Source organism: Dechloromonas sp. ZY10, from assembly GCF_041378895.1.
GTDB classification, from domain to species: domain Bacteria; phylum Pseudomonadota; class Gammaproteobacteria; order Burkholderiales; family Rhodocyclaceae; genus Azonexus; species Azonexus aquae.
Window position 1 is genome coordinate 1,321,839 of the sequence record NZ_CP144212.1, and the last position, 56,984, is coordinate 1,378,822.

General features: G+C 62.9%; 47 protein-coding genes and 1 tRNA gene (1 of these 48 only partly in view). 28 read left to right on the forward strand and 20 right to left on the reverse strand.

Features of this window, described 5'->3' with window-relative positions; translation table 11 throughout:
- A protein-coding gene (locus VX159_RS06005; RefSeq protein WP_371325066.1) for an EAL domain-containing protein crosses the window boundary here: on the forward strand, window positions 1–2,754 show its 3' portion. 648 nt of this gene lie to the left of the window's left edge; only the last 2,754 of its 3,402 coding nucleotides appear in the window; its start codon lies beyond the left edge, outside the window; its stop codon occupies window positions 2,752–2,754.
- A gap of 27 nt (window positions 2,755–2,781) precedes the next feature.
- Here VX159_RS06005 and VX159_RS06010 read toward each other — a convergent pair whose 3' ends face one another.
- Window positions 2,782–3,273 (reverse strand): flavodoxin family protein, encoded by a 492-nt coding sequence (locus tag VX159_RS06010; RefSeq protein ID WP_371325067.1) that lies wholly within the window; start codon window positions 3,271–3,273, stop codon window positions 2,782–2,784.
- Window positions 3,274–3,410: 137 nt separating this feature from the next.
- Here VX159_RS06010 and VX159_RS06015 point away from each other — a divergent pair, with 137 nt between their 5' ends.
- The 3 genes from VX159_RS06015 to VX159_RS06025 all read left to right on the forward strand — a co-directional run bounded on the left by VX159_RS06015 (window position 3,411) and on the right by VX159_RS06025 (window position 6,353).
- Complete coding sequence (locus VX159_RS06015) at window positions 3,411–4,469, forward strand: serine endopeptidase (RefSeq protein WP_371325068.1); 1,059 nt, start codon at window positions 3,411–3,413, stop codon at window positions 4,467–4,469.
- A gap of 121 nt (window positions 4,470–4,590) precedes the next feature.
- Window positions 4,591–5,787, forward strand: coding sequence for an RtcB family protein (locus tag VX159_RS06020; RefSeq protein ID WP_371325069.1), 1,197 nt, complete (start codon window positions 4,591–4,593; stop codon window positions 5,785–5,787).
- A 113-nt stretch (window positions 5,788–5,900) separates the two neighbouring features.
- Window positions 5,901–6,353: an N-acetyltransferase family protein gene (locus VX159_RS06025; protein WP_371325070.1), complete on the forward strand. Its 453-nt coding sequence runs from the start codon at window positions 5,901–5,903 to the stop codon at window positions 6,351–6,353.
- A 113-nt stretch (window positions 6,354–6,466) separates the two neighbouring features.
- On the opposite strand, the gene VX159_RS06030 is transcribed toward VX159_RS06025, so the two are convergent.
- Window positions 6,467–7,222, reverse strand: a complete 756-nt coding sequence (locus tag VX159_RS06030) for a hypothetical protein (protein WP_371325071.1) — start codon at window positions 7,220–7,222, stop codon at window positions 6,467–6,469.
- A gap of 247 nt (window positions 7,223–7,469) precedes the next feature.
- Between VX159_RS06030 and VX159_RS06035 the strand changes: the two genes are divergently transcribed.
- From VX159_RS06035 to VX159_RS06045, 3 genes are all read left to right on the forward strand, one after another.
- Window positions 7,470–7,955, forward strand: coding sequence for a hypothetical protein (locus VX159_RS06035; RefSeq protein WP_371325072.1), 486 nt, complete (start codon window positions 7,470–7,472; stop codon window positions 7,953–7,955).
- Between the two features lie 202 nt (window positions 7,956–8,157).
- Window positions 8,158–8,385 carry a VF530 family DNA-binding protein gene (locus VX159_RS06040; protein ID WP_371325073.1) on the forward strand — a complete coding sequence of 76 codons (228 nt, stop codon included), beginning with the start codon at window positions 8,158–8,160 and terminating at the stop codon, window positions 8,383–8,385.
- Window positions 8,386–8,774: 389 nt separating this feature from the next.
- Complete coding sequence (locus VX159_RS06045; protein ID WP_371325074.1) at window positions 8,775–10,046, forward strand: Hsp70 family protein; 1,272 nt, start codon at window positions 8,775–8,777, stop codon at window positions 10,044–10,046.
- A 587-nt stretch (window positions 10,047–10,633) separates the two neighbouring features.
- Here VX159_RS06045 and VX159_RS06050 read toward each other — a convergent pair.
- Complete coding sequence (locus VX159_RS06050; RefSeq protein WP_371325075.1) at window positions 10,634–11,899, reverse strand: hypothetical protein; 1,266 nt, start codon at window positions 11,897–11,899, stop codon at window positions 10,634–10,636.
- 771 nt (window positions 11,900–12,670) lie between these two features.
- Here VX159_RS06050 and tmpT point away from each other — a divergent pair.
- Window positions 12,671–13,309: a thiopurine S-methyltransferase gene (gene tmpT / locus VX159_RS06055; protein WP_371325076.1), complete on the forward strand. Its 639-nt coding sequence runs from the start codon at window positions 12,671–12,673 to the stop codon at window positions 13,307–13,309.
- Window positions 13,310–13,503: 194 nt separating this feature from the next.
- On the opposite strand, the gene VX159_RS06060 is transcribed toward tmpT, so the two are convergent.
- From VX159_RS06060 to VX159_RS06075, 4 genes are all read right to left on the reverse strand, one after another.
- Window positions 13,504–14,178 (reverse strand): glutathione S-transferase, encoded by a 675-nt coding sequence (locus VX159_RS06060; protein WP_371325077.1) that lies wholly within the window; start codon window positions 14,176–14,178, stop codon window positions 13,504–13,506.
- 452 nt (window positions 14,179–14,630) lie between these two features.
- Complete coding sequence (locus VX159_RS06065) at window positions 14,631–15,767, reverse strand: acyl-CoA dehydrogenase family protein (RefSeq protein WP_371323816.1); 1,137 nt, start codon at window positions 15,765–15,767, stop codon at window positions 14,631–14,633.
- Between the two features lie 80 nt (window positions 15,768–15,847).
- Complete coding sequence (locus VX159_RS06070) at window positions 15,848–17,188, reverse strand: MFS transporter (RefSeq protein ID WP_371325078.1); 1,341 nt, start codon at window positions 17,186–17,188, stop codon at window positions 15,848–15,850.
- A gap of 276 nt (window positions 17,189–17,464) precedes the next feature.
- Window positions 17,465–18,229 carry a 3-hydroxyacyl-CoA dehydrogenase gene (locus VX159_RS06075; RefSeq protein WP_371325079.1) on the reverse strand — a complete coding sequence of 255 codons (765 nt, stop codon included), beginning with the start codon at window positions 18,227–18,229 and terminating at the stop codon, window positions 17,465–17,467.
- Window positions 18,230–18,331: 102 nt separating this feature from the next.
- On the opposite strand from VX159_RS06075, the gene VX159_RS06080 reads away from it, so the two are divergent.
- Window positions 18,332–19,450 (forward strand): AraC family transcriptional regulator, encoded by a 1,119-nt coding sequence (locus VX159_RS06080; protein WP_371325080.1) that lies wholly within the window; start codon window positions 18,332–18,334, stop codon window positions 19,448–19,450.
- Between the two features lie 30 nt (window positions 19,451–19,480).
- Here VX159_RS06080 and VX159_RS06085 read toward each other — a convergent pair whose 3' ends face one another.
- The 3 genes from VX159_RS06085 to VX159_RS06095 form a co-directional block, all read right to left on the reverse strand.
- Window positions 19,481–20,179, reverse strand: coding sequence for a response regulator transcription factor (locus VX159_RS06085; protein WP_371325081.1), 699 nt, complete (start codon window positions 20,177–20,179; stop codon window positions 19,481–19,483).
- Window positions 20,180–20,317: 138 nt separating this feature from the next.
- The gene (locus VX159_RS06090) at window positions 20,318–20,590 is read right to left on the reverse strand and encodes a hypothetical protein (RefSeq protein WP_371325082.1); all 273 of its coding nucleotides are present in this window, start codon (window positions 20,588–20,590) and stop codon (window positions 20,318–20,320) included.
- A gap of 346 nt (window positions 20,591–20,936) precedes the next feature.
- Window positions 20,937–21,617 (reverse strand): hypothetical protein, encoded by a 681-nt coding sequence (locus VX159_RS06095; RefSeq protein WP_371325083.1) that lies wholly within the window; start codon window positions 21,615–21,617, stop codon window positions 20,937–20,939.
- A 235-nt stretch (window positions 21,618–21,852) separates the two neighbouring features.
- Between VX159_RS06095 and VX159_RS06100 the strand changes: the two genes are divergently transcribed.
- Window positions 21,853–25,107: a PAS domain S-box protein gene (locus VX159_RS06100; protein ID WP_371325084.1), complete on the forward strand. Its 3,255-nt coding sequence runs from the start codon at window positions 21,853–21,855 to the stop codon at window positions 25,105–25,107.
- Window positions 25,108–25,116: 9 nt separating this feature from the next.
- On the opposite strand, the gene VX159_RS06105 is transcribed toward VX159_RS06100, so the two are convergent.
- From VX159_RS06105 to VX159_RS06120, 4 genes are all read right to left on the reverse strand, one after another.
- Window positions 25,117–27,462: an ATP-binding protein gene (locus VX159_RS06105; RefSeq protein WP_371325085.1), complete on the reverse strand. Its 2,346-nt coding sequence runs from the start codon at window positions 27,460–27,462 to the stop codon at window positions 25,117–25,119.
- Window positions 27,459–29,480 (reverse strand): SpoIIE family protein phosphatase, encoded by a 2,022-nt coding sequence (locus VX159_RS06110; protein WP_371325086.1) that lies wholly within the window; start codon window positions 29,478–29,480, stop codon window positions 27,459–27,461. Before VX159_RS06110 ends, VX159_RS06105 begins: the two co-directional genes overlap by 4 nt.
- 3 nt (window positions 29,481–29,483) lie before the next feature.
- Window positions 29,484–29,822 carry an STAS domain-containing protein gene (locus tag VX159_RS06115; RefSeq protein ID WP_371325087.1) on the reverse strand — a complete coding sequence of 113 codons (339 nt, stop codon included), beginning with the start codon at window positions 29,820–29,822 and terminating at the stop codon, window positions 29,484–29,486.
- A 182-nt stretch (window positions 29,823–30,004) separates the two neighbouring features.
- Complete coding sequence (locus VX159_RS06120; protein ID WP_371325088.1) at window positions 30,005–30,418, reverse strand: secondary thiamine-phosphate synthase enzyme YjbQ; 414 nt, start codon at window positions 30,416–30,418, stop codon at window positions 30,005–30,007.
- Window positions 30,419–30,546: 128 nt separating this feature from the next.
- On the opposite strand from VX159_RS06120, the gene VX159_RS06125 reads away from it, so the two are divergent.
- The 11 genes from VX159_RS06125 to rpoS all read left to right on the forward strand — a co-directional run bounded on the left by VX159_RS06125 (window position 30,547) and on the right by rpoS (window position 42,160).
- Complete coding sequence (locus tag VX159_RS06125; protein WP_371325089.1) at window positions 30,547–31,476, forward strand: phosphate/phosphite/phosphonate ABC transporter substrate-binding protein; 930 nt, start codon at window positions 30,547–30,549, stop codon at window positions 31,474–31,476.
- Window positions 31,473–34,790, forward strand: coding sequence for a response regulator (locus tag VX159_RS06130; protein ID WP_371325090.1), 3,318 nt, complete (start codon window positions 31,473–31,475; stop codon window positions 34,788–34,790). Before VX159_RS06125 ends, VX159_RS06130 begins: the two co-directional genes overlap by 4 nt.
- A gap of 14 nt (window positions 34,791–34,804) precedes the next feature.
- Window positions 34,805–36,097: a diguanylate cyclase domain-containing protein gene (locus VX159_RS06135; RefSeq protein ID WP_371325091.1), complete on the forward strand. Its 1,293-nt coding sequence runs from the start codon at window positions 34,805–34,807 to the stop codon at window positions 36,095–36,097.
- 48 nt (window positions 36,098–36,145) lie between these two features.
- Window positions 36,146–36,574 carry an acyl-CoA thioesterase gene (locus VX159_RS06140; RefSeq protein ID WP_371325092.1) on the forward strand — a complete coding sequence of 143 codons (429 nt, stop codon included), beginning with the start codon at window positions 36,146–36,148 and terminating at the stop codon, window positions 36,572–36,574.
- Between the two features lie 8 nt (window positions 36,575–36,582).
- Complete coding sequence (locus tag VX159_RS06145; RefSeq protein ID WP_371325093.1) at window positions 36,583–37,473, forward strand: radical SAM protein; 891 nt, start codon at window positions 36,583–36,585, stop codon at window positions 37,471–37,473.
- A 78-nt stretch (window positions 37,474–37,551) separates the two neighbouring features.
- The gene (locus VX159_RS06150) at window positions 37,552–38,247 is read left to right on the forward strand and encodes a UPF0149 family protein (RefSeq protein ID WP_371325094.1); all 696 of its coding nucleotides are present in this window, start codon (window positions 37,552–37,554) and stop codon (window positions 38,245–38,247) included.
- Between the two features lie 276 nt (window positions 38,248–38,523).
- Window positions 38,524–38,844, forward strand: coding sequence for an H-NS family nucleoid-associated regulatory protein (locus VX159_RS06155; RefSeq protein ID WP_371325095.1), 321 nt, complete (start codon window positions 38,524–38,526; stop codon window positions 38,842–38,844).
- 11 nt (window positions 38,845–38,855) lie between these two features.
- A complete protein-coding gene (surE, locus tag VX159_RS06160; protein WP_371325096.1) occupies window positions 38,856–39,596 on the forward strand; it encodes a 5'/3'-nucleotidase SurE in 741 nt (246 codons plus the stop codon).
- 25 nt (window positions 39,597–39,621) lie between these two features.
- Window positions 39,622–40,254 carry a protein-L-isoaspartate(D-aspartate) O-methyltransferase gene (locus tag VX159_RS06165; RefSeq protein ID WP_371325097.1) on the forward strand — a complete coding sequence of 211 codons (633 nt, stop codon included), beginning with the start codon at window positions 39,622–39,624 and terminating at the stop codon, window positions 40,252–40,254.
- A gap of 68 nt (window positions 40,255–40,322) precedes the next feature.
- The gene (locus tag VX159_RS06170; protein ID WP_371325098.1) at window positions 40,323–41,231 is read left to right on the forward strand and encodes a peptidoglycan DD-metalloendopeptidase family protein; all 909 of its coding nucleotides are present in this window, start codon (window positions 40,323–40,325) and stop codon (window positions 41,229–41,231) included.
- Complete coding sequence (gene rpoS / locus VX159_RS06175) at window positions 41,228–42,160, forward strand: RNA polymerase sigma factor RpoS (RefSeq protein ID WP_371325099.1); 933 nt, start codon at window positions 41,228–41,230, stop codon at window positions 42,158–42,160. Before VX159_RS06170 ends, rpoS begins: the two co-directional genes overlap by 4 nt.
- 44 nt (window positions 42,161–42,204) lie before the next feature.
- On the opposite strand, the gene mltB is transcribed toward rpoS, so the two are convergent.
- The 4 genes from mltB to VX159_RS06195 are packed head-to-tail and all read right to left on the reverse strand — an operon-like array spanning window position 42,205 to window position 47,129.
- On the reverse strand, window positions 42,205–43,254 hold the full coding sequence (gene mltB / locus VX159_RS06180) for a lytic murein transglycosylase B (protein WP_371325100.1): 1,050 nt from the start codon (window positions 43,252–43,254) through the stop codon (window positions 42,205–42,207).
- Window positions 43,251–45,227 (reverse strand): DUF3488 and DUF4129 domain-containing transglutaminase family protein, encoded by a 1,977-nt coding sequence (locus VX159_RS06185; protein ID WP_371325101.1) that lies wholly within the window; start codon window positions 45,225–45,227, stop codon window positions 43,251–43,253. The genes mltB and VX159_RS06185 overlap by 4 nt, the downstream gene beginning before the upstream one ends.
- A complete protein-coding gene (locus VX159_RS06190) occupies window positions 45,224–46,183 on the reverse strand; it encodes a DUF58 domain-containing protein (protein ID WP_371325102.1) in 960 nt (319 codons plus the stop codon). Before VX159_RS06190 ends, VX159_RS06185 begins: the two co-directional genes overlap by 4 nt.
- A 10-nt stretch (window positions 46,184–46,193) precedes the next feature.
- Window positions 46,194–47,129 (reverse strand): AAA family ATPase, encoded by a 936-nt coding sequence (locus tag VX159_RS06195; protein ID WP_371325103.1) that lies wholly within the window; start codon window positions 47,127–47,129, stop codon window positions 46,194–46,196.
- Between the two features lie 202 nt (window positions 47,130–47,331).
- On the opposite strand from VX159_RS06195, the gene VX159_RS06200 reads away from it, so the two are divergent.
- The 6 genes from VX159_RS06200 to VX159_RS06225 all read left to right on the forward strand — a co-directional run bounded on the left by VX159_RS06200 (window position 47,332) and on the right by VX159_RS06225 (window position 54,087).
- On the forward strand, window positions 47,332–48,258 hold the full coding sequence (locus VX159_RS06200; RefSeq protein WP_371325104.1) for a histone deacetylase family protein: 927 nt from the start codon (window positions 47,332–47,334) through the stop codon (window positions 48,256–48,258).
- Window positions 48,259–48,348: 90 nt separating this feature from the next.
- Window positions 48,349–49,572 carry an aspartate kinase gene (locus VX159_RS06205; protein ID WP_371325105.1) on the forward strand — a complete coding sequence of 408 codons (1,224 nt, stop codon included), beginning with the start codon at window positions 48,349–48,351 and terminating at the stop codon, window positions 49,570–49,572.
- Window positions 49,573–49,638: 66 nt separating this feature from the next.
- Window positions 49,639–49,731: transfer RNA gene (locus VX159_RS06210), tRNA-Ser, on the forward strand.
- Between the two features lie 93 nt (window positions 49,732–49,824).
- Window positions 49,825–50,871 (forward strand): DUF2914 domain-containing protein, encoded by a 1,047-nt coding sequence (locus VX159_RS06215; protein WP_371325106.1) that lies wholly within the window; start codon window positions 49,825–49,827, stop codon window positions 50,869–50,871.
- Window positions 50,872–50,929: 58 nt separating this feature from the next.
- Entirely contained in the window at window positions 50,930–51,685 is a 756-nt protein-coding gene (locus VX159_RS06220; RefSeq protein WP_371325107.1) for a substrate-binding periplasmic protein, read from the forward strand.
- Window positions 51,682–54,087 (forward strand): response regulator, encoded by a 2,406-nt coding sequence (locus tag VX159_RS06225; protein WP_371325108.1) that lies wholly within the window; start codon window positions 51,682–51,684, stop codon window positions 54,085–54,087. The genes VX159_RS06220 and VX159_RS06225 overlap by 4 nt, the downstream gene beginning before the upstream one ends.
- 85 nt (window positions 54,088–54,172) lie before the next feature.
- Here the strand turns inward: VX159_RS06225 and VX159_RS06230 are convergent, their stop codons facing one another.
- A complete protein-coding gene (locus VX159_RS06230; protein WP_371325109.1) occupies window positions 54,173–54,613 on the reverse strand; it encodes a hypothetical protein in 441 nt (146 codons plus the stop codon).
- 182 nt (window positions 54,614–54,795) lie between these two features.
- Here VX159_RS06230 and VX159_RS06235 point away from each other — a divergent pair, with 182 nt between their 5' ends.
- Window positions 54,796–55,833 carry a DnaJ C-terminal domain-containing protein gene (locus VX159_RS06235; protein ID WP_371325110.1) on the forward strand — a complete coding sequence of 346 codons (1,038 nt, stop codon included), beginning with the start codon at window positions 54,796–54,798 and terminating at the stop codon, window positions 55,831–55,833.
- Between the two features lie 335 nt (window positions 55,834–56,168).
- On the opposite strand, the gene VX159_RS06240 is transcribed toward VX159_RS06235, so the two are convergent.
- Window positions 56,169–56,732, reverse strand: a complete 564-nt coding sequence (locus VX159_RS06240) for a DUF2946 family protein (protein ID WP_371325111.1) — start codon at window positions 56,730–56,732, stop codon at window positions 56,169–56,171.
- Between the last annotated feature and the right edge of the window lie 252 nt (window positions 56,733–56,984).

Below are 56,984 nucleotides of genomic sequence, written 5' to 3' on the forward strand. Positions count from 1 at the left end.
CAGCAGGCCTTCAACGACATGCTGGAGCGTCGTATCCGGCATCTGGTGGTGGTGCACGACAACGGCCTGATGGCCGGGGTGATCAACCAACAGGATTTTGTCGCATTGCTCGAAGGCCAGTACATGGACGAGTTGCAGGCGATCAATGCAGCCGTCAGCGCGGCCTTGCGCGAATCGCAGGCGCAACTGGAATCGATTTTCAACTCGGCCGGTGCCTTGCTCGGGTTGCTGCAGCCGGATGGTTGCCTGCTCAAGGCCAATGCTGCGGCATTGCGGCTGGCCGGGGTCAGCGAGGCGGCCGTACTCGGCCTGCCGTATTGTGAGACGCCATGGTGGCATGCAGCTACCCCGGCCCTGCGTGAGCGCCTTGCCTTGGCCTGCCGGCGGGCTGCCGGTGGCGAGGCCGATGCCTTCGAAGCGCGTCAGCGCGATGCCGATGGGCGCTGGCGCTGCATCGATTACCGGATCTGGCCGATTTTCAATGCCCAGGGCGAGGTGATCTTCCTGCTCTCTGAGGGTCATGACATCACCGTTCGTCGCCAGCATGAACAGCGCGAGCGCATCCGCAACCGGTTGTTTGCCTTGCTTGCCGGCGATGCTCCGCTACCCGAAATTCTTGACGAGATTGTCCGCCACGTCGAGGACGGCGAGCCGGGCATCCGCTGCGCAGTGATGCTGCTGAGTGCCGAGCGCGACCGCCTGCGGGTCGGGGCGGCGCCATCGCTGTCGCCGGCCTTTGCCCGGGCAGTCGATGGCATTGCCGTCGGCGAAGGCAACGGCTGTTGCGGGACAGCGGTGGCGCGGGGCGAACGGGTCCAGGTGGCCGATCTGAGTGTGCATCCCTACTACGAAGGCTTGCGCACCGAAGTGGCTGCCGAGGGACTCGCTTCATGTTGGTCGGAACCCGTTTTTGCCGCCAGCGGCCGCCTGCTCGGCAGTTTTGCCATCTATCGCGAGCAGCCAGGCGAACCCGGCGCTGACCGGGTTGAAACCATTCAGCAGGCCGCCCAGCTGGTTGGCGATGCACTTGAGCGCAAGCGCATCGATGAAGAATTGCGGCTCGCGTCGTCGGTCTTTCAGGCCAGCAGCGAAGGCATTATCGTCTGCGATGCCGAGCGGCGGATTCTTGCGGTCAACCCGGCATTTACGCGGATTACCGGCTATGCGGCCGAGGAGGCCTTGGGCCGTGATCCGGGTTTCCTCAGTGCCGGCCGCACGTCGCCCAGCCTGTATCGTGAAATGTGGGAAAGCCTAGGGGTCAGCGGCCAGTGGTTCGGCGAAATCTGGAACATGCGCAAGAACGGCGAAGTCTTTCCCGAGTGGCTGACCATCAACGCGCTCCGCGACGAGGCCGGACGCGTCTATCGCTACATCGGGATGTTCTCCGATGTCAGCAGCCGCAAGCAGTGGGAAGACCAGATCTGGCGCCAGACCAATTACGATGCGCTGACCGAACTCCCCAACCGCCGGCTGTTCCGCGACCGCCTGCAGCAGGAAGCGCGCAAGGCACAGGCGGCGCAGCAGCCGCTGGCGCTGCTGCATATCGACCTTGATCATTTCAAGGAGGTCAATGAACAGCTTGGTCATGCTGCGGGCGACAGCCTGCTGCAGCAGGTGGCCGGCCGTCTGCTCGGCTGTGCCGGCGGTGCCGATACCACCGCTCGCCTGGGGGGCGACGAGTTTGCGCTGATCATGCCGGCGCAGCCCGACCTGGGCCGGGTCGAACAGGTTGCGCAGGACATCGTCGAGCGCCTGGCCGCACCGTGCCGGATCAACGGCGAGCCGGTCTATGTTACCGCCAGTGTCGGCATCACCTTGTATCCGAACGATGGCGAAGAGCATGAATTGCTGCTGAAAAATGCCGAGCAGGCGATGTATGCGGCCAAGGAAGGCGGGCGCAACCGCTACAGTTTCTTCACCCCGTCGCTACAGGAGGCCGCTCTGCAGCGCCAGTCGCTGTCGCGCGACCTGCGCCAGGCCCTGGCGCTGCGTCAGTTCGAACTGTATTTCCAGCCCATCGTCGATCTTGCCAGCGGCCGGATTTTCAAGGCCGAGGCACTGATTCGCTGGAAACATCCCGAGCGCGGTTTCGTCAGTCCGGCGCATTTCATTCCGCTGGCCGAGGAACTGGGCCTGATCGAGGAACTCGGGCAATGGGTGTTCTTTGAAGCCGTGCGCTGGGCGCAGGTCTGGAATGAGCACCCGGCGGCCGACGGGCGCGTGTTCCAGATCAGCGTGAACAAATCCCCGCGCCAGTTCCACAACGGCAAGACCCATCTGGAATGGGTCGAGCATCTGCGCCACTGCGGCCTTGATCCGCGCGCGATCGTGATCGAGATCACCGAAGGCCTGCTGCTTGATGAAGCCTCGGGCGCGCTTGACAAGCTCAAGCACTTCCGTCGCCAGGGGCTGGAAATCGCGCTCGACGACTTTGGCACCGGTTATTCGGCGATGGCCTACCTCAAGCGCTTCGACATCGACTACCTGAAAATCGACCAGTCCTTTGTTCGCGACATGGAAAACAACCCCGGCGACCGGGCGATTGTCGAGGCCATGGTGGTGATGGCGCACAAGCTGGGGATGAAGGTGATCGCCGAAGGCATCGAGACCGAAGCCCAGCGCGCCTTCCTCTTTGCTGCCGGTTGCAATTACGGCCAGGGTTACCTGTTCAGCCGGCCGGTGCCGGCGACGGCTTTTACTGCCTTGCTCGATGCCCAGAGCGCTGCGCTCGGGAGTGCCGTCGAGCCGGCCTGAGAGAAACTTTGCCGCCGGGCCGGCGCGTCAGAAAATTCCCAGCGCCAACCCGGTGGCCATGGTTTCGCCCAGGTGGCTGCAGCGTTCGAGGTCGTCGGCGTGGAGGTGTTTGGGCGCGAGGATGGTTTCCGGGGTTTGCGCGTGGGTGAGCACGATCAGTGGTTCGGCGATGGCTTTCAGCCGCCAGCCGGTGGCGATCCGCTCGATCTGCCGGGCGGCTCCATGGCCGTCGCTGCCGGCACAGATCAGGCTGGCATAGGGGCGACCGTTCAACTGATCGAGCGCGCTGTAATAGTGGCGGTCGAAAAAATCTTTCATCAAGCCGGCCATGCTGCCCAGGTTTTCCGGGCAGGCGAAGAGAAAACCGTCGGCAGTCAGCACGTCGTGGCTGCCGGCTTCCGGCGCGTGCCGGAGTTCGACGCGCAGATTGCGTTCGGCCAGTGCCCCGTCGGCTGCCGCCATCGCCATTTGCCGGGTGCCGCCAGTGTGCGAGTGATAAACGATGAGCAGGGTTTTCATGCCTGCATTGTGCAACGCTTTTGCTGCTAATGGCAGGGGCATGGCCAGCGGGATTGCGTGTAGACTGGGGCCGGCATTTTCGGCCCATGGGCCGGTCGACCGTGAAAGGCCAGTGAAAGGCCACTTCGGAGGGGATGATGAACAAGGCGCTGCGTTTGTCGGAAAAATGGTTTCGCTTCGGACTGTGGCTGATCGCCGTGGTCTTTGCCGGCTTCCTGATCGGCCTCGGCGACAATCTGGTCGCCAACCTGCCCAAGGTCGAGCAGCGGCTGACGCTGGAAGACTTCATTGATCGCCCGGCAGCCAACGCGGCGCGGGCCGAGATCAAGGCCGCCGAAGGCGTGCGCATCCTGGCGCAGGAAGCGCACGACCAGGCGCAGCTGGGACTCAACGCGGCCCGCGCCAATACCGCCGCCGCGCGCGAGAGCTACAACCAGTGGCTGGCAACGCGCAGCGTCACCCAGCGCAGCGAACACGATCCCGAACTGATCGCCCGTACCCGCGCCCAGGAAGAACTGAAAATCCTCGAACGGCGGGCCTTGTCCGCCGTCGAGCGCGAGCAGCAGAAGCTGCTCGACGCGCAGCAGGGGGAGAATCGCGCCCGCCGCCAGTTGAGCGAACTCGAACGCGCTGCGCAGGCCGATTACCAGGCCGGGCTGCGCAGCCAGGAATTGCGTGTCTTTCTTTACCGGCTGGCGCTGACTCTGCCGCTGCTCGGCGTTGCCGGCTGGCTCTTCGTCAAGAAGCGTCAGACGCCGTGGTGGCCCTTCGTCTGGGGCTTCATCTACTTTGCGCTGTTCGCCTTCTTTGTCGAACTGGTGCCTTACCTGCCCAGCTACGGCGGCTATGTCCGCTCGCTGGTCGGCATTCTGGTCACGGTACTGGTCGGCCGCTACGCGATCCTTGCGCTCAACCGCTACCTGGAGCGGCAAAAGCAGGCCGAGGCGCTGCCCGACGTCGAGCGGCGCAAGGAGCTGTCTTACGACACCGCGCTGGCGCGGCTGGCGAAAAAGGTCTGCCCCGGCTGCGAACGGCCGGTCGATTTGAATCACGAAGCCATCGACTACTGCCCGCATTGCGGCATCTGCCTGTTCGACCGATGCCGCCCCTGCGGTACGCGCAAGAGCGCCTTTGCCCGCTTCTGCCATGCCTGCGGCGCGGCCTCGGGGAGTACGGCGACCGCCGGTGACGAATGACTTGCGGCAGCCGCTGTGGCCCGGCAGCGGTCCGGCGGTTTTTTGCCTTTTTCACGGTCGACCGTGAAAATCGCCGTTTTTTGCGCCACGCCGCCAGCGTTGCGTTTCGCTCTGTCCCACCATGCCCATCCAGCAAACCCTGAACACGGCCGGCGTCCCGGTCAAGATCTGGACCGACGACGTTGACGAGGCCTCGCGCCAGCAACTGCGCAACATCGCCGCCTTGCCTTTCATTCATCGCCACGTCGCGGCAATGCCCGACGTGCACCTCGGGATCGGCGCCACCATCGGCTCGGTGATTGCGACGCAGGACGCCATCGTGCCGGCGGCGGTCGGCGTCGATATTGGCTGCGGCATGGTGGCCGCCCGCTTGTCGCTGGCCGCCGGCGACCTCGACGAAAAGCGCCTGCGCAAGGTCTTCGACCAGATCAGCCGCGACGTGCCGGTGGGCAAGGCGCAGCATGAGGACAGCCGGGCGCTGGTTGCGGCGGCGCGGCCCTTCGACGCCCGGCTCAAGGCACTGACCGACAAGCATCCGCAACTGCTCAAGTCCTTGGGCAAGTTCTCGAAATGGGTCAATCAGCTGGGGTCGCTGGGCGGCGGCAACCACTTCATTGAGGTTTGTCTCGACGAAGCCGGACAGGTCTGGGTGATGCTGCATTCCGGCAGTCGGGGCATTGGCAATGCGCTGGCGACTTATTTCATCGAACTGGCCCGGCGCGACATCGAGCGCCAGCAGATTCACTTGCCCGACCGCGACCTGGCTTATTTTCGCGAGGGCAGCGAACACTTTGCCGACTATGTTGCCGCCGTGCATTGGGCGCAGGAATACGCCTACGCCAACCGCGAGTGCATGCTCGATCTGGTTCTCGCCGGGCTCAGGCGACACTTGCCGGAATTTGTCGTGACCGGCGAGGTGGTCAATTGCCACCACAACTACGTCGCCCGCGAGGCGCATTACGGCGCCGACGTGTGGGTGACGCGCAAGGGCGCGATCCGCGCCGGGCGCGGCGAACTCGGCATCATCCCCGGCAGCATGGGCGCCCGCAGCTACATCGTGCGCGGCCTGGGCAATCCGGAAAGCTTCTGCTCCAGCGCCCATGGCGCCGGTCGCCGGATGAGCCGCAACGCCGCCGCCCGCGCCTTCTCCGAAGCCGACCTGCGGCGCCAGACCGAAGGCGTCGTCTGCCGCAAGGACAAAGGCGTGATCGACGAAATCCCCGCCGCCTACAAGGACATCGACGCGGTGATGGCCCAGCAGCAGGACCTGACCGAGATCGTGCATACCTTGAAGCAGGTGTTGTGCGTCAAGGGATAACCGGTGCTTGAACGCTTGGCTCGAAGAATTCCCGGCCGCCGCGTGTTGCCGATCACCGCCGCACCGGGTTTCATGCCGGATGGCCCGACCTACCCATTTTCAGGAGTTTTTTGATGACTATTTCCACCCGTCGCGCCGGTCCCGCCGATCTTGACCTTCTGGCCCCGTTGTTCGACCAATACCGCCAGTTCTACGGGTGCGCCAGCGATCCGGCCGCCGCCCGCGCCTTTCTCCAGGCACGTTGCGACCATGGCGAATCGGTGCTGCTGCTGGCCAGCAACGCCGCCGGGCCGGCCGGCTTCGTCCAGCTTTACCCGAGCTTTTCGTCGATCTCGCTGGCCCGCATCTTCATCCTCAACGACTTGTTCGTGATCCCTGCCGCCCGCCGCCAGGGCATCGCCGGGGACCTGCTCAGTGCCGCCGCCGACTATGGCCGGCAAGCCGGGGCGGTCCGTCTGGCCTTGTCTACCGCGATCGACAACCACGCCGCGCAGACCCTTTACCAGGCCAACGGCTGGCAGCGCGACAGCCAATTCCTGCATTACGAACTGGCGTTGCGCGGCTGAATTTAGCCGTCGCGCCGGGCTGCCGGGCTTCAGCCAAGTTTCACGGTGCGGCGCCTCTTGCGGTGACCCCGGCGGGAAAAATCGCCGCCAGGCCCGGTCGACCGTGGAAAGGCTTAAAACCGCCAGCCGAGGCTGAAACGGTTTTGCTGGCTGTCGCCGAACCCGACCTTCTGCTCGTGCGCCAGGCGCGCGAACCATTGATCGTGGTCCCAGGTCAGCGCCAGGCCGCTGCCACGAATCGGCGGCGCGTTTTCGTCGGCACGGCCGCGTTTGTCGAACAGATCGACGGTGAGCCGGTTGCGGGCATCGAGTTGCTGGCGGAAGAGCAGGTGGCTGATCCGCTGCCCGGTGTGCAGCCGGTCGTCGCGTACGGTGTACAGCGCGACCGAGGTTTGCTCCGACAGATGGCTGCCCAAACCGTAGGTCTGCATGTCGTTGGGGTCGATGTTCAGGTTGTAGTAGGGGCGGGTGTTGGTCCGCCCGAAACCGAGCAGGACGAAGAGTGGCCCGCCGATTTCGGCATTGAGCGAGCCGCCGACGAAGCCGTGGGTTGCCGCCTGCAGCGAAGGCACCAGTTTCAGATAATCCCAGCGGGCGCTGAATTCGTAGCCGGTCCGGGTTTGTTGAAAGCTGCCCGGTTGGCGGTAACTTGCAATCCAGAGCGCATGTGGGCCGTTGTTGGCGCGCAGGTTGAGGTCGCCGGCCGGATTGCTGCCGGCGGTTGTCAGGTAGGTGGGGGTCAGCTTGAACTGCCATTCCGGCGGCGTGGCGGTGAGCGGCGACTCGCCGGGCTGCGAGCGGTCGGCCAGGGCCACGCTGCTCAGCAGGCTGCAAATCAGCGCCAGTAATCCGGGTTTCAGCAGAGGCATGGGGCAGATCTCCTTCAATGCGGTTTGCAGGCAATGAAAGCGGAAATTCCCGACGTTGGCCTGACCGAAGTTGGTTTCTGCCAACAAAAATCCTTGGCGGCCGGCATCTGGCGGGCGGCGAAATGCTGGCCGGGGCAGGAGCCGCGAGTTTGCCGGTGGGCTGGCGAAAAATTCCCCCACGCCGGTGTGGCTGCCGCTGTACACTTCCGCCTTTGGCGCCCGGCGCCCAATTTTTCCGAAAGTCCGCATGCACCCGATTCACGATCACGATCCCTTGTTGTTCCTTGCCGTTGCCCTGGCGGCCAAGCGCCGGCCGGCCGAGCTGGTCGATGTGGTGGCAGCGATCGACCTGCTGCAGATCGCGATCCCCGGCGAGCAGCGTTTTGTCGACAGCTTTGCCCGGCTTTCCGCCGCCGGCCTGCTGCTCGGCCAGGGCGACGGCATCGCACTGACTCCGGCCGGGCTGGCCCTGTTCGAGGCGCTGCCCAAGCTGACCGACGGCGAAGAACGGGTGTTCTCGGTCAAGCAGGCGCTTTCCGGCTATACCCCGAGCACTGCCGAACCGCTGGCAGTCGATGCCGCTGCCGTTGCCGCCGCGATTGCCGAACAGCGCAGCGCCGCCGCCGGACGCGCCAAGAACCTGCTGGTGCCCAAGCCCAAACCGGTCGATAACAGCAAATCGCGCCCCGGCCAGCGCCAGCGCAAGCCCTTGCCGGCCCGCCGCAAGCGCTGAGCCAGAACTCTTCGCCCGGCTTTGATCCGGTTGCGGCTCAGGTGTGGCGCTGTTGTCGCCCGGAGGTAGCCCGGATCGTCGCTCCGGGTAAAAAGTCAGCGTCTCAGGGTGGCAGGCCGGACATTTCACGGTCAACCCTGCCGGCGGCCCAAAAAGCCGCCGTGCCCGTTCCAGTTCCCTTCACTGTTTTCAGCGTTTCCCGATGACCGCACAAGCCAACAACCCCCTGCACGGGATCACGCTCGAAAAGCTGCTCACCGAACTGGTCGCGCATTACGGCTGGGAAGAACTCGGACGGCAGATCGAAATCCGCTGCTTCAACGTCGACCCGAGTATCTCCTCCAGCCTCAAATTCCTCCGCCGCACCCCGTGGGCGAGGGAGCGCGTTGAGTCGCTTTATCTTTACATGCTGCGCCGACGGGAGGGCTGAAACGCCCCGGGCGGATGACCGCTGGGCGCGATGCCGGGGTTTTTTGGCCGTTGCTCACGGTCGACCGTGAATCGCGGCAATTTTCAGCGGCGCCATCCGGCCTGAGCCGGCCGGACTGCCGTTGCTGCATTCCGGCGCCAATGGTCGTTGCCGAGTTCTGTCACCGATTGTTCTCACCCATGCCCGGCCCGCAGCGCTCGGGCAATTCGGCCAATCCCCGTCTCTCGGCGGCACGGCGTAGCGGGGGGCGGTGAAGGGCGGTGAAGGGCGGTGAAGGGCAGATTCGAGGCCACCGCCGCTCCCCAAAACTTGAGCCTCCCCGGCACAAGCTTCTGGACAGTCGAGGGGCGGCGCAGTAGCATCGCGGCCCCCCAAAATAAAGCACCCCCATGGTTTCATCTACTCCGGCCATTGCCTGCGGCATCGACTTCGGCACCTCCAATTCAACCGTTGGCTGGCTACGGCCGCAGCAGGCCACGCTGCTCCCGCTGGAAGACGGCAAACCGACCTTGCCCTCGGTGGTGTTCTTCAATGCCGAAGACAACTCGGTCCGTTTCGGCCGGGCGGGTCTGCAAGATTACCTCGATGGCTATGAAGGACGGCTGATGCGTTCGCTCAAAAGCCTGCTCGGCAGCAGCCTGATCGACGGGGGGACCGAAATTCAGGGCCACCCGATTCGCTTTCGCGATTTGCTCACCCGCTTCATCGCCAATCTCAAGGAGCGGGCGGAAGCGCAGGGCGGCCGGGCTTTCGAGCAGGCAGTGTTCGGGCGGCCGGTGCATTTTGTCGATGACGACAGCGCTGCCGACCGGCAGGCCGAGGCCACCTTGGGCGAGATCGCCCGGGCGGTGGGGTTCAAGGAATTGAGCTTCCAGTACGAACCGATTGCGGCCGCCTTCCATTACGAAACCGGCTTGAGCCGGGAGGAAGTGGTGCTGGTTGCCGATATTGGCGGCGGCACCTCCGATTTCTCCATCGTCCGCCTCTCCCCCGAACGTGCCCGCGCAGTTGAACGCTGGAGCGACGTGTTGGCCAACGACGGTATCCATATCGGCGGCACCGATTTCGACAAGCAACTGAGCCTGGCCGAAGTCATGCCCCTGCTCGGCCATCGCAGCCAGCTGAAGAACGGTCGGGAAATACCCTCCAGCATCTATTTCAACCTGGCCACCTGGCACACCATCAACTTTGCCTACACTCGCCAGGTCTGGGCCGAACAGCAGCGGCTGCAGCTCGATGCCATCGCGCCGGAAATGCTTGAGCGCCTGCTGGCCTTGATCCGCGACCGGGCCGGCCATTGGCTGGCACATCAGGTCGAACAGGCAAAGATTGCCCTGTCCAGCCAGGAAACGGCTCTGCTCTCCCTGGAGCGCTTTTCTCCGGGCCAGCAAAAGCTGCTGACACGCAGCCAATTCGATCTGGCTGCGCTGGTGCTGGTGGAAAAAATCGAGGCTACCCTGACGCGCTTGCTGCCTGAGGCCGGGGTGACCGCAGCCGCCATCGACACCGTTTTCTTCACCGGCGGCTCCAGCGGCATCCCCCTGCTGCGTCGCCGTATTGCCGCCCTGTTTCCCCAGGCCCGGGTCGTCGAAGGCGACCTCTTCGGCAGCATCGGCGCCGGCCTGGCGGTGGATGCCGCGCGGCGGTATGGGATGGGGTAGGTAGGGGGGCAGGAAGTCGGCCGAAGCCGACCTTGGGCCTCTGGTCAGGATCTGGCTGCAATGCGCTTGTTACCCGCCGCCCAGCCGTTGACGATGCTAAATGTCCGCTTCCGTTATTGGCCAAGGACGGCACCTGCCCCTAAGCGGCCCGTCTGCTTGTGTGGCAATCCGTCGGCAATCGCCTCGTTCCTGCCGTTCAGGCAACGTCCCCTATCAGACAGCACCCGACCCAATCCGGCCACTCAGCTTTCTCCAAAGCGGTCGGTCAGCCATTTCCTGATTTTGCGGATTGGAGTGCCGCGAAGCGGCCATTGGCGACCTCACCTAATCGGCCATAACCGGACTGTCATCCATTCTAAACAGCGAACATTCAGAGGGCTGCTCCAATCGCAATGCTGCCGGATATCCTATTCGTAATACTTGGCCGGAGCGGCCCTAGCCCTATAACGCAGGACAGTCCGCTGTAGGCACGCGACCGGATGCTCTGCACTCAGCTGATCGCCCCCATTTCTCCTTGCGGGCGGACCTTGGCCTTAAACAAAAATGGCCGGCAAAACCGGCCATCGGAGTGTCGCTTTGGGCGGTGGTCAGCGCAGGCGGCCGGTGTCCGGATCGATCCGATCGGTGAAGCGCTTGATCGAGACATAGGTCGTGATCAACTGGCCGCGATAGGCCTCGCGCTGATCCAGCGTCACCTCGGCCGGGATGCTCTTCATCATCTCCTCGATCTTGGTCCGATCCTCCGGCGAGAAGCTTGCCAGGGCCTTGTCTGTAGCGATGCGCTTCTGCTCCGTGGTCAGCGGTGCAGCGGCCGTTGGAGCCGTCGACGCTGCGGGGGCTGATGCGGGCGTGTCTGCCGACGCGGGGGCGACAAGCTTGCCAGCGATCATTTTGGCGATCTCCGGTGCCCCGGCTTCCGAGGCAATGGTCTCGAAGGTCTTCCCCTTTTCCTTGGCTGTGAGGTCAATGCCGCCAGCGTCTAAGAACAACTGGACGGCCACATCATCCTTGCGCCGGATAGCGGCGATGAACTGTTCCTGCGAGTGGTACTGCAGGCCCATACCGGTCAGGTTCTTGCGTGCTTCAATTTTTGCCTGCATCGGAGTGGCCGGGGCAGCAACGACCGCTTGCGGTTGGGCAACTGCTTGAACCTGAACCGGTGCCGGGGGCGGTAGCGCCACCTTTTCCGGGATCAGCGCGGCTACGGCTTGTTTGTCCGGTTCTTGCGTCTCTGCACCCGGGATTTCGATCTTCTCGACCAGCAGGGTCGGGATGTTCTTCTTGATCGACGCAATGTTCTCGTTCATCTGCTTGGTGATCCACTCGTCGTCGGTGCCCTGAATGGCCTTGGTGATGCCACCAAACAGGCCCGAGGTCAGCGATTCGAGCTTCTTCACGCGGGTATGCAGCAGATAGACCTTGGCGCCCTTCTGGAAGGGATACACACAGGCCTGAAGTCCTTCCGCAATGAAAGCGAAGGCATTCTTCACTGGAGGCGGCAGCTTGGTAATCTCAGCGTATGCGGTACCGCACTGGTACGAAACTGCCGGCGCACCGTTGTAATATTTCTGCGTCGAACTCGGTTCATCCGGGCGGGCCGGGATTGTCGAAGGCATGCTTCGGAAATTCACATTCGCAGGAATCGCCCATTGCGAGAGCGCATCCTTCACCTGGGCTGCGACCTGTTGTGCGGTCATGCCGGGGACTACCAGCTCTGCCTTTCCAGTGACGACCTCCGTCTGATCTCGGATGTCCTTTGCAAAGGCATTTATTGCAAAGGCTCCGCCCAAGACAGCGACGGTAAGTCCCTTCACTGCGCGACGCGCATACCCTGTGATTCGTTTTTTCGCCATGCTCAGATTCTTCTTTCTATTGATCAAAAATATATCTCTGTGACGCTGAGTGATTTCTGCCGCACCGACAAACGAAATAAAACAATGTCCTCATTATTGTAAATTTAAGCATCTAACTGCTTTTGTCAGCAGAAGCTTATTTTTTTATATATATCTTCCGTCAGCGGGCTGGGATTCTATATATTTGATACACCTAGGCAGTTGATTTAGGTCAATTGGGTAGAGTGTGGTAACGATCGCGGCCATTGACCACTGCCAGAGTCTGAACGTCAGGTAACAGGCGCATTTCAGCTTGAAACTGGCCGGAGGCCAAAAATCAGCTTAGGCCGAGGAGTTCGCCATCAGCCCCCCCTCTCAGCGTCGGCTTTGCTCAGTAAGCTGCCTTCGTTACGCTCGAAAGATGAAGGTCCGCTGAGGGTCGAGAGCACCAGTTCGTCGGACGGGAAAGCGGTCATTCGAGGCGATGAGAGCTGGAGCGGCAGGTTACTACCCAACAGCCGCCAGATTCCAATTTACTGGCAAATGGCCGATTGGCCGACATCCTGTCGTTCTGATCTGCCGCCCCGTTTCATGGATTTTTACCTTTTTTACGGTCGACCGTGATCAATCCCAATTTCGCCGGTAATGCAGCAGAGGCAGATGCCTCGCGCCGGTTAGCGGTGCCTTCACGACTCCGCTGCAAAACCTCGCTCACGCAGCTTCCATCTGCCACCGCCCTCGCGCCGCCAGCGTAAAATCTCCGCCTTTCGTTTCCCTTTCGAGTTCCCGACCATGAATCCAGAGTTCTGGCATGCCCGCTGGGCGAATAATGAAATCGGCTTTCATCTGGATCAGGTTCAGCCCTTGCTGGTCGAGCATTTTGGCCGCCTGGCGCTGGCTGCCGGCCAGCGGGTTCTGGTGCCGTTGTGTGGCAAGACTCGCGATATTGGTTGGCTGCTGGCGCAGGGTTTGCAGGTGGTTGGCGTTGAACTGAGCCGGCTGGCGGTGGAGCAGTTGTTTGCTGATCTGGGGCTGGAGCCGGTGGTCGAGGCGGCTGGGGCGGGCGAGTGCTTCCGGGCGTCGGGGCTGACGGTGCTGGTCGGCGATTTTTTCGCCGTGAGTCGCGAGCAGTTAGGGCTGGTCGATGCGGTTTATGACCGTGCCGCGCTGGTGGCGCTGCCGCCTGAGATGCGCAGCCGCTACGCCGAGCAGCTGGCGGCGCTCAGCGAGCGGGCGCCGCAGTTGCTGATTACGCTGGAGTACGATCCGGCGCTGCATCCCGGGCCGCCGTTTTCGCTGGGGGCGGCCGAGGTCGGGGCGTTGTACGACGCGGCATTTCACATCGACTGCCTGCAGAGCTTGAACATGCCGGAGGGCCTGAAAGGCCGTTTCCCGGCGACCGAGCATGTCTGGCGACTCCAGCGGCGCTGAGCCGTTGCGCCGTCGCGCAGGTGTTTCAGCGGGCGAGAACTCGGTAGCTGCCGGTTGCGATTAGCCCACCCCGCCTTGGGGGCTTTTTCGTGGTTGTGCGACTACCTGGGGGTGGGGGATTGCACAAAACGGCACTTTCCCACGGTCGACCGTAAAAATCCCCTTTTTTGCCGTGTCGTAACCTAAACGCTGCTTCAGCGCGGCCCGCCGTAAATTCCGGCGAGTTGGTCGTAATGGGCGTGGGCTTCGCTTTCCTGTAGCGCGGCGGCTCGCCATTCCTGCAGTGCCGGGTGGCTGAGCAGGGTGTCGCGGTAGGCGGCGGCCAGTGGCGGCAGTGGGATGTTGTAGCTGTCGAAACGGCAGGCGATGGGGGCGAACATCGCATCGGCGGCCGAAAACTCGCCGAACAGCCAGGGGCCGGTGTCGGCGGCGAATTGCTGGCGGGTGCCTTCCCAGATTTCGACGATACGGTCGATCTCGCGTTGCACGTCGGGTTCGGCGGCTTTGCCGCGCAGGCGCAGTTTGAGGTTCATCGGCAGCGCGCTGCGCAGCGCGCCAAAGCCGGCGTGCATTTCGGCGCAGAGGCTGCGGGCGCGGGCGCGCGCGGCGGGGTCGGCGGGCCAGATGCGGGGCTCGCTTTCGGCGAGGGTTTCGATGATGGCCAGGCTATCCCAGACCTGGAAGCCGTCGGCGGCGTGCAGGCAGGGCACCCGGCCGTTGCCGGCAATCGGTTTGAGCGCCGGGTTGAACGGCCGCCCGGCGACCGAGACCAGATGTTCGCGGAAGGGAATGCCGAAGTGCTTGAGCACCAGCCAGGGGCGCAGCGACCACGAAGAGTAGTTTTTGTTGCCAAGGTAGAGGTCGTACATTTCATGGTCCTTTGTGCGGGTGGCCGAGGGAAGGATTGTTGCGCAGCGACAGGCGGCTCAGGGTGCTGCTGCTGCGGGTCAGGCAAGGATAGCGTGACTGACGGATGGCTGCTTGCGGCAATGGCTTGCGGCCGCCCGGTGGTCAAGGTTGGGTCAAGGTTGGGTCAAGGTTGGGTCAAGGTTGGGTCAAGGTTGGGTCAAGGTTGGGTCAAGGTTGGGGCAAGGTTGGGTCAAGGTTGGGGCAAGGTTGGGGCGAGGTTGGGGCGAGGTTGGGGCGAGGCTGGGGCGAGGAATTGGTCGGTGCCCGCCTGGCGCCGGGTCGAATTTGAGTCTCTGGTTCGCGCTTTCCGATTGCCGGAAATGAAAATGCCCCCGATTGGGGGCAGTGCGGGAGAGAGCCGGTCGCCGGCATTTTTGTCTTTGTTGCCGGTCGACCGTGGAAATGCGGGGTGTTACTCGGCGGCGATGCTGCGTCCGATCACCAGGCGCTGGATGTCGTTGGCACCTTCGTAGATCTGGCAGATGCGCACGTCGCGGTAGATGCGCTCGACCGGGAAGTCGCTGGTGTAACCAACGCCGCCGTGGATCTGGATGGCGTCGGAGGCGATCTTCTCGGCGGCTTCGGAGGCGAACATCTTGGCCATCGAGGCTTCTTTCAGGCAGGGCTTGCCGGCATCCTTGAGCTGGGCGGCGCGCCAGACCATCAGGCGGGCGGCGTCGAGCAGGGTGTTCATGTCGGCGAGTTTGAAGTTGACTGCCTGGTGGTCGATGATCGGCACGCCAAAAGTGACGCGCTCCTTGGCGTAGGCAACGGCGGCCTCAAAGGCGGCGCGGGCCATGCCAATGCTCTGGGCGGCGATGCCGATGCGGCCAGCTTCCAGATTGGAGAGGGCGATCTTGTAGCCTTCGCCTTCCTTGCCGAGCAGCGCGGAAGCGGGAACACGGCAGTCTTCAAGAATGATCTGCACGGTATCGGAAGCGTGCTGGCCCATCTTCTCTTCGGTGCGGCCGACGATGAAGCCGGGAGTATTGGTCGGCACCAAGAAGCAGGAGATCCCCTTCTTGCCGGCGGCCTTGTCGGTCACTGCAAAGACGATCGCCATCTGGGCATGCTTGCCAGTGGTGATGAACTGCTTGACGCCGTTGAGCACGAAGTGGTCGCCATCGCGGTCAGCGCGGGTGGTGATCGCGGCGGCATCGGAGCCGGTGTGCGGCTCGGTCAGGCAGAAGCAGCCGAGCTTTTCGCCCCGGGCGAGCGGCTTCAGCCATTCTTCCTTCTGCGCATCGGTGCCGTATTTCTGGGTGATGCCGCAGGCCAGCGAGTTCTGCACCGAGACGATGGTCGAGGTGGCGCCGTCGCCGGCGGCGATTTCTTCCAGGGTCAGCACCAGGCTCATGTAATCCATGCCGGCGCCGTCCCATTCCTCGGGCACGACCATGCCCAGGGCGCCGAGTTCGCCGAGTTCCTTGAGGGCCTCGGCCGGGAAAGTGTGGTTCTTGTCCCATTCGGCGGCGAAGGGGGCGAGGCGCTCCTGCGCGAAGGCGCGCATCGAGTCGCGGATCATTTCCTGTTCTTGGGTGAGAATCATGATGATGAAAATCCAGTGATTAGGAATTAGCGATTAGTAAGAATATCCGCGCCTTGCGGCGCGGAGAGGAGGCGGTGCGGTCAGACGTTTTCGTCCTTGGCCGCATCGTAGTGATGGGTCGAGGCGCACAGGCGGTGGTTGATCAGGGTCACGGCCAGGGTGCCGAGCAGGCCGGCAGCGCCGATGACCATGAAGTTCTGTTCCAGCGGCAGCTTCATCGCAACAACGAAGCCGATCAGCACCGGGGCGATGATCGCGCCCATGCGGCCAACGCCGGAGGCAAAGCCGACGCCGGTGGCGCGGATCGAGGTCGGGTAGAACTCGCCGGCGTAGGCGTAGGCCAGCAGCTGGGTGCCGAGGGTCGAGGCGCCGACGACGAAGACGACGACGAACAGCAGTTCGGTGGATTGGGTGAAGCCCATCAGGGTCAACGAGATCGCGCCGAGCAGGTAGAAGATCACCAGCACGTGCTTGATGTTGTACTTGTCGCCGAGCCAGCCGCCGCCGACCGCGCCGCAGATGGCGCCGATGTTGAAGACGAGGACGAAGTTGAGCGCCGAGCCGAGCGAATAGCCGGCCATGGCCATCAGCTTGGTCAGCCAGGAACTGAGCGCATAGACCATGAACAGGCCCATGAAGAAGGCGGTCCAGATCATCAGCGTGCTGAAGGCACGGCCTTCGCTGAAGAGGTGGGAAACCGGGGCCGAGGTGACCTCATCTTCATGCGGCACGACAAACTCCTCTTTGCCGGTGAATTGGCGCTCGGGCAGGATCTTGCCGACGATTTTGCGGATTTCTTCGGTGCGGCCCTTCTTGATCAGGGTCGGCAACGATTCCGGCATGGTCTTGAGGATGAAGGGAATCAGCACCACCGGGGTGATCGCCAGGAAAAAGACTGACTGCCAGCCGTGTTCGAGAATCAGTTGCTTGCCGGTCAGTGCCACCAGAACGCCACCGATCGAGTAGCCGGCAAAAACGATGGTGACCAGACGGGCGCGCAGCTTGGTCGGGGCGAACTCGGCCATTTGTGCGGTGATTCCGGGAACCACGCCGCCAATGCCGAGGCCGGCGAGGAAGCGGGTAATACTGAAAGTGACCGGGTCGCTGGTCAGGCCGGCAGCGGCGGTGAACACGCTGAACAGTCCGACGCACAGCGAGATCATCAGCGGACGGCCGATCTTGTCGGCGAGGACGCCCATGGTCATCGAGCCGATCATCATCCCGAACAGGGCCGAACTGGCCATGAAGCCGGCCTGCGAGGCGTCGACGTTCATGTCCTTCATGATCGATGGCATGGCGGCGCCGACGACAGCGAGATCGTAGCCGTCCAGCACCAGAATCAGCACGCCCCAGAACAAGACCAGAGCGTGAAAGCGGTTGAATTGGGCCTCGTCGGCCAGTTTGTGTACATCGATGCGCATGGACCTTTGTCCTATTTTTGATTGATGAGTGGCGCCGCGAAGGCGCGCGAGGTGAATCGCCCGGCGGTTTCCCCTGTAGCTGGCCGGGTTGTCCATACCGCTCCGCCGGCAGGGCGAAGCAGGGTGGTCGGCGGCAGGCTGCACCCTGCCGTAATGCGAAGTGGCCGTCCGGCTGCTGCCGGACGGTGTGGTGTTTCCGTTCGGGAAAACACCGCTGGCGACCTGTCGCGACGCCGCTGGCCTGGAGCCAGTCGGCGGCGTGCGGTCGCCGGTGTGTTACTTGGCGGCCATGCGGATGGCGCCATCCATGCGGATGACTTCGCCGTTGAGGTATTGGTTGCTGAAGATGTGCTCGACCAGCGCGGCGTATTCGGCCGGCTTGCCCATGCGCGACGGGAACGGCACCATCTTGCCCAGCGCGTCCTGAACGTCTTGCGGCATGCCCATCAGCATCGGGGTTTCCATGATCCCCGGGGCGATGGTCATCACGCGGATGCCGGAACGGGCGAGTTCGCGGGCAATCGGCAGGGTCATCGAAACCACGCCGCCCTTGGAGGCGGCATAGCCGGCCTGGCCGAGCTGGCCGTCAAAGGCGGCGACCGAGGCGGTGCTGACGATGACGCCGCGCTCGCCGGTTTCGTCGGCCGGGCTGGCGCTCATGATTTCAGCGGCCAGGCGGATCATGTTGAAGCTGCCGACCAGGTTGATGTTGATGGTGCGGGCAAAGCTTTCCAGCTTGTGCGCGCCTTCCTTGCCGACGACCTTCTCGGCCGGGGCGACGCCGGCGCAATTGACCAGGCCGCGCAACTGGCCCAGCGACTGGGCGACGGCGAAGGCGTTGCGGGCGCTTTCGTCATTGGTGACATCGGTCTGCACGAAACGCGCATTGGCGCCGAGTTCCGCTTCGATCTGGGCGCCGGCTTCCGGGTTGACGTCAGCCAGTACCACCTTGCCGCCAGCGGCAACAATCATGCGGGCAGTGGCTGCGCCCAGACCGGAGGCTCCGCCGGTCACGACAAATACATTTCCTTCGATTTTCATGGTCTCGCTCCTGGAAAGGGTTCGGGCGCGAACTGTAAGCAAGTGCCGGAATGCTTTCATTGCCGGATTCGATCAACTTGAATGCGCTGTTCGGATAAAGCCTTGGCGGCAAACTTGTGGCATCCTTCGGCGATGCGCGAACTCCACGGTGAAAAAGGCACGATAGCCATTGCTTTTGTCCATGAGGCACTGGCTTGCCTGCGGCAGCGGGAGATCGACGAGGGCCCGATCCTGCTGGCTGCCGGGATCAGCCCCGAACTGCTGGCCTGGCCGCAGGCGCGGGTTTCGTCGGCGCATTACGGTGCTCTCTGGCATGGCATCGCCCAGGTCATCGACGACGAGTTTTTCGGCCTCGACAGTCACCCGATGCGCCCCGGCAGCTTCACCCTGATGTGTCACACCCTGATCCACGCCGAGACGCTGGAGCGTGCCTTGCGCCGCGCCCTGCGCTTTCTCAACCTGATTCTCGACGATTGGCAGGCCGAGTTGCGGGTTGTGGGCGAGCAGGCCGAGGTCGTGCTGCGCGAAGCAGTTACCCCGGCCGGCACAGCGCCGCCGCCCAAGGTGGCGTTTTCCTATGGCACCTACCTGTTGATCGTGCATGGACTGGCCTGCTGGCTGGTCGGACGGCGGATTCCGCTTGAACATGCCGGTTTTCGCTGCCCCGAGCCAGCCTATAGTGACGAATGGCGGGTGTTGTTCGCGCAGGATCTGCGTTTCGACCAGGCGCATACCGGCGTGACTTTTGCGGCAAGTTTTCTGGCGATGCCGAATGTCCAGAATGAGCGGACGATGAAGGCCTTCCTGCGCCAGGCACCGGCCAATTTCCTGGTCCGTTACAAGAACAGCGAGAGCGTTACCGCCCAGATTCGGCGGCGCCTGCGTGAGATTGCGCCGGAGTCGTGGCCGGATTTTCCCGAACTGGCCAAGCAGATGCACGTTTCCCCGGCCACCCTGCGTCGGCGTCTGGAACGCGAGGGGGCACGTTACCGGACGATTCTCGACGACTTGCGCCGCGACCTGGCGATTGGCTACCTCGGCGATGCCGGCCTGAGCATGCCGGAAATTGCCTGTGCGCTCGGCTTTACCGAACTCAGCGCCTTCTACCGTGCGTTCAAGAAGTGGACCGGGATTGCGCCCGGCCAATACCGCGCAGCGCAACGACCGGAGGGCGGCCAGCTTGTCGCGGGCAGTTCGGGCGGCGGTCAGGGCGCTGGGTGAGCACCGCCGGTTGCGGGATGTAACCGGCGCTCAGGCGGGGAGCGCCTCAAGCGAACTGTCGGTCCTTTCGATCCGGTAGCCGTACCCGTAGACCGGGATGATCTGCCAGCCGTTTTCGGGGGCAATCTTGAGCTTGCGGCGAATTCGGCTGACGTGGGTGTCTACGGTGCGGGTATCAACATTGGCGTTGAGCCCCCACAACCTTTCGAGCAAATGCACGCGCGACAGCAGCTTTCCGTGGTGCTGGAACATGTAGCCGGCCAGTTCGAATTCCTTTTGCGTCAGTTCGATGTCCTGGCCATGCAGGCGAATCTGGCGCAGGTCCTGATTGATTTCATAAACCCCGATCTGGATGACGGTGGGCGGCTTGATCCGGCGGCCCAGCGACTCGATCCGGGCGAGCAGTTCCATGCACTTTGCCGGCTTGACCAGGTAATCGTCGGCGCCGCCGCGCAGTGCATTGACGATGTCGATTTCGGCGTCGCGGGCGGTGACGAAAATCACCGGGATGCTCCAGCCGATGTTTTCGCGAATCCATTTCAGGGCCAACTGGCCGGAACTGTCGGGCAGGTTCCAGTCAAGCAGCAACAGGTCGAACTGCTCGTGCGCGAGCGATTCGAGAAAGGATTTTGCGGTCCCGTAGCATTTGCAGCTGTGCTGGGCTGTGCCCAGCCACAACTGGTAAAGCTCCTGTTGGGCAAGATCGTCTTCGAGGATGCCGATACGCATGACTGGGCGACAGAAAAAATGACGATGCCCAAATTCTAACGCCAAGTCGCTGCCTTGCGGCGTATCGGTGAGGTACGGCTGCTTTTGCCGGACCGGGGCCGAAGGGCCCCGGAGTCTGCAATCTGCGGTTTGCCCGGTTCAGCGTTGCAGGCATTGTTCAAAGGCGGCCTCGGCGCCGGGGGTGAAATGATAGCGGGCAAACAGGCGTTGCAAGCGGGGGCTGCGCAGCTTGGCGGTAGCGGCAAACCAGATGCCGATGCGGCGGCCCTGCTTGACCAGGGTGCTGAAGGCGTAGTGCCATTCGCGGGCTTCGGCGAGGCGTTCAATGACCTGGCGCTCGTCGCTGATGCTGACTCCGGCGCGCTTGAGCGATTGAACGAAGGCGGTGGATTCGGTTTGATTGACGAACATGGCTTTTTCCTTTTGCTGTGATGCCTGTGTCCGAATAACGCATTGCCCCGGGGAGTGGGCTGACCGGATTTTGTGCGACTTGTGTAAGCGTTGTTGACCAACTGACGCGGCAAGGAGGCGTGCCGCGCTTGCCGGTGTCCGGCGCTGGGATGCGGCAACACCGGGGGGGGGGCCGACCGGCAGGGGGGGGCGGTTGCTTTAGGCGATCCGCGATGGCGATCGAACCGACAACGGTGGCAATTATCCGGAGCGGTCGGGAGCGGGAGAAACAGGGGCTTTTCACGGTCGACCGTGAATATCGCCCTATTTGCCTGGTTGTGTTTTCCGTTCGGGCGGGGGCTGCACTTCAGTGGCGCCAGGCGGCCTTGAACCAGCTGCGTTCGATCAGAGGCCGACTCAGCCAGCGCGGCCATATTCCGTGGGACGGAGTGGGTGTGACCAGGGGGGGCATGGCAATCAGGGTCAGGCACTCGGGGTGTGCCTGGCGAAATGCCGAGTAGGCGGCATCGAGCGGCAGGCAGCAGGCGGTTGATCCACCTGCGCGGGAGTGCACCAGGTATTCGCGCAATGCGGGCATGATCCGGCGCGACAGTGCGTAACAGACGGTGCTGGCCAGTTCCTGGCGGGTGCTGCCCCAGCGGGGAGGCTGGCCGCTATCGGGCAGCGGCTCGTCGTGGCCGAGATAGGTGAAGTCCCATTCCTCAGTGCATAGCGGCCACAGCAGGTTGAGTCCCGGAGCATCGGTGCGTGGGTCAAGGTGCAACTGGGCCTCGCAGATCAGGACGCTGGCGAGGTTGGCGGCAATCGCCTCGTCGATGATCGTCAGGTGCGCTTCAAAGCGATGTCGGGCATCGATGTCGGGAAAACCGTCGGCACTGCCCGGAGAGGGGGGAGTCACCCAGCGCACCTGCCGGTCGTCGATCTCCAGACCGTGTGCAGCCAGTTCGGAAGCGGCCCTCTCGCGGGGCTTTGTGCCGGACGAGAGATTGAGGATGTAAATGCGGTCAAAGTGGCGGAGCAGATTCATGGCGCATCTCCCAAAGCCGATGTGAGTCATTTAAGCCGTGGGAGGCAGGACGTCTGTGGCCGGATTGTTAAATCTTTGCGCCCCGGGCCGGGGTCTAGGCAAGGCAGCGAACTGATCCAGATCAAAAAGGTCGGATCGGTGTCGGGTAGTATTCGAGGAATTGTTACTTTTGTCAGATTATGTCGTTGTTGTGTATTGATCCTTGGCCTGCGACCTGTCCTTACCGGAGTGGTCGGTGACTGCTCTCCCGCATCGCCGGCAACCTCCGGGGGGCTTGCTGCGCCGGCATTTCGCCGGTCTGGTCCTGCTCCTGATGGGCGTGGCCGGGTTGCTGACCTGGTTCCTCGCCGATAGCCGCGAGCGGTTGCTGCGTCATGAACAGGCCCATCTGGATAAACTGGTCCAGGTTCAGGGGGCGGCCCTGCAGCAACAACTTGCGGCTGGCGCAGGCTTGCTGCAGGCAGTGGTTTTTCCGGAGGGGCGGCAGCGAGTCTTCGCCGAGCGCGAGTTTGCCCGCCTCGCCGCCGTGGCCGGGCGGGACAGCACCCTGCTCCTGCTCGACACGCGCGGGCGGGTGATAGCCGGTAATCGCAGCGAGCTGCATGGTCGCGCCTGGCCCAACCGAGCGGATTTGGTGCGTGCCCGGGGAGGGGCTGAAGAAGTGGTGAGTCTGACTTCCCTGCCTGTGTCCGGGGGGGATGGGCCGCCACGCTTTGCGCTGTCGCGCCGTCTTGGCGATTCGGCCGGGCGGTTTGCCGGCATGGCGATCCTGGCTATCGAGGCGCCGCCGCTGGCCCGCCAGCTGGCGACCCTGCTGTATGCCCCGGATTTGCGAGTCCGTCTGGAGCATGCCGATGGCCGGGAAATCGTGCTCGCCGGCGCCTCCTCCTCGGGATCGGCACAGCTGGTGGCGGCGACTGCGCTGGCGGTGCCGGATCTGGCGGCGAGCGCTCAGCCTCGCCTGATCCTTGCCCGCGACCGTGCGGCGGTACTCGCCGAATGGCGGCGCCAGGCCTGGTGGGGTGGTGCTCTGACCCTGGCTGTGGTGGTTGCGAGTCTGGGGGCCTGGTTGTGGCATCGGCGGCGATTGGCTGCCGGCATGACCTTGCTGTTGCGCAAGCAGGCATTGGTTGATTCGGCTTCCGAGGGGATTTACGTCCTTGATGGTGCGGGCCGGGTGGTCGATGCCAATCCTGCCTTCTACAGCTTGCTCGGCTTGCAGCCACAGCCCGCTGGCGTGCTGCGGCTGGAGGCGTTCGACAATGCGCTACCCGATCCCGAGGCGGTGCTCACCCATCTGCGAGGCTTGCTCCAGGGCAGTCATCCAGCCCGTTATGCCAGCGTTTATCGCCGGGTCGGCGGGGCGACCCTGGAGGTCGAGGTGAGTACCTGGATTCTCCGCGACGGCAATGAGTCTTTGGTTTGCGCTTCATTCCGCGACTTGTCCGAGCAAAAGCGGATGCTGGCGCAGCTTGCCGCCCGCGAGGCCGAATTGCGGGCAATCCTCAATTCCGAACCGGAGTGTGTCAAGGTCGTGGGCCACGACGGTCGGGTTTTGTTGATGAACCCGGCTGGTTTGCAGATGGTGGGGGCAACCGGGAGCGATGAAGTGATCGGCCAGCCGGTCTTGGCGCTGATCGCGCCGGAGGACCGGGAGGCATTTGCCGCATTCCAGCAGCGGGTGCTTGCCGGCGAACCCGAGGTGCTGGAGTTTTCCATCGTCGGCCTGCACGGGCAGCGGCGGCGAATGGAGTCGCATGCCGTGCCCCTGCGCGATGATCGGGGGACGGTTGCTTCGGTGCTGGCGGTGACTCGCGATGTCAGCGAAAGGCAGCAGATGCTGGGGGAACTGCGCCGCCTGCAGCAAGCCATCGAACAAAGCCCGGAAGGGGTTTGCATTACCGATGCGCGAGGGGTGATCGAATACGTCAATCCAGCGTTTGTCAGTGCTTCCGGTTATTCGCGTGAAGAGTTGCTGGGCAGCAATCCGCGCATGCTCAGGTCGGAACAGACAGCCGGCAGGGTCTATCAGGACCTTTGGGCGACCCTGGTGGCCGGCCGGGTGTGGTCCGGCGAACTGGTGAACCGGCGCAAGGACGGCGGGCTCTACGTTGAGTCGGAGGTCATTTCGCCTGTTTTCGACGAGACGGGGAAAATCACGCACTACCTGGCGGTAAAACAGGATGTGACCGAGAAAAAGCGTCTGGAGCAAGAGCTCGAACAGCACCGCAGTCAGCTTGAGCAGCTGGTGACCCAGCGTACGGCAGAGCTTGAGCAGGCCAACAGCCAGCTGGCCGAGGCGCGTGACCAGGCCGCCGCAGCCGCACGCACCAAGGCGACTTTCCTGTCTAACATGAGCCACGAAATCCGTACTCCGATGAACGGCATCATCGGCTTGCTGCATCTGGCCCAGCGCGATGCCGGCTCGCCCCGTCTCAAATCCTGTCTGCAGAAGATGGAGCATGCCGCCGGGCATCTGCTGACCTTGATCAACGATATTCTCGATTTGTCCAAAATCGATGCCGGCAAGCTGACCCTGGAATCGGTACCGGTGAACCTCCCGGCCATCGTTGCCGACGTGGCTTCGATTGTCGGCGTTACCGCGCGCAGCAAAAATCTGGAACTGATGACTGAACTGGCTCCGCTGCCCGGGCCCTTGTACGGCGATCCGACCCGGATCACCCAAGCCTTGCTCAATTACGCATCGAATGCAGTCAAATTCACTGCGGCCGGGCGGGTCGGAATTGCCGTTCGGGTTCTTGAGCAGAGCGCCGATTCGGCGCTGTTGCGGCTGGAGGTTAGCGATAGCGGCCCGGGGATTGCGCCCGAGGTTCTGCCGCGCCTGTTCCAGGCCTTTGAACAGGCCGACAGTTCAACCACGAGAATCTACAAGGGTACCGGGCTGGGCTTGGCGATTACCCGGCAACTGGCCGGACTGATGGGGGGCGAGGTCGGTGTCGAGAGCCTGCCCGGGGCGGGCTCAACCTTCTGGTTGACGCTGCGCCTGGCACGCCATGGAGAAACGCTTGTTGCCGAAGCGCAGTTGCCGGACGAACTGGAAGTGAAAATCCGCGAAAACTTCACCGGCCGCCGGGTTTTGCTGGCGGAAGATGAGCCGATCAATCAGGAAATCGCCTGTGCCCTGCTTGAGGAACTGGGGTTGGCGGTGAGCGTTGCCGAGAACGGGCAGCGGGCTGTCGATCTCGCCTGCAGCGGTGATTTTTCCCTGATCCTGATGGATATGCAGATGCCGGTCCTCGACGGTCTGGCCGCCACCCGCGAAATCCGCCGCCGGTGTCCTGCGGCGCCGCCGATCGTGGCGATGACGGCGAATGCCTTCAGCGAGGATCGGGAACGCTGCCGGGCTGCCGGCATGGATGATTTCATTGCCAAGCCGATTGATCTGAAGAAATTCCATCGCACCCTGTGGCGTGCGCTGCACGGTCCGCGCCCCGTCCTGCGCCTGGTGGCAGCGGACGAAAGGGGTTAGCAGGCAGCCTCAGGCCGGCATTGCAGGTACGGCCTCGGCACCGCCCAGCGCAATCTCGAGCCGCGTCAAGGCGGCGCCGATCACCGCCAGGTCGGCGAGGGCCGGCAGGTGTCCGGCACCAGCCACCTGCTCAACCCGGCTGGCAGCCTGTTGCAGTTCATCCAGTCCGAGGTTGGCGGCTCCGCCGGCCAGCGCATGTGCGAGTTGCTGCCACGCCAGGGGCAGTGCCGGATCATTGCGGTCCGGGTTTGCCAGCAGGCAGGCAAACCGTGGTTGTTGTTGTTTGGCGAAGGCTGCGGCGGCTCGCTGCAGGCTGGCCGCATCGCCAAGAAAGCGCGTCCAGGTGATCTCGGCGGCGCTACCGGCGGCTGCCAGCCAGGCGGGCGGCAGCGTGGCCGGTGGTGGCTCGAGGCTGGCGGGGCCGGGGCTGCGCGGAGGGAGCCAGCAGGTGAGCACGCCCCAGAGTGCTTCGACATCGACCGGCTTGGGGAGAAAGTCGCTGATTCCGGCCGCACTGCATTCGGCCTGCTCTTCTGCACCGACGGCAGCGGAAATCGCAACCAGTGGCATGGTCCAGCCGCGACGACGAATTTCGCGGGCTGTGGCAAAGCCATCCAGTTCGGGCATGTGCAGGTCGAGCAGCAGCAATTCCGGAAGTTCGCAGTCCGGGCCTGTCAGTTGAGCCAGCAGGTGGGCGCCGTTCTCGGCACAAAGGACACGGATACCGGCGCGCCGGAGCAGGCCGCTCAAGACCATGCGATTGATTTCCAGGTCGTCGACGACAGCGATCAAGGCGCCATGAAATTCGTCCGGCACTTCGGCCAGGCTGGCGGGTCCGCCGCTGCCTTGGGAGAGGCGCTGGCAGGCCGCAAGCAAAGCCAGCGGTGCCAGCGGTTGAGGCAGGAATTCGATGCGCGCTTCCGTGGCGGCGTTTCCGGTTCCGTAAAACTCAGCGCAGACCTCGGCCGGAGCAACGACGATGGCGGCTTGTGGCGGGCGCCGGGCGAGCCAGCTGGCGAGTGATTCGCGATGTTCACGGTCGACCAGCAAAATGGCGTTTTTTCCACCGTCGACCGTGAGCAGGCCACGGGCGGCCAGATCGCCGGCCAACTCGCGGCTGTCGCCGGCCTCGCGCAGGTCGAGCGGACCGCAAGGTCGTGTCGGTTGGGGGGGGGCAGCAAGCGCACGCAAAGGTAGCCGGAGGGTGAAGCGGCTGCCGCAGCCGGGGGCGCTGGCGACCTGCAACTGACCGCCCATTCCTTGGGCCAGGCCGGCAGCGATGCTGAGACCCAGCCCGGTGCCGCCGTAGCGGCGAGTGGTGCCGGCGTCGCCCTGGACGAAAGCCTGGAACAGGCGCCCCTGCAGTTCGGCGGGGATGCCGGGGCCGCTGTCGCTGACGGTGAACAGCAGGTTTTCGCCGGTTGCCTCGATCTGCAGCGCAACCTCGCCCTGCTCGGTGAATTTGAGCGCATTGCCCAGCAGATTGAGCAGAATCTGCTGCAGGCGCAGGGCATCGCCCCGAATTTGCCGTGGCACGCCGGCGCCCAGCAGGAAACGCCGCCGCAAGGTTTTTTCGGGGGCGGCATGGGCGCAGGTGGTGGCGAGGGTTTCAAGAACTTCCCAGAGATCGAATTCGCGATCCTCGAATTCGAGCTTGCCAGCTTCGATTTTGGCAAAGTCGAGCAGGTCGTTGAGCAGTTGCAGCAAATGACGTCCTGAGCCTGCAATTTTTTCCAGCGTATCGCGTAGCGTCGGGGGAAGCGTTTGCAGCAGGACCAGTTGGGTCAGGCCAAGAATGCCGTTGAGCGGGGTGCGGATTTCGTGGCTGACGTTGGCCAGAAAAGCGCTTTTGGCCTGGTTGGCGGCATCGGCCTGGGCGCGTGCGGCTTCAAGCTCGGCGGTTTTGCGGCGGGCCTCGCTGACATCGTCGAGGAAGTGTACGAAACGGCCGGCTGCGGCTTCGATCGAAGCGATTTGCACGGTCAACGGCTCGCCCAGGGGATTTTCCAGCTGCAGTTCGGCATGGCTGATGCCTTGTTCGACAAGCAGGCCGAAATGTCGCTCGGCCTTGTCGGCAGAGACAGTGAAGAGATCGGCCAGGGGCGTTCCGAGGAGTTGCTTGCGCTGCTTGCCGGTCAGGCTGAGGGCTGCCGGGTTGGCGTCGCGGATCGTGCCGCCGGCGTCGCTTTCAACAATCCCGGTGAAAGCATAAAGAAAATGGATGCGCTGGCTGACATCGCTACTGACCAATCGGCTGGTCAGCGCGGCAAGCAGGGCTGGGTCGGCTGCGCCCAGTCGATCATCCTCGGCGGCAGCTAACAGGGCGCGAAGGGCCGGGTTGAGTGTGTCCTTCATGTGGCTGCTCCTGTCAGTTGCTTTTCCAGGCGAATTGCCGCCATTCCCGGCAGGGGGGCTTCGTAGGCAAGCAGGTCAACCTGGTGGGCAATGATGAACAGCCCAAAGCCGCCTGCCCGCGCGCCGCTGAAATCGGGCGGGCAGGCGGCGCCGGGCTGGAATGCGCGGCCGGGATAAAACAGATCAACGCGGCAGCGCTGCGGCTGGCGTTCGAGACGCGCGATGATGGGGGTGCCGGGAAGCTTTTCGGGGGTGTGGCGAACGATGTTGGTGGCCGCTTCGAAGGCTGCCAAGGCCAAGGCACGCCAGATCTCTTCCGGCTGGTCGGAAAGCAGGCTGGCGATTTTTTCGCGCAACAGGGTGAGGCCGTCCAGGCGGCGTGGCAGCTCGAAGCATTCCGGATGCGGGCGGGGGGCGTTGTTACCGTGCTCAGGCTGCATCTGCACTGCGATCAGGGTTCGGTCGTCGCTCCGTCCGTGCTGGCCGGCAAAGTCGTCGAGATCACTGCGCAGGGCATTGAGCAGGATGGCGGGGCTGATCGTCTGGCAACGGGCGGCGCGGAGCAATTCCCTGATCCGCTCCTCGCCGTAGGCTGTGCCGGCAGCAGTGGTGGTCTCGCTGATCCCGTCCGAATAAAGCAGCAGCAGGTCGTCTATGGCCAGTGGGGTGGTCTGTTCGGCGTAGGTTTCGTTGGCCAGCACGCCCAGCGGCAGGTTGTCTCCCAGCAGGTGTTCGATTTGCCCATCCGGGTGGGCGAGCAGGGCCGGCGTATGGCCGGCATTGACCCAGGTCACGCAGCCTTGCACCCGGTCGAAACGGAGCAGCGAGAGGGTGGCGAAGCAGTCAAGGTCTATCAGTTCCGGAGTGATTGCAGTATGGAGCGCATTCATGATCTGCGCCGGGGAAGGGGGCGCCTGTAGTTCATGCCGGCAGAGCAGTTCGGTAAATATTCGCCGGTAGCTGCTCTTGATCGCGGCAGCGATCAGGGCTGCAGCCACGCCCTTGCCCATCACATCGCCGGTGATCAACTCGAAAGTGTCGTCTCCCAGCCGGGTGAAAGTGTAAAAATCGCCGTCGACACCTTCCGAGGCTTCGGTGTGGCAGGCCACGGCAAATCCCGGCAGGTGCTCGGGCAGGGGGCCGAACAGCAGCCGCTGCTGGATTTGGGCACCGATTTCTAATTCGCGCTGGCGGGCTGCGGCCAACTGCTGGCGGGCGCGGATCCGCTCGGTGATGTCGGTGCGGATGGCGACGTACTGGTAGGGAATGCCATCCTCGTCGCACCATGGAATGATGGTTGAGTCTACCCAGTAGATTTCTCCGTCGCTGCGCCGGTTGGCTATTTCGCCGTGCCAGGTGTGGCCGGCGGCAATCGTTTGCCAGATTTCCGCATAAAAACTCTCAGGATGCAGGCCCGATTTGATCAGGCGATGATTTTGCCCGAGCAGTTCGGCCTCCGGGTAGCCAGAGATGTCGCAGAAACGAGGGTTGGCATAGGTGATCCTGCCGTCTGCATCGCAGATGCTGACCAGACAATGAGCATCGAGCGCAGCCTTCTGCTGGCGCAGTTCAGCAACGGCTTGTTGCAAGGCCTGCCGTTCGCCTTGCAGGCGTCGCCGCAACTGCTCGCGCTCAATCACGTTGGCGACCCGGCGTTGCAGGATTTTGGACGATACCGGTTTGGTCAGAAAGTCGACTGCGCCGAGTTCGAGTCCGCGAATCTGCGAGGCGCTGTCGGTGAGCGCGGTCAGGAAGATGATCGGGGTTGCCGCCAGTTGCGGGTCGGCCTGGATTTGTCCGGCAACTGCAAAGCCATCCATGTCCGGCATCATTACATCGAGCAGAACGACGTCGACCGCCTCAGCGGCCAGTAGCGCCAGTGCTTCGGCGCCACTGCCGGCAGTCAGCACCCGGCAGTGCCGGGCGAGAATGCTTTGGCATAGCTGCAGGTTGGCCGGCGTGTCGTCGACGATCAGTACCGTTCCCGGTGGCGCCGCGTCGGGGGTGACCGGGCTCATGGTTCAGGGGCAGGCAGCCAGCGCTGCGGCGATGGTGTCGTGCAGCGAAAAGATGCGGTGCATGCGGACCAGTTCGAACAGGGCGCGTACCGGTTTGGCCAGCCCCACCAGATGCAGGGTACCGTTGCGGTTATTCATTGTGCGCAGGCAGGAGAGCAGCGCGCCCAGGCCTGAGCTATCCACGAAGCTCAGCGCCGACATGTCGATGACCACGCAATGACTGCTTTCGAGTAGTGGTTGAATCAGGGATTTGAACTGGCCGGCATTGCCGGCGTCGAGGTTTTCGCTCTCAACCCGGATGAGCAGGGCTGCTCCGGCCATGGGTTCGCTGTGCAGGTTCATGAGGGTTTCTCCTTGCAACTGACAGGGGCCGCCCGTTGCCGCCCAAGGTGCAGATACGGCAGGCTTGCGCGAAAAACATCGCGGCGGATCACGAGCGAACTGTAAGCAACTGACCGATGCCGGTTGTGGCTGGATTGCAAACTCTGCCGGCTGGTCCGGACCGGAACCTAGTATCCGGTGCTTCAGCCGAGCAGGGTGACCACAACTTCCCGCCGGTGCCCCTCGTTGCGGTGCTCGAACAGGAATACGCCCTGCCAGTGGCCAAGCAGCAAATGCCGGTGGGCAAAGGGCAGGCTCAGGGAAACTCCGGTCAGCAGGCTGCGGGCGTGTGCTGCCATGTCATCGTCTCCTTCCTGGCGGTGGCGATAGGCCGGGTCGCCATCCGGTGCCCAGCGCTGAAGCAGGGTGTCGAGGTCGTGGCGGACATCGGGATCGGCGTTTTCAGTCAATGCCAGTCCGCAACTGGTATGGCGGACAAAAATGTGGACGATGCCGCATTCAAGTTCGCTTTTCTGGACAATGGCCGCGATGTCGCGGGTAATCTCCAGGGTGCTGCGGGCATGGGTGACATAGTGGAGTACCTGTTGTTCGGCCATGAGACGAAAACCTCCGGTGGTCAGTATGGCTGCCATCTTGCCCGATTCTGCGGCGCAGGGGCAGAGGGGGCGCATATAATGCGGCGAACTAGCGCCGCAGACTGAAGGCGGCAAGGGGGAGAGAAAGGATGCGGGCGGAGAAGGCTGCCGGGTTCGGCTGGTTATGGCTGATGGGGGGTGTGTGTCTGCTGTTGGCTGCCTGCGAGGCGCCGCCGCAGGCAGCGCTTGGACCGCGCTTCGTCGATAACCCGCCGCTCCGGCAAAAGCCGCTCTACCGGCTGGCGGTGCATCCCTTGCATAATCCGCAGAAATTGAGCGAGGCTTATCAGCCGCTGATCGATTATCTGAACCGGCGGATTCCCGAGGCCCGCTTCGAGCTCGAAGCCTCCCGCAACTATCAGGCCTACGAGGAAAAAATCCGCGCCCGGGCTCCGGAGATATTGCTGCCCAATCCATGGCAAACCTTGTTGGCGATGGATAGCGGTTATGCAGTGATTGCGATGGCTGGCGATGCCGAGGATTTTCGCGGTATCTTCATCGTCCGCCGGGATTCGAACCTCAAACAGCCCGGCGATCTCAAAGGCAAGGCGATCGCCTATCCGTCTCCGACCGCGTTGGCAGCGGCGATGCTGCCGCAGTATTACCTGCATCGGCACGGGGTCGATGTGATCCGCGATCTGGATAACCGCTACGTAGGGTCACAGGAGTCTTCAATCATGAGCGTTGCGCTTGGTGAAACGGCAATTGCCGCGACCTGGCCGCCGCCTTGGCGCGCCTTCCAGAAGGACCATCCGCGTGAGGCTGCAGAATTGCGGGTGATCTGGGAGACTCCGCATTTGCTGAACAATTCGCTGATGCTGCGCGACGATGTGCCGCTGGAACTCCGGCATAAGTTGCAGAATTTGCTGCCCGGACTCTCTGGATCACCAGAGGGGACCCAGATTCTTGCCGCGATGCAGACAGCCCGCTTTCATCGCGCCGACAACGCTTTCTATCAGCCGGTGCGCCAGTTCATCCAGCGTTTTGAGCGCGAAGTCAGGGTCGTGGTGCAACCATGAGGCGCCTTGCTTTCTTTCCTCCCGGCCTGCGGCGGCAACTGGTTGCCTGGATTGCGCTGGTCATGGCGCTGACGATGAGCCTGTTTGTCGTGCTGTTGACAGAGCGGCAGCAGAACTTTTTACTTGAACAGAAAATTTCCCAGGCACGGGCGCTGACGCACAGCCTTGCGAGCGTCGCCGGCCCTTGGCTGAAGGCTCGCGACGTGCTTGGCTTGCAGGAGTTGCTCGACGCGCAGAAAGCTTATTCCGAGTTGCGCTATGCCGTGATCGTTGACCTTGAGGGAAGAGTACTGGCGCATACGGATGCCAGCTATCGCGGTCGCTACCTCGCTGATCTTCCTGAACGGGTTGATGGCTATCTGCTGGCCCAGACCGGCGAGTTGGTCGATTATCTGCATCCGGTGAGTTTTTCCGGTCAGCACGTTGGCTGGGTCAGGCTGGGGCTGGGGCAGGCCGAGGCCCGGCAGGAACTCCACAATCTGCGTCAGGGTGCCTTGCTCTATGCTTTGCTGTCGTTGGGGCTGGTGGTACTGATCGTGGTTGTGCTGGTGCAACGGGTTACCCGCAAGCTTTATGCGATTGAGGATGTGGTCGGCCGCGTGCGCGGCGGCGACATGAATTGCCGGGTCGAGGTGGTTGGCGACGATGAGGCTGCGCGTCTGGCCCTGGCCTTCAACGACATGCTCGAACGGCTCAGCGAGCGGGCGCGCGAACTGCGCGACATGCACCGGGTGGTGCAGATGAGCGAGGCCCGTTTCCGCAGTATTTTCGAGCGTTCCAACACCGGGATTGTATTTGCTGACGCCTCGGGGATGCTGATCGACTTCAATCCGGCTTTCAGCCAGATGATGCGCGGTTATACCCCGGCAGAATTGCACCAGCTGAATCTGGCGCAACTCAGTCACCCGAATGATCGAGAGCGCGAGCATGGCTATTTTCGCGAAATCCTGGCCGGAACCCGTGACGATTACAGGATTGAAAAACGTTATTGTCTGCGGGATGGCGAGGTTTTGTGGGTTGACCTTGCGGTTTCCGCGTTGCGTGACGAGGCCGGTACGCCTCTATATTTTGTCGGCGTTGTGGTCGATGTCAGCCATCGCAAGCATGCGGAAGAGGGATTGATCGAAGCCAAGCAGGCGGCCGAGGCTGCCAACCGGGCCAAGAGCGAGTTCCTCGCCAATATGAGCCACGAGATCAGGACCCCGATGAACGCAATCATCGGCCTTTCCCGGCTGGTCCTCGATTCACCCCTGTCGCCGCAACAGCGTGACTATCTGGGGAAAGCCCATGATTCAGCGCGGGCCTTGCTGGTAATCCTCAACGATATTCTTGATTACTCAAAGATTGAGGCCGGGCGCCTCGATGTCGAGTACCAGCCCTTTGTCCTTGACCATGTACTGCAGCGGGTGGCAGACCTGTTTTCGGCGCAACTTGAGGAAAAGGGGCTCGAACTCTTTTTCTCGATTGCTCCGGGCATGCCACAAGATCTGATCGGCGATGCGACGCGATTGACCCAGGTCTTGGTCAATCTGGTCGGAAATGCCGTCAAATTCACCGAGCGGGGAGAAATCGAGCTGGCCGTAAGTGGCGAATGCGACCGCGACGATTCGCTGCAGTTGCAGGTCAGTGTGCGTGATACGGGTATCGGTTTATCCGCCGAGCAGAGCGAGTCCTTGTTTCAGCCTTTCACCCAGGCTGATTCTTCGACCACCCGGAAACATGGCGGAACCGGCTTGGGGCTGGCGATTTCCCGGCGTCTGGTGCATTTGATGGGGGGAGAGATTTCGGTCAATAGCATCCTCGGGGCCGGTGCGACTTTCAGCTTCCATGTCCGGGTCGGTGTTGCTGCCGGTGCCGCGCGCCCGGCCGACTTGCAACAGCTGGCCGGATTGCGGGTACTGGTGGTCGACGATCAGGAACGGTCCCGGCAAATTCTCGGAGACTGGCTGCAGGCCTGGAAAATCCAGGTCGATGTGGCAGCCAGCGGGCTCGATGCACTGGGGCTGATTGAGGCGGCGCTGCTTGGTGGTACTCGACATGACGTACTGCTGCTTGATGGTCAGATGCCGGATCTGGCCGCCCGCCAACTGCTGGCCCGGATCGACACCTTGCTGCCGCAAGCGGAACTGCCGCCATGGCGGGTTGTGCTGGCCTCGGCCGGAGCGGCCGAGGCCTTGCGCCAATTAGCCGGAGAGGTCCGGATCGACGCATTCCTGAGCAAACCGGCGACACCCTCGGCGCTATTCGATACCTTGCTCGCCGTGCTGGCCCCGCCTGGATCGCCGGCAGCGGCCGCAGCCGGGGGGGCAAGCGGGAGTGCAGCGTTGGCCGGAGTACGGATATTGCTGGTCGAGGACAACCCGAACAATCAGCTGGTCGCAGCCGAGTTTCTGCGTCGCCAGGGCGCCCAGGTTGAAATTGCCGAGCACGGCGCCCAGGCGGTGGATCGGGTTGCCGGTGGCGAGGTGCCGGATGTGGTGTTGATGGATCTGCACATGCCGGTCATGGGCGGTCTGGAGGCGACCCGACGCATCCGCGCGTTGCCGCATGCGGCAACTCTGCCGGTGATTGCAATGACCGCCGCAGTGATGGCCGAGGATCGGCGTTTGTGCGAGGAGGCCGGGATGGCCGATTTCGTGCCCAAACCGATCGATCCCGAGGTTTTGCTGGCGGCACTCGGCAGGTGCCTGGGCCGCCGGCTGGTCCTCCCGCTGCCGCGAGTGCAGGCCACTGCTACGGAGTTGCCGAGGTTGCCCGGCTTCGAGCTGGAGGAGGCGCTGGTGCGTCTGGGGGGGAATCGCGAGATGCTCTATCAGTTGCTGCGCGATCTGGCTGCGGCCATTCCGGATCATTGTCAGCAGCTGGCGGAGCTGGTCGATGTGTCGGCCTTGCGGCGCGAGGCGCACATGCTCAAGGGGGTACTGGCCAATTTGGGCGGCCGCCAATTGGCCGAGCAGGCGGCTATGCTGGAAAAAGCCCTGATTGGAGCGTCGACCGTGTCAACCGAGGCGCAGCACTTGTGCGCTGCCTGGCAACACGACCTGCAGGCCGCTGCAAGCGCCATCTGCCAACTGGTTCCCGAGGCGCGTACTGAAGCCGTTGCCGATGGTGCTTTGTCGGCCGAAGAGCGGCACATTTTTCTGGCCTGTTTGCGCGAGGACGAATATCCGCCGCAGGCATTGGTGGAAAAGCTACGCGGGGAGGCGGATAAAATGCCAGCGCTTGCGCTGGCGCTACGCTGTCTGGACAATTTCGATTATGCTGGTGCGCTGGAAGCGCTGGCAGACTGGCACGACAAAGAAAACGCTGGCTGACTGATACCAAGGCGATGATGGAACACGATACCCGACCACTCCTGCTGCTCGTTGATGACGTCCCGGCAAACCTGCACGTGCTGGTTTCCATCCTGCAGCGTGAATATCGTCTGAAAACCGCTACCAGCGGCCGCCAGGCGCTGGAAATCGCCGCCCGCAAGGAAACTCCTGATCTGGTGTTGCTCGACATCATGATGCCCGAAATGGATGGGCATCAGGTACTGGAGGCCCTGCGGGCCGCCCCGGCAACCCGCGATGTGCCGGTGATCTTCCTGACTGCCGACACCTCCGATGAAGCCGAGGTGCAAGGGCTGGAGGAGGGGGTAGATGACTTCCTGACCAAGCCGATTGTCGCACCGGTATTGCGGGCACGGGTCAAGGCCCATCTGCAGCGGCGGCAGATGGAGAAGCAATTGCAGTTGTCCGATCAGATTCTGAAAAACACGCTGGAAGGGATTGTCATTACCGATCCGGAAACCCGGATTCTCGACGTCAATCCAGCGTATTGCCGGATGATGGGTTATGAGGCGACCGAAGTGATCGGGAAAACGCCGAAGGTCACCAGTTCCGGCCGGCATGATGCAGATTTTTACCGCGAGATGTGGACCTCGCTTGATCGCAACGGGCGTTGGGTGGGTGAGGTCTGGGATCGGCGCAAGGACGGTAGCGAGTTTCCGAAATGGCTGTCGATCACTGCGATCTACAACAATGCCGGCGAGTTGACCAATTACGTCGGTGTGTTCTCCGATATCAGCGTACTCAAGACCGCCGAGGAAAATCTGCAGCGCATGGCCTTCTACGATGCGCTGACCGACCTGCCGAACCGTACCCTGTATCGCGACCGGGTCGAGCAGGAGTTGGCGGTCAGTCATCGCAACAATCTGCATTTTGCGGTGATTTTCCTCGATCTCGATCGGTTCAAGGCGGTGAATGACACCCTTGGGCATGATGCGGGCGACGAATTGCTGCGCCTGGTCGCGCGCCGCCTGCGCGGCAGCATTCGCGAAAGCGATACGGTGGCCCGCCAGGGCGGCGACGAGTTCATGGCATTGTTGCGTGATCTCCGGCAGCGCGAGGATGCTGCCTGTGTCGCTGCGAATATTGTCGAGGCCTTGCAGCGTCCTTTCGAGGTGCTGGGACATCGGGTCGAGATCGGTACCAGCATCGGGATCGCCATCTACCCGGAGCATGGTCGCGATTTCGATGCCCTGTCACGTCACGCCGATATGGCCATGTATCAGGCCAAGCATGCAGGTCGTGGCACTTTCCGCTTTTATTCCGAAAGCGAGTTTCCGCTGGCTGAGTAAGCCGGCCGGCGGCTTGCTCTGTGTCTCTGATTTTTCTCCACGTTAACCATGCCGCGTATCAAGATCGATCTTCCTAAATCATTTTCGTTTGCGACCGAAATTCCGATTTACATTAATCACATCAATTATGGCAATCACCTCGACAATGCAGCCTTGCTGATGCTGGTATCCGAGGCCCGGGTGAGGTTTTTCCGCAGTCTGGGATATTCGGAACTGGATGTCGAAGGTGTCGGAGTGATCGTTGCCGATGCCGCCGTGCAGTACCGTTCCGAGGCTTTTCACGGCGAAACCCTGCTGATTGAAATGGCAGCGGATGATTTCAATAAATATGGTTGCGACTTCGTCTGGCGGCTCTCGGTCGGCGAACGTGAGGTGGCGCGCGGCAAGCATGGAATGATGTTTTTTGATTACCAGGCGCGGCGCCCGGCACCTCTGCCGCAGGCATTTGTTGAGCGCCTGCAGGCCGGCCGAAAATAAGCGCAAAGATGTTGCCGATTCGTTACGTCGAGCCGGTCTATCGTCCACCCAGCGAGGCCGAATCACTGATCTTGCCAGTGACCGACGGGTGTTCCTGGAATCGCTGCACTTTTTGCGAAATGTATACCGCGCCGCAAAAGAAATTTCGGGCCCGCGACGAAGATGAAGTCCTCGCCAGTATTCGCCGTACCGGCGAGTTATACGGGCAGCAGGTGCGGCGGGTATTTCTTGCCGATGGCGATGCCCTGGTCCTGCCGACTCGCCGCCTGCTGACAATTCTGGCTGCTATCCGTAGCCATTTTCCGGCGGTCAGAAGGATTTCGAGCTACTGCTTGCCGCGTAACCTGCAGAAAAAGAGTCAGCAGGAAGTGAACGAACTGGCGGCAGCCGGCTTGAGCATGGCTTATGTCGGAGCCGAATCCGGGGATGATGCCGTGCTGGCAGCGGTGAACAAGGGCGAAACCTATGCTTCCACCTGTGCTGCGCTGGAAAAGCTTGGCAGCGCTGGAATCACCCGGTCGGTGATGATCCTCAACGGTCTTGCCGGGCAGAGTTGGAGCCGGCAGCATGCAGAAAATTCGGCCCGTCTGGCGAATGCGACTCAGCCGGAATATCTGGCGACGCTGGTGGTTAGCTTTCCCAGAGGCGAGGAGCGGTTTCGCGCGGCCTTTCCCGATTGGGAGCCGCTGGCTCCGCCTGCCTTGTTCGCCGAAATGGAGCACTTTCTTTCGGCGCTGGAACTGCGGCGGACAGTGTTCCGCAGCGATCATGCAAGCAACTGGTTGATCCTCAAGGGAACCCTGGGAGCGGACAAGGAGCGCCTGCTGGCGCAGGTTCGAGCGGCAATGGTCAAACCGGCTGCAGCCGGTTTGCGGCCGGACTGGGCGCGCGGCTTGTAGCCCGGAGACGACGCTCAGGACAAGGCGAATGTAGCAAAGTCGGCTATGATTCGGGCCATCGATAGGAGGATGTTGTTCATGAATACGCTGCCGCTCACCGAGTCCGATCTGGATCGCCTGGAAGAATTGCTCGAATGTGAAGCCTTCGCTGGCGAGGCGTTCCGTCTTGACGAGATTCAGGCCTTGTTGTGCGCCGTAATCAGCGGTCCGCAGCCGGTCATGCCCGGGGTCTGGCTGGCCGAGGCGCTGGGGCCCGGTCTGGAGAATGCCGCTGCCGCCGAAGTCGCGGAAACGGTTGAGTTGCTGATGCGTCTGAACAACGAGATTGCCCAATCCCTGCTGGCAGATGAAACGGTTGCGCCTTTGCTTTATCCGGTGGATGAGGGCAGCGATCTCTATGATTTCGCTGCCTGGGCTGATGCATATATTGTGGGTGCCAATCTGGGCGGCGACTGGTATGAACAGGCCGGGAAACACGCCGAAGATTTGTCGGAATTGCTCGAACCCCTGTTTTTGCTCAATGGCATGCTCAAGGAGGATGTCGAGAATAGCGGTGAACGCTGGTTCGCGCCGGCAGAGGAGGCGCGCCTGATTGCCGATGTCCAGGAAAACCTGCCGCTGATCGTGCAGACCTTGTACAACTTCTGGCGCAACAAGCGAGGGGGAGGCAAGGTTGTAGCGGCAGACGAGAAGGTCGGTCGCAATGATCCATGCCCTTGCGGCAGCGGCAAAAAATACAAGGCTTGCTGCGGTAGTCCGAGCAAGCTCAACTGAGGGCTGCTTGCCGCAACTGCGGCGCGAGGGGCGCGAACAGCCTGCCGTAAAATTGACGGCATCCTTGATGCTTCGTCGAGCCCGTGATTCAGGGATTGCCTTGGCGCCTCGATTCTTTTCATTTGTTGATTAGAAGTTTTACGGATATAGATCGGTTTTATTTTCTGCGATTCCTTCCCAAGCTTTTTCAACAGCGAATAGAATAAGGTTTCACCCGGTTCTGCCCAGACGTAATCTGTCGAGCGGTTCCAGGCTATTAGATTAATGAGGTGATATATGGATTTGACGACGCTTTCAACTGTTGCATTGCGTGATCTGTTGCAACAAATTCCGGCTGAATTGAAACGCCGCGAAGCTCAGGAAAAGGCAGCGATTCTTGAAGAATTGCGTGCTCTGGCCAAGGCTCGCGGTTATCAGATGGAGGAACTTGTCGGCAAGGAAGTGGTCAAGCCGAAGGCCGTGGCCGGGATCAAGGTCCGTGTTAAATATCGTCATCCGCAAAATGCCGAATTGCAGTGGACCGGTCGTGGCCGCATGCCGAAATGGGTTGAGGCGTGGCAGAGCGCTGGCGGTACGCTTGAGCAACTGCTGGTTTGAGGTTGTCGCCGATGCGTATTCTGCTCAGTAACGACGACGGTTATTTTGCCCCGGGTTTGGCGGCGCTGGCGGCCGCTCTCGATGGGTTGGGCGAGATTGTCGTCGTCGCGCCCGAGCAAAATCGCAGCGGTGCGAGTAACTCCCTGACACTGGATCGACCGCTGCATTTAAAAACGGCGGCAAACGGCTTCCATTACGTGAATGGGACGCCGACCGATTGTGTGCATTTGGCACTGACCGGCTTGCTTGACCGTCAGCCTGACCTGATCGTTTCCGGGATCAACCTCGGTGCGAATATGGGGGATGACACCATTTATTCGGGGACGGTGGCAGCAGCTACGGAAGGCTATTTGTTTGGCGTTCCGGCCCTGGCTTTTTCCCTAACCAGCTTTGCCGGGCGACATTTTGAAACGGCAGGGCGGGTTGCGCGGGAAATGGTCGAGCGTTTTATTGCCAACCCGATTCGTGAGCCGGTCTTGCTCAATGTCAATGTTCCGGATATTCCATATGCCGATCTGCAGGGGCGGGAAATCACCCGCCTCGGCCGACGCCATAAGGCCGAACCGGTTGTGCGTACGGTTTCTCCGCGTAATGAAACCTTGTACTGGATCGGTGCGGCCGGGGCGGCAGCCGATGCCGGACCGGGGACCGATTTTCATGCGCTTGAGCAGGGGCGGGTGTCGGTGACGCCACTGCAGATCGATTTGACCCATGTTTCGCAACTTCCGACAATTCGCGACTGGATGAGGTAAAAGCCAGGTGTTGCAAGGTATTGGCATGACTTCCCAACGGACGCGGGCGCGCATGATTGACCGCCTGCGGGAAAAGGGAATCCGTAACGAGGCGGTATTGGCGGCGATGGCTGCCGTACCGCGTCACGTTTTTGTCGAAGAGGCGCTGGCATCCCGTGCTTATGAGGATACGGCGCTGCCGCTGGGGATGGGGCAGACCATCTCGCAGCCGTTCATCGTCGCCCGCATGATCGAATTGCTGCTCAATGGGCGTCCCGCTCTGGGGCGGACGCTTGAGGTCGGTGCCGGTTGCGGCTACCAGGCTGCAGTGCTCGGACAATTGACCAGCGAGGTGTATGCACTGGAACGGATTGGTCCCTTGCTGGAAAAGGCCAAAGCGAACCTGCGCACCTTGCAGCAATTCAATGTCCGCCTGAAATATGCCGATGGCCAGCACGGTTTGCCAGAAGTGGCTCCCTTCGACAGCATCATCGTCGCGGCTGCCGGAATTGCGATTCCGCCGGCCTTGCTGGCGCAGCTGGCGCCGGGTGGTCGCATGATCCTGCCGATTGGCGCCGGTGAGCAGTATCTGAGCCTGATCGAGCGAACTGCACAAGGCCTGGTTGAGACCCGTCTTGATGCAGTTCGTTTTGTTCCCCTGCTTTCTGGAATGCAATGAGCGCAAAGCCCAATTTTTCTTTCGCCGTTCCGCTCATGGTCGCCTCGACCCTGATCTTGACTGCTTGCATGTCGCAGCCGCCGGCACCCGCCGAGGAGCGCAGCGCTCCGGTGCGGAATGCAGGAAGCAGCGCCCTGCCGGCCTCTGCGGCGGGGGGCGGCTATCTGGTCAAGCGTGGTGATACTCTGTACCGGATCGCCCTTGAGCATGGGCTGGACTATCGCGAGTTGGCGGCGTGGAACGGGATTGCGCCGCCTTACACGATCCGCGAGGGGCAGTCGCTGCGGGTGAGCGCAAACCCGGGGGGGGGCGGTGGCGAGGCACCGGTTCAGGCCAAGCCGGTCGGTGCGGCGCCGCTGGTCGAGACCCGTCCGCTCGAGCCTCAGCCGGTGGCTGCTGCTGCGGCTCCTGTTGCCGCTGCGGCAGTTGGCGGTGGCGTCAAGCGCGAACCGCGGGCCGGAAAAGAGCCTTATTCCGATGAGGCTTATGCCCGGCTCAACCGCTTGCCGGAGACCCCAAAGGTGCCGGAGCCGGCCAAACCGGTTGATGTGGTTCCCTCTCCTGCTGCTGCGGTTGCTGGTGGCGCACCGGCTGCCGCAGTTGCCGCCGATGAGCTGGTCTGGGCCTGGCCGACGGCGGCTAAGCTCAGTTCCCCGTTCTCCGAGGTGGGCAGCAAGGGGCTCGATTTTGCCGGCAAGGCGGGCGACCCAGTGCTTGCCGCTGCCGACGGCAAGGTGGTTTATGCCGGGGCAGGCTTGCGCGGCTATGGCGAATTGGTTATCGTCAAACACAATGCGACTTTCCTGTCGGCCTATGCCCACAACCGCAAGATTCTGGTGCGCGAGGGGCAGCAGGTAACCCGCGGGCAGAAAATTGCCGAAATGGGGAATACGGATGCCGATTCGGTTAAGTTGCACTTTGAAATTCGCAAGCAAGGTAAACCTGTCGATCCAGCCCAATTTTTGCCAAAACGATGAGCGACTACCGCGAGCAGCAAGACGAAGAGGAATTTTCCCCGGAGCCTGATGAGGCTGTTTTGTTGCCCGAACCGGAGGTGGTGACCCCCGAGCTTGAATTGCTCGAAGATGTCACCCAGTTGTACCTCAATGAAATTGGCGCCAAGCCGCTGTTGACACCGGAGCAGGAACTGGCTACCGCCAGGAAGGTGCGGGCTGGTGATTTCGCCGCCCGCCAGAAAATGATCGAGCACAATCTGCGGCTGGTGGTGAATATCGCCAAGCACTACCTCAATCGCGGCATCCCCTTGCTGGATCTGGTCGAGGAAGGCAATCTCGGCCTGATCCACGCGCTGGAAAAATTCGATCCCGAGCGCGGTTTTCGTTTCTCGACTTATGCGACCTGGTGGATTCGCCAGAGCATTGAGCGCGGAATCATGAACCAGTCGCGGACGATCCGCTTGCCGGTACATGTGGTTAAGGAAATCAACGTGGTCCTGCGTGCGATGCGGCACCTGGATTCTGCCGAAAAACGCGAGTCGACCGTGGAAAAGGTCGCTGCGCTGATCGATAAGCCGGTCGAGGAGATTCGGCGCATTCTGGCGCTCAATGAACACATTGCATCGCTCGATGCGCCGCTCGATGTCGACTCGGCTCACAGCATGGCCGAACTGATTCCTGACGAAGAAGGGCATGACCCGGAGTCCTTGCTCCAGTCAAGCGAGATCGGCTCGCTGCTGGGAGATTGGCTGAGTCGGCTGTCGGAACGGCAGCGCTTGGTGATCGAGCGGCGTTATGGGCTTAACGGTACCGATATTGCGACGCTCGACAGCATTGCCGGCGAACTCGGACTGACCCGCGAGCGGGTCCGCCAGATCCAGATGGAAGGTCTGGATAACCTGCGCAAGATCATCAAGCGCGGCAATATTTCCCGCGATTCCCTGCTCTAATCACGCTACCCCGGTGCCGGTGCGCCGGGGTGGGTGGTTTGGCGTCAGCGGGGCAGACGCAGGCGGATTTCCTCGGCCAGCTGGAAAACCGACATCGCGTAGAAGCTGGAGCGGTTGTAGCGGGTAATGACATAAAAGTTGTCGTGACCCAGCCAGTACTCCGTTTCGCGTTCGGGCGAAACCAGGTCAATCAAGGCCACTCGTGCCTGTTCGCCAAGTTCGTTGCTGATCCCGGCGGCACGCAATTCGCGTTCACCGAGCGTGGGGCGGATACCTGCTTCAAGCAGTTCGGCCGGTGGTGCCGAGTTGCCGCGTACTGCTTCGGCAATCGGTTTGCCGGCCTGCCAGCCGTGCTGTTCGAGAAAGCGGCCGACGCTACCGATGGCATCGTCCACGCTGCCTGACAGGTCCACTCGCTGATCGCCGTCAAAGTCGACGGCATAACGCCGCTGACTGCCGGGCATGAATTGCGGAATGCCGATGGCGCCGGCAAACGAGCCCTTGACCGTCAGCGGATCAAGCTGGTTTTCCCGGCTCAGCAGCAGGAATTGTTCGAGTTCGGTGCGGAAGAAGTCGGCACGTGGCGGATAGTGAAAGGCCAGCGTTCCCAGTGCTTCGAGCACCCGGAAGCCACCGGTGTTTTTACCGTATTCGGTCTCGACTCCGATGATTGCGACAATGATTTCTTCCGGAACACCGTAGAGGGCGCTGGCCCGGCTTAGCCGGTCGCGGTGTTGCACCCAGAAACGAACCCCGCCATCAATTCGCCGTTCGTTCAGGAAACGAGGGCGATAGCGTTCCCATGAGCGTTGCTGCGGTGTCGCCGGGGGCTTGATCAGCTGCAGCACGCGCGGATTGGCGCGCACCTGGGCAAACTGGGCAAGCAGGGTGTCGGCATTGAAACCATGGCGCTGTTCCATGTCGCGGGCAAAACTGACCACCGCACTGTCATCTGCCAGCGGAGGGAGTTTTTCCGGGGCCGGTTTGCCGGCCGCCACGGTCAACGGTGCGTAGAGGGCAAAAATGGCAGCCAGCGTCCAGGGGCTCGGCGCCCGGCGCAGCTGGGTGAAAAGCGAGAGGCGGGGAGTTCTCAAAACCTGTTTCCTTTTGCGAGTTGCGCCACAGCGGCGCGTAGTTGCCGGGCGGCGGTCACGGCAGCCGTGGGGGGGGAGGGAGGCCCGTAGCGGGCCGCCAGATAAACCTGGACTACCTGGGCGAAAGCCGGAGCACGTGCCGGCATTTCCTGGTTGACGCGGGCGAGCAAGGCCAGCGGCGCTTCGCCCGGCTGGCAGTGTACTTGGTGGCGGGCCAGAATGCGCAAGGCGCGTTCCCATTCCTGGCGCAGCGGGTCCCGGCGTGGCCGATGCCAGAGCAACCGGAGTGCCAGTCCGGCCAGCAGCAGGCTGCCGCCGCCGGTCAGCAGCAGCGCCCAGCGCCGCCAATCGCTGGTGGCCACGCCAACGGCGGCCAGCCACTGACGTTGGCGTTCGGCGTTGTAACCAATGAAATACTGGTTCCAGGCGTTGTTGGCCGCATCCCAGCGGTGGCGCAGCGCCAGCAGCCAGTCGGTGCGTAGTGCCGCGAGCAGCGGGAGCGGCTCACCGAGCGGGAGAGCGGCGACGATGCCGCGTTCAATTCGTTCGGGAGCAACGGCCGCAGTCGGGTCAACCCGTTGCCAGCCTTCGCCGGCAAGCCAGACTTCGGTCCAGGCATGGGCATCGGACTGGCGGACTTCAAAATAGCCATCTACCGGATTGAGTTCGCCCCCCTGGTAGCCGCTGACCACGCGGGCCGGTACCCCGGCGGCACGCATCAGCAGGGCAAAGGCGGCTGCATAATGCTCGCAGAAACCGCGCCGGGTAGTGAATAGAAAGTCATCGATCGCATGTTGGCCGAGGATTGGCGGTTGCAGGGTGTAGGCAAACGGGGCTTGGGCAAATAATTGCAGAGCCTGGACGACACGCTCCCGGGGCGACGCAATGCGCTCCTGCCATTCACGTCCCAAGGCTTGGCTGCGCGGGTTGCTGTCACCCGGCAGGCGCAGGTTGCGTTGGAGCTCCCCGGGGCTGGCCTCGCGGTTAAAACGGTAATCGAGATGGGCAGCCAGGCGCACGCGCTGGCGTTCATGCAGCGGCTCGCGGCTGCGCAGGCTGAGGCTGGGCGTCAACTCCGCATCGGCCGGCCAGGCGCCCGGCGCGTCGAGCGCCAACAGCCAGTGCTGGCGGCTGGCCTCGAGGGTCGATTCATAGGTCAGAGTCGGGCCGGTGGCTTCAATCCGGGGGGCTTGGCGGCTGGCCAGCAGGGGGCGCCAGGCGTTCCCTTGCAGCAGTTCCAGTACCGGTCCGCGCCAGTAAAGCAGACGCCGGGGCGGTGGTGTTTCATCGAAGCGAACCCGGAAGGCAATTTCACCGCTCAGTGCCAGATCGGCGATGCTCCCTGGCTCGATCTGTTCGGCCAGGCCGCTGCGGGCGCGCTGCGCATCTTGCGGCAAGCCCCACAGCGGGCCGGAAATACGCGGGAAGAGGATGAACAGCAGGAGCGTCAGCGGGATCGCCTGCAGGCACAAGCGGGCCGCTTCGCGCAGCAGCGCCCGGGGGGGCAGGACGCTGGTCTGGAGGCGCAGCAGCGCGGCAACGATCAGCCAGAGCGCAAGCAGCAGCCAGAGTGCGGTAGGGATACTCTGGCTGTGGAGGAAGTGGGTGAGCAGCAGGAAGCAAGACAAGGTCAGCAACACCATCGCATCGCGCCGGCTGCGCAGTTCGAGCAGCTTCAGCGTAGCCATTGCGACGAGGAGGGCAATTCCGGGGTCGCGGCCAAACAGGCTGCGGTATTCGAGTGCGATGCCGGTTGCCGCGATGCCGACCAGGGGCAGCAACAGCCAGCGCGGAGGCAATTGCCCCTGGCGCATGGCCTGAGTCAGGCTCCAGGCAAGCAGCACGGCACAGCCGAATGTCAGCCAGGGGGGGAGTTGCCCGGCGTGCGGCAACAGACTGGCGACGGCGGCAGCCTGCAGCCAAGGCAGGGCGGCGTGCTCGAGAGCAGCCGGGGCGGCCAGCGGCTGACTCATCCGTTTGGTGCCGGAAACAGGGCCAGCGCTTCCAGGCAGCGCTGGCGGTGAGCCGGACCATGCGCGGCAGCGATTTCGCAATCGGGGAGCGACAGGCTGTAACGGCTGCCGGCAGCATCCACCGCAAGGATCCAGCCGCATAGCTGCGAGAGGCGTGCTTCCGGGTCACCGGAGGAGCAGGCGAGCCAATCCAGACGGTATTCGGGCCGAGCGCCACCAGCAAACTGCTTGACCAGCAAGGGGCGTTCTGCGCTCTGGCGACTGCTTGCCTTCCAGGCTACATGGCGGGGCGAGTCGGCCGGTTGCCGGTCTCGGAAGCCGGCGAAATCCTCTCTGCCTTCCTGGCCGCTGGCCAGTTCGCCGGCCGCTGGCAGCGGCACTGGCAGCGGCGTGACGCAAGGCGCGGGATAAACCAGAGCCCGCACTTCTGGCTGCAGCCAGCTCCAGGCAACAAACAGGCCGAGCGGGTAGCGGCTGGCCAGCTTGATTCGCGGCAGGCTCAGCCAGCCGCGTTGCTTGGCAGGAACGGGTAGGGCGATCCAGTCGCTATCGACGCATTGCGCATGTCGGACCGGGCTGCCGCCGGCGGGCAGAAACTCCAGGGCCCGGTGAGCAACACCGGGTGCAGCGGCCAGCCGGAGCGGAAAATGCACGCTTTCGCCGACAAAGACCGGGGCGCAGGGGGCCGGCGTCAGGCTCAATCCGTACAGGTTGCGGAAGGTGTGCAGCATGGCGTTGAGCCCGAGTGCGGCGAGCAGGAAAACCAGCAGGTGTCCAAGCGTCAGGCTGTAATTGATCGCGCCGAGCAGCATCGTGAACAAGGTCAGCGCGTAGAGCAGGCCGGCGCCGGTGGGAAGGATGTAGATGCGATGACGGTCGAGGCGGATCGTGCCGCTGCCATCACGCCGGCGGCGGAAAAAAGCGGTTTTGACACGGTCGACCGTGGATAAGCCCATTTTATCTGGCTCAGGGAATCGCAACCTCGCGCAGCAGGGCTGCGACTTGCTCTTGGCTGGCGTACCCGTTGCCTTGCGCCGAACGCAGGCGGTGGCGGGCGACGGCAGCAAAAACCGCCTGCACGTCGTCGGGAACCACCATCCGGCGTCCGGCCAGCCAGGCCCAGGCCCGGGCCGCCGCGAGCAGTGCCAGTCCGGCACGAGGCGAAAGGCCATGAGCAAAATCGGGGTGATGGCGGGTTGCTGTGAGCAGGGCTTGCACGTAGTCGATCAACGGTGCTGCCGTATGGGTTGCCGCTGCCGCCTGCTGCAAGGTCGGCAGTTCGCGGGTATCGAGCAAGGCCGTCATAGTCCGGGTCTGGCTGCGCTGGCTGCCGCCGGCAAGCAGGGCGCGTTCGGCGGCGGCTGTCGGGTAGCCGAGTTCGAGGCGCATCAGGAAACGGTCCAGTTGCGATTCGGGGAGCGGAAAGGTGCCGATCTGGTGAGTCGGGTTCTGGGTGGCGATCACGAAGAAGGGCTGGGGCAGCGGCCGGGTGCTTCCTTCGCAGGTCACCTGGCCTTCTTCCATCGCTTCGAGCAAGGCACTCTGGGTTTTTGGGGTGGCGCGATTGATTTCGTCGGCAAGCAGCAGTTGGGTAAAAATCGGGCCGGGAATGAAGTGGAAATCGCTGCGTTCACGGTCGAAGATCGAAACCCCGGTAATGTCGGCTGGCAGCAGATCGCTGGTGAACTGGATGCGGGCGTAGTCGAGTCCCAGCAATCCGGCCAGCGTGTGCGCCAAGGTGGTTTTGCCCATCCCGGGCAGGTCTTCGAGTAACAGGTGGCCGCCCGCAAGCAGGCAGGTCAGGGCCAATCGCACTTCCGTTTCCTTGCCCAGGATGATCTGGTTGGCACGTTCGAGCACAGCATGCATCGGGGTGGCGGAAGGCAGGGGGTCTCCAGGCATGGCGTGATTCCGGGGCGAGAGCTAGAGGGCCTATTCTAAAGCGAGTTGGCCGCGTGCCAGTGGCGCTGTTTGCATTTGACGACAGCGCCCCCGCTTTATTCTGCGAGTCCGGCCTTAGACCTTGAAGCGAGCAGGGAAATGAGAACATAATGGCATTTCACCGAGCGCCGGTATGCGCGCCGCCAGAGAAAAGAGAGAACAAGTGAGCACCACTGCCTTCATTACCCATCGCGACTGTCTCCTGCACGACATGGGGGCGCATCACCCGGAATGCCCGCAACGCCTGACCGCGATCAACGATTACATGATCGCGCAGGGAATCGATGCCTATTTCGTTTATCACGACGCGCCACTGGCGACCTTCGAGCAACTCCTGCGCGTGCATCCGGCCTCGCATCTGGAGCGGGTCAAGCGTGCTTCGCCGGAAATGGGCGTAGTCCATCTTGATCCCGATACCGCGATGAATCCGCATACCTGGCAGGCCGCGCTGCGTGCCGCCGGTTCTGGTGTGCTGGCTGTCGACCTGGTGATGAGCGGCCAGTCGCAGAACGCCTTCTGTGCCGTGCGCCCGCCCGGCCACCACTGCGAGAAGGCCAACCCGATGGGCTTCTGTTTCTTCAACAACGTCGGGGTTGCCGCCCGCCACGCGCTCAAGGCGCACGGCCTGGAGCGGGTCGCGATCATCGATTTCGACGTCCACCACGGCAACGGGACCGAGGACTGCTTCGCCGGCGACGAGCAGGTGCTGATGTGCAGCATTTTCCAGCACCCCTTCTATCCCTATAGCGGTGCCGACAACCCGGCAGCCAACATGTGCAACGTGCCGCTTGCGTCCGGTTGCGGCGGCGAAGAGTTTCGCGACGCTGTCGCCCAGGTCTGGATTCCGCGCCTGCGCGAGTTCAAGCCGCAGATGATCCTGATTTCCGCCGGTTTCGACGGACATTACGAGGACGACATGGGCGGCCTCAAACTGGTCGAAAAAGACTATGCCTGGTGCACCGAGCAGTTGATGAAGGTGGCGGCCGAATTCAGCAACAAGCGGATCGTTTCGATGCTTGAAGGCGGCTATGTGATGAGCTCGCTGGCACGCAGTGTCGGCGCCCATCTGCGGGCGCTTGCCGAGATCTGAAAAACACACTTTTCTGTTCTGAATAAAGCGGGGCTGGGGTAAAATCCGGCCTTCTTTTTTCCCGTTTGCAACGTTTAACCGGATACTTCCATGGCGTTGATTGTTCAAAAGTACGGTGGCACTTCGGTCGGTAACCCCGAGCGCATCAAGAATGTCGCCAAGCGTGTGGCCAAGTTCCACGCACAGGGCCACCAGGTGGTGGTGGTCGTTTCCGCAATGAGCGGCGAAACCAACAAGCTGATCGCGCTGGCCAAGGAAATTTCGGCCACGCCGGATCCGCGCGAGCTGGATCAGATCTGCTCGACCGGCGAACAGGTCACGATCGGCCTGCTGGCGATGGCGCTGAAGGAAATCGGTGTCCCGGCCCGCAGCTACACCGGCGGCCAAGTCAAGGTTCTGACCGACAGTACTTTCACCAAGGCTCGCATCCTGTCGATTGATGAGTCGAACATGCGCGCCGACCTCGATGCCGGCAAGGTCGTCGTCGTCGCCGGTTTCCAGGGTGTGGACGAGTTCGGCAACATCACCACGCTCGGCCGTGGCGGTTCCGATACCTCCGGCGTTGCGCTCGCTGCCGCGCTGAAGGCCGATGAATGCCAGATCTACACCGACGTCGATGGCGTTTATACAACCGACCCGCGCGTCGTGCCGGAAGCCAAGAAACTCGACACCATCACCTTCGAAGAGATGCTGGAAATGGCCAGCCTCGGCTCCAAGGTGCTGCAGATCCGCTCGGTCGAGTTCGCCGGCAAGTACAAGGTCAAACTGCGCGTGCTGTCCAGCTTCCAGGATGAAGGCGAGGGCACGCTGATTACTGTTGAGGAAGACAAGAACATGGAACAACCGATCATTTCCGGTATCGCCTTCAATCGCGACGAAGCCAAGCTGACCATGCTGGGCGTTCCCGACACCCCGGGCATCGCCTACCAGATTCTGGGCTCGATCGCGGAAGCCAACATCGACGTCGACATGATCATCCAGAACGTCGGTCACGACGGCACCACCGACTTCTCCTTCACCGTGAATCGCGGCGATTTCGCCAAGGCTCAGGCGATCCTGGAAGAGGTCAAGGCCAAGCTGGGCGCGCGCGAAGTCACTGGTGACAACAAGATCTGCAAGGTCTCCGCCGTTGGCGTCGGCATGCGCTCCCACCCGGGCGTTGCTTCCAAGATGTTCAAGGCCCTGGCCGACGAAGGCATCAACATCCAGATGATCTCCACCTCCGAGATCAAGATTTCCGTCGTCCTCGACGAGAAATATCTGGAACTGGCGGTTCGTGTCCTGCACCGCGCTTTTGGTCTCGATCAGCAATAATTTGCATTGGTGATTGACCAGGTGGCGCGAAGCGTGTAGTATTCGCGCCTCGTTACCGAACGGTAAGGAGACGTGGCCGAGAGGTCGAAGGCACTCCCCTGCTAAGGGAGCATGCGGGCAAAACCTGCATCGAGGGTTCGAATCCCTCCGTCTCCGCCAGCGATGCTGGTGACCCCGTCAGTAACGGACAATACCCCGCCCAGCGCAAGCGAAGCGGGGTTTTGTTTTTCTGTCGTTGGCAGGAGAAAGTCTGTGCTCGGGTCCTTGCGGCGGTTTTATCCGGTAGCCGCCTTTTTTGCTGGTTTCATCTGGGATGCATTGACCATCGGTCAGCGTGTCCGGCCGCTCGACTTCGTCCGTCTGGGACTTTTTCTTGCCGGCGCTGCTGCGCTGGCCTGGTGGCTGGCACGGCGCGATGCGCGTGCGCTGCTGCCGCCGCCGCTCGATGCGGGCTGGCGGGCACGGCTGGGCTGGCAGGCCCCTTATCTGGCGGTGCAGTTCTTTTTCGGCGGTATCTTCTCGGCGCTGTTCATCCTTTACTTCAAGAGTTCAGGGCATTTCGGTGCCTGGCTGGTCGCCCTGCTCCTGGGCAGCCTGCTGGTCGCCAACGAATTCGTTGGCGAACGCTACGGGCGGCGGTTCACGCTGACCTGGGCCTTGTTTGCGATCAACGCCATCCTGCTCGCCAACTTTGCCCTGCCTTACGCGCTGGGCAGTCTCGACCCCCGCTGGTTCTATGTCTCAACCCTGGCTGGGGTGTTGCTGGCTCAGGCTTGCTGGTGGCTGGCGCCGGGGCGGCCGGGGCGGATCGGTCCGGCCTGGCTGCTGGCCGGGGTGCTGCTGGCCGCCTGGCAGGGCGGGATGATTGCGCCAGTGCCGCTGGTCAAGAAGGAGTTGGTGATTGGTCAGGGCTTTGAGCAGCGGGGTGGAGATTACCTGTTGCAGGTCGAGCCGGCGCCGGCCTGGCAGTTCTGGCGCAGCCAGGCTGCGATCGTGCATGTCCCCCCCGGAGGACGTTTGTACGGGCTCTCGGCAGTGCATGCGCCGTCCGGGGTCACCGCGCGGCTGGAGCATCGCTGGGAATTTCTCGGGACTGCCGGCTGGCAAATCCAGGGGCGTAGCCGTTTCGAGAGCAGCGGCGGGCGCGAACGCGGCTTTCGCGGCTACTCGTGGATTTCTGCGCCGGCGGCCGGGGCATGGCGGCTGGTGGTTGCGACCCAGGATGGACGAACGATCGGCATCCTGCCCTTCACCGTGCTCCAGCAGGCGCCCGATGCGGTGGTATTGCGGCGTTACTGAGTTCCGGCGCCGGCTTCCGGGCTAGAATAGCCACTTTGCCCTCAGGGAGAAGCAGCTCATGTCGCATCGCCTTGTTGTCTTCTCGCTGGCCTTTCTGAGTGGACTGGCAGCTGCAACTCCGCCCAAAGATCTGGTGATCGGGGTTGAGAACCAGCCCTACCTGCCTGCCTTTAGCTACGAAAACGGCGAGTATCGCGGCTTTGCCCGCGAGTTGTTCGATGCCTATGCCAAGGATCGCGGTTACCGGGTCGAATACCGGGCTTTGCCGGTCCCCCGGCTGTATGCCTCGTTTTTCGACGGTCAGGTCGATTTCAAGTTTCCCGACAACCCGAACTGGAAGGGCGAGCAGCGCAGTGGGCACAAGATTGCTTACAGCGATCCGGTGATGGCCAGCGTCGATGGCGTGTTTGTGGTCGCTGGCGGCAAGATCAGGCAGGCCGACGATGTGCGCGTGCTCGGCACGGTCAGCGGCTTTACTCCCTGGGCCTGGAGCGAACGGATCAAGTCCGGTAAGGTCGCGGTTTCCGAAAATACCGGCTTTGACGCATTGATCCGGCAGACCCTGGCCGGGCGGGTCGATGGTGCTTATGCCAACGTGGCGGTGGTCAATTACCAACTCGAACAGGTGTTGCACAAGCCCGGGGCCTTGCAGTTTCGCAGCGACTTCCCCGCCAGCCGCAACGACTACCATCTGGCGAGCATCCGCCATCCTGAGGTGGTACGCGACTTCAGCCACTGGTTGAAGCAGAACCGGGCTGCCGTGGCCACTTTGAAAAAGAAGCACGGCGTCGAGAAAGGTGTGGTGAGCGATTGAATCGCAACCAGCAAGGGCGTGAAGTTCGCCGCCTGGCCAAACGCCAGAGTTTGCTGACTCTGGTCTTCGCACTGCTGGTTGGTCTCCTGGTTGGCGGTGTCGAACTGGCCCTCGACTGGCAGGCGGTACGCCAGAGCGTGGCCGACTCCCTGCGCCAGGAAAGCGCGCAAATTGGTGGCTCGGCGGCCGAAGCCGCTTACCAGTTGAATGCCATGCAAGCCGAGAACGTGGTGCAGGGCCTGATGCAGATCGAACTGCTGCAACAGGCTCGCCTCTATGACAATTTCGGCAACCTGCTGGCCGAGAGCGCCCGGCCGGCGCCGGCTCAGTCGCACCGCGAACTCGGCGAAATGCTGTTGGCCGGCATGGGGAGCCATCGCGAAATCCTCTATTACGCCGATCGTGCCGGTGAGCAGCCGGGCGAGGTCGGAGCCTTGCAGATCGAGGTCGCTGCTGGCGTCGTGGGCGAACGTTTCTTCCATCTGGCCCGCACCAAACTGCTGGCCCGGGTAATCTGGGCGCTGGTGCTCAGCCTGTTGCTGGCCGTGGTCTTTCATTTCTACATCATCCGGCCGCTGGTGCGGCTTAACCGGCAGATTGCCGCAGTTGATCCGGCGGCCCCCGGCGCCGAGCAATTACGGCCGGCCCGCTGGCATGCCGACGATGAGTTCGGGCAACTGGTGGGCACGCTCAACCGGCTGTTGGCCGAAGCCGAGCGCGGCTTGCAGGCACGTAACGCGGCCGAGGCCGAACTGGCGGCGATGAACCAGGCGCTGGAAGCACGGGTCGAGGCCCGCACCCGCGACCTGCAGACCGCAATGCAGGAACTGGCCTTGAAAAAGGAGCAGGCCGAGCAGGCGACGCGGGCCAAGTCCGAGTTCCTGGCCAATATGAGCCACGAAATCCGGACTCCGCTGAACGCCATCCTCGGGATGGCCGAAATTCTCTCGGGAACGACGTTGACCGTGGAACAGAAGGGCTATGTCGATATCTTCAATACCGCCGGCCATAACCTGCTCAACATCATCAACGACATTCTCGATCTGTCCAAGGTCGAAGCCGGGCAACTCGAACTCTATCGCGAGGATTTTTCGCTGGAAGAGTTGTTGCACGCGCAACTCGACCTGTTGGCCTTGCCTGCGCACGAGAAGGGGCTCGATTTGGCGCTCGACTACGAGCCGGGCCTGCCGCGCTGGGTGTGCGGCGACGGCAAGCGGCTGCAGCAATGCCTGGTCAATCTGGTTGGCAACGCGATCAAGTTCACCCATGGCGGTGGCGTTGTCGTCCGTGTGCGCCGGGGTGAGCCGCCCGATCAGGTGCTGTTCGAAGTCGAGGATAGCGGTATCGGGATTGCCCCGGACAAGCTGGGCAGCATCTTCGCCGCCTTTACCCAGGCCGATGGCAGCATCACCCGGCGTTATGGCGGAACCGGGCTCGGGCTGACCATCACTCAGCGATTGATCCGCCTGATGGGCGGCGAGATCGGGGTCCGTAGCGAACCGGGGCTGGGCACCACCTTTTACTTCCATCTGCCCTTGCCGCCGGCGCAAGTCGACCCGACTCCCTGGGAAGCGCTTTCGCTGGAGGGCAAACGGGTGCTGGTGGTCGATGACTTCGCTGTCAATCGCCTGATTGTTCGCCGTGAGCTTGAGCCGCACGGCCTTCAGGTCGAGGAGGCGGTCACCGGCGCCGAGGCGCTGGCACGACTGGCGCAGGCGCCGCTTCCGGAAATTCTGCTGCTCGATTGCCAGATGCCGGAAATGGACGGCTTTGCACTGATTCGCAGGCTGCGCGAACTACCGTTGGCGCGGGGCGTGCCGACCGTGATGCTGTCGTCGGCTGATTCGCAGGAGCAGCGGCGGATTGCCGATGAACTGGGAATCCGTTTCCTGGTCAAGCCGATCAAGCGCAAGGAACTGCTCCATGTCCTGCGCCTGGAGTTGGCCGCCTGCCTGTTGCCTTCCACTCCGCCACCGGCCCAGCCGGCGAATCCGGTGGCGGCTGCTGGACCGAGCCTGCGTATCCTGCTGGCCGAGGACAATACCCTCAACGTCAAGGTGATGCAGGGGCTGCTGGCCAAGACCGCGCACCGGCTGGAAGTGGTCGGCGACGGGGCCCAGGCAGTTGCAGTGAGTGCTGCCGGGGGGTATGACCTGATCCTGATGGACCTGCAGATGCCGGTGCTCGATGGCATTCAGGCCACCATGGAAATTCGCCGCCGTGAGCAAGCGGCCGGGCTGCCACCGATCCCGATCTATGCGCTGACCGCCAATGCGCTGAAGGAAGACGAGGAGCGCAGCTTTGCTGCTGGTTGCAACAAGCACCTGTCAAAGCCGATCAACGCCCGCGCCCTGTACGCGGCGCTCGACGAACTGCTGGCCAGCCGGCCAGGGGGGGATTGAATTCGGGGGCGGGGCTCAAGGATCAAGAGAGGGGGGGTTACCCTAATAGCGCTAATCCCTGGATCCTTGATCCTGAATCCTAAGCTCAGGATTCGCGCGGGACCTTGTTTTCGCTTGCAGGCGGCGGACTGGCTGGCTTTTTCGGGGCGACCTGGGTTTTCATCCCGCCCAGGCTCTGGGTGATCTCCATCACCCCGGAGAGAATCCGCTGTTCCGGATTCTTCTGGCAGTAGCTGTCGAGCAGGGTCGCCAGTACGGCCGATTCGGCGACCACCGAATTCACCGGCTCGCCGCCGTTGCGGCCATACACGTTATGGCCGGCAATAAAGCCGGCCGCCCATTCCAGTGCCAGCGCGCGCACCTCGCCGTTGTTCTGCTGCTTCCATTGCTGCCATTCGACGCATTTGCGGATGCCCAGCCCGCCGACCCGTACGTCGCGGCTCTGGGCGTTGGCGGCGGGGCCAAAAATGCCGGAGGCGAGGAGCAGGGCGGCGAGCAGGGCAGCAGCGGGGAAAATTTTGAACATGGCAGCGGCAAGAAAGTGGTGGCGGCAAACGGAGCGCAGATTATCGCGGTTTTCACGGTCGACCGCAGCAAACCGGCAAAAACCGTCGGAATCGGCCGGCGACTATCCTTCCGGCCGATTTCGGTTGACGGCGTTCTGCCGCAGGAGAACAATCGTCCTTCTGCCCGCCCACTGCCGAGACGATGAAAAACCACGCGATCCTTGGTCTGCGCCCCGGGGCTTCAGCCGCCGAGATCAAGCGGGCCTACCGCAAACTGGCGATGCGCTGGCACCCGGATCGCAACGCTCATCCCAAGGCCGGTGAACGTTTTGCCCAGATTCGCGGTGCCTACGAGCATTTGCTGTCGGCCAGCGAGCGGGCGGCAACCCGTATCGACCAGGCCTCCGAGCCGCAGGACGCGCCCGAGCCGACGCCACCGCCCAGTTCGGCATCGGCTGCCGACAGTGCCTTGCCGCGTGCCCCCGACCTGCGGCAAAACCTGGTGTTGTCGCTCGAAGAGGCAGCATTGGGCTGCAGCAAAACCCTTTCACTACTGCGCAGCCAGGCCTGCCGGAATTGCGGCGGCAGCGGCGAAGGTGGCCCCCTGCGTACCCACTTCTGCCGTCATTGCCATGGCAGCGGCCGGATCGTAGTTTCCGGTGGGCGGCTCGATACCTGTGGTGAGTGCCAGGGCAAAGGCGTTTATTCGCGGCGGGTGTGCGACGACTGCCAGGGCAGCGGCTGCGAAACCCGCGCCGTTGCGCTGGAGGTTCTGGTGCCACCGGCGATGCTGGCCGGCGACGAATTACGCCTGGTCGGCCAGGGCGAACCCGGCGACGAGCAGCACCAGCCCGGCGACCTGTTCCTGACTCTGGTGATTCGTGCGCATCCGCTCTACCGCCGGCGCGGTCGCGACCTGCACTGCGTGATGCCGGTCAGCGCCTTCAGCCTGCTCACCGGCGACGACATCGACATCCCGCTGCTCGGCGGCCAGCGCCTCTGCCATCGTCTTGACCCAGGCCTGCCGGAAGCGCGCGATCTGCATTTTGCCGGGCGCGGCTACCCCGGGCGCCAGCAGCACCTGCCCGGCAGCCTGCATGTTCGTTTGCAGCCGGTTTTTCCCAAGCGCCTCGACGCCCGCCAGCGCGCCTTGCTGCAGCAAGCCGACGCCGCACTGCGCGACGACCCGCTGGCCCTGCCGGAGGTTGCCGCCTGGCGTAAGGCGAATTTCGGCGAATAGGGCAGGGGCAGCCTCGGGCACCGTATCACCCGTAGCCCGAATCGCCGGCAACACCTGTTCCTGCAGCCCGGCCATCGGGCTGGCCGGGCGAGGTGACCGCCAGGGCGTGCCGGGCAAAGCCCGCCGTCCTTGCGCTGAAAATCTCCCGATTTCACGGTCGACCGTGAATGCCCGCAAAAATGCAGGCTTGCCTGCGCTCAGGGCTCAGGGCTCAGGGCTCAGGGCTCAGGGCTCAGGGCGAGTGGCGAGTGGCGAGTGGCGAGTGGCGAGTGGCGAGTGGCGAGTGGCGAGTGGCGGTTTTGCCGCCACAGCGTACCGGACTGGCGAATGTCGGCTTACGGACGCGGGCGGGCGCAAAAGCCGAAGTGGACGCCCAGGTCGCAGGTGGCGGGCAACAGTTGCAATGGCAAATCGCCCCAGAAAATCCCGCTACCGGCTTCCAGGCCGGCAGCCGTCTCGGCAGTGGCAAGGAGTTGCTCCCAGACCTCGGCAGGTGGCTCGCCACCGCTGGCATTGCGGCAAGCCGCAAGCAGGGCCGGCAGGTCGCGGTCGTCGAGCAGGCCGATGCCGGGATCGGCCGCCAGCAGAACCTCACCCGCCGCCGTCAGATACACCGCCGCAACCGGCCCGGCCGGCAGCCCCGTGTGGGTGACAAAATCCTCGCCCTCGCGGCGATACACCCACGGCGTCAGCGCCAGATCGACATACACCCGCTGCGGCCCGTTGAGCACCCGCCAGCAACCGTCGGCATCGGCCTCGTAGTGGTGGTTCAAAAAAGCGATCAAGCCGCCATGCGTCACCCGCTCGCCGCGCAAACGCCACTGCCCGCGCCGGTCCAGCGCCAGCCATTCATAACAGGCAGGAACATCAGGCCACTTGGTCAGCATCTCGGCATTCATTAGCGGTCATCCGGAAAGCCGCCCGCAGGCGGAAAGGCTGGAATTTTACGCCGGTGATCACGCCTCCCGCTGGCAGAGGCCAAGCTGCCCCCGCGTTTTCTGTGTGCCTGCTGCGGCGCGCCGATAATGGTCAAGCGTCGGCGGCTACCGCCGGCTACGGTCGACCGACGACGAAGCACTGATTTGCCGCTGGAGCCGACCGTGTAAGCCGGCGTACCCAAGAAACCGCTGCGCTTTGCCGCGCCACGGCCG

What these genes read in the sequence shown, in the direction of transcription:
- VX159_RS06010 (WP_371325067.1), bottom strand. Translation starts at nt 3,273, where the DNA reads ATGAAAACCCTGCTCATCGTTTATCACTCGCACACTGGCGGCACCCGG.
- VX159_RS06015 (WP_371325068.1), top strand. Translation starts at nt 3,411, where the DNA reads ATGAACAAGGCGCTGCGTTTGTCGGAAAAATGGTTTCGCTTCGGACTG.
- VX159_RS06020 (WP_371325069.1), top strand. Translation starts at nt 4,591, where the DNA reads ATGCCCATCCAGCAAACCCTGAACACGGCCGGCGTCCCGGTCAAGATC.
- VX159_RS06025 (WP_371325070.1), top strand. Translation starts at nt 5,901, where the DNA reads ATGACTATTTCCACCCGTCGCGCCGGTCCCGCCGATCTTGACCTTCTG.
- VX159_RS06030 (WP_371325071.1), bottom strand. Translation starts at nt 7,222, where the DNA reads ATGCCTCTGCTGAAACCCGGATTACTGGCGCTGATTTGCAGCCTGCTG.
- VX159_RS06035 (WP_371325072.1), top strand. Translation starts at nt 7,470, where the DNA reads ATGCACCCGATTCACGATCACGATCCCTTGTTGTTCCTTGCCGTTGCC.
- VX159_RS06040 (WP_371325073.1), top strand. Translation starts at nt 8,158, where the DNA reads ATGACCGCACAAGCCAACAACCCCCTGCACGGGATCACGCTCGAAAAG.
- VX159_RS06045 (WP_371325074.1), top strand. Translation starts at nt 8,775, where the DNA reads ATGGTTTCATCTACTCCGGCCATTGCCTGCGGCATCGACTTCGGCACC.
- VX159_RS06050 (WP_371325075.1), bottom strand. Translation starts at nt 11,899, where the DNA reads ATGGCGAAAAAACGAATCACAGGGTATGCGCGTCGCGCAGTGAAGGGA.
- tmpT (WP_371325076.1), top strand. Translation starts at nt 12,671, where the DNA reads ATGAATCCAGAGTTCTGGCATGCCCGCTGGGCGAATAATGAAATCGGC.
- VX159_RS06060 (WP_371325077.1), bottom strand. Translation starts at nt 14,178, where the DNA reads ATGTACGACCTCTACCTTGGCAACAAAAACTACTCTTCGTGGTCGCTG.
- VX159_RS06065 (WP_371323816.1), bottom strand. Translation starts at nt 15,767, where the DNA reads ATGATTCTCACCCAAGAACAGGAAATGATCCGCGACTCGATGCGCGCC.
- VX159_RS06070 (WP_371325078.1), bottom strand. Translation starts at nt 17,188, where the DNA reads ATGCGCATCGATGTACACAAACTGGCCGACGAGGCCCAATTCAACCGC.
- VX159_RS06075 (WP_371325079.1), bottom strand. Translation starts at nt 18,229, where the DNA reads ATGAAAATCGAAGGAAATGTATTTGTCGTGACCGGCGGAGCCTCCGGT.
- VX159_RS06085 (WP_371325081.1), bottom strand. Translation starts at nt 20,179, where the DNA reads ATGCGTATCGGCATCCTCGAAGACGATCTTGCCCAACAGGAGCTTTAC.
- VX159_RS06090 (WP_371325082.1), bottom strand. Translation starts at nt 20,590, where the DNA reads ATGTTCGTCAATCAAACCGAATCCACCGCCTTCGTTCAATCGCTCAAG.
- VX159_RS06095 (WP_371325083.1), bottom strand. Translation starts at nt 21,617, where the DNA reads ATGAATCTGCTCCGCCACTTTGACCGCATTTACATCCTCAATCTCTCG.
- VX159_RS06105 (WP_371325085.1), bottom strand. Translation starts at nt 27,462, where the DNA reads ATGAAGGACACACTCAACCCGGCCCTTCGCGCCCTGTTAGCTGCCGCC.
- VX159_RS06110 (WP_371325086.1), bottom strand. Translation starts at nt 29,480, where the DNA reads ATGAGCCCGGTCACCCCCGACGCGGCGCCACCGGGAACGGTACTGATC.
- VX159_RS06115 (WP_371325087.1), bottom strand. Translation starts at nt 29,822, where the DNA reads ATGAACCTGCACAGCGAACCCATGGCCGGAGCAGCCCTGCTCATCCGG.
- VX159_RS06120 (WP_371325088.1), bottom strand. Translation starts at nt 30,418, where the DNA reads ATGGCCGAACAACAGGTACTCCACTATGTCACCCATGCCCGCAGCACC.
- VX159_RS06125 (WP_371325089.1), top strand. Translation starts at nt 30,547, where the DNA reads ATGCGGGCGGAGAAGGCTGCCGGGTTCGGCTGGTTATGGCTGATGGGG.
- VX159_RS06130 (WP_371325090.1), top strand. Translation starts at nt 31,473, where the DNA reads ATGAGGCGCCTTGCTTTCTTTCCTCCCGGCCTGCGGCGGCAACTGGTT.
- VX159_RS06135 (WP_371325091.1), top strand. Translation starts at nt 34,805, where the DNA reads ATGATGGAACACGATACCCGACCACTCCTGCTGCTCGTTGATGACGTC.
- VX159_RS06140 (WP_371325092.1), top strand. Translation starts at nt 36,146, where the DNA reads ATGCCGCGTATCAAGATCGATCTTCCTAAATCATTTTCGTTTGCGACC.
- VX159_RS06145 (WP_371325093.1), top strand. Translation starts at nt 36,583, where the DNA reads ATGTTGCCGATTCGTTACGTCGAGCCGGTCTATCGTCCACCCAGCGAG.
- VX159_RS06150 (WP_371325094.1), top strand. Translation starts at nt 37,552, where the DNA reads ATGAATACGCTGCCGCTCACCGAGTCCGATCTGGATCGCCTGGAAGAA.
- VX159_RS06155 (WP_371325095.1), top strand. Translation starts at nt 38,524, where the DNA reads ATGGATTTGACGACGCTTTCAACTGTTGCATTGCGTGATCTGTTGCAA.
- surE (WP_371325096.1), top strand. Translation starts at nt 38,856, where the DNA reads ATGCGTATTCTGCTCAGTAACGACGACGGTTATTTTGCCCCGGGTTTG.
- VX159_RS06165 (WP_371325097.1), top strand. Translation starts at nt 39,622, where the DNA reads ATGACTTCCCAACGGACGCGGGCGCGCATGATTGACCGCCTGCGGGAA.
- VX159_RS06170 (WP_371325098.1), top strand. Translation starts at nt 40,323, where the DNA reads ATGTCGCAGCCGCCGGCACCCGCCGAGGAGCGCAGCGCTCCGGTGCGG.
- rpoS (WP_371325099.1), top strand. Translation starts at nt 41,228, where the DNA reads ATGAGCGACTACCGCGAGCAGCAAGACGAAGAGGAATTTTCCCCGGAG.
- VX159_RS06185 (WP_371325101.1), bottom strand. Translation starts at nt 45,227, where the DNA reads ATGAGTCAGCCGCTGGCCGCCCCGGCTGCTCTCGAGCACGCCGCCCTG.
- VX159_RS06190 (WP_371325102.1), bottom strand. Translation starts at nt 46,183, where the DNA reads ATGGGCTTATCCACGGTCGACCGTGTCAAAACCGCTTTTTTCCGCCGC.
- VX159_RS06195 (WP_371325103.1), bottom strand. Translation starts at nt 47,129, where the DNA reads ATGCCTGGAGACCCCCTGCCTTCCGCCACCCCGATGCATGCTGTGCTC.
- VX159_RS06205 (WP_371325105.1), top strand. Translation starts at nt 48,349, where the DNA reads ATGGCGTTGATTGTTCAAAAGTACGGTGGCACTTCGGTCGGTAACCCC.
- VX159_RS06220 (WP_371325107.1), top strand. Translation starts at nt 50,930, where the DNA reads ATGTCGCATCGCCTTGTTGTCTTCTCGCTGGCCTTTCTGAGTGGACTG.
- VX159_RS06230 (WP_371325109.1), bottom strand. Translation starts at nt 54,613, where the DNA reads ATGTTCAAAATTTTCCCCGCTGCTGCCCTGCTCGCCGCCCTGCTCCTC.
- VX159_RS06235 (WP_371325110.1), top strand. Translation starts at nt 54,796, where the DNA reads ATGAAAAACCACGCGATCCTTGGTCTGCGCCCCGGGGCTTCAGCCGCC.
- VX159_RS06240 (WP_371325111.1), bottom strand. Translation starts at nt 56,732, where the DNA reads ATGAATGCCGAGATGCTGACCAAGTGGCCTGATGTTCCTGCCTGTTAT.